Annotated in this window: 62 protein-coding genes and 1 tRNA gene (2 of these 63 only partly in view); 2 read left to right on the forward strand and 61 right to left on the reverse strand. The window is 58.2% G+C overall.

The features are described 5' to 3' along the window. From K341_RS0105460 to rny, 24 genes are all read right to left on the reverse strand, one after another. Nucleotides 1–805, reverse strand: the 5' portion of a protein-coding gene (locus K341_RS0105460) for an L-threonylcarbamoyladenylate synthase (protein ID WP_009349204.1). The gene continues 263 nt to the left of window position 1, outside the view; only the first 805 of its 1,068 coding nucleotides appear in the window; its start codon is at nt 803–805; its stop codon lies off the left edge, out of view. 535 nt (nt 806–1,340) lie between these two features. Next, on the reverse strand, nt 1,341–2,228 hold the full coding sequence (gene prmC / locus K341_RS0105465) for a peptide chain release factor N(5)-glutamine methyltransferase (RefSeq protein ID WP_009349205.1): 888 nt from the start codon (nt 2,226–2,228) through the stop codon (nt 1,341–1,343). Continuing rightward, nucleotides 2,228–3,292, reverse strand: coding sequence for a peptide chain release factor 1 (gene prfA, locus K341_RS0105470; protein ID WP_009349206.1), 1,065 nt, complete (start codon nt 3,290–3,292; stop codon nt 2,228–2,230). Before prfA ends, prmC begins: the two co-directional genes overlap by 1 nt. Beyond that, the gene (locus tag K341_RS0105475) at nt 3,286–4,200 is read right to left on the reverse strand and encodes a DUF1385 domain-containing protein (protein ID WP_026762125.1); all 915 of its coding nucleotides are present in this window, start codon (nt 4,198–4,200) and stop codon (nt 3,286–3,288) included. Before K341_RS0105475 ends, prfA begins: the two co-directional genes overlap by 7 nt. Nucleotides 4,201–4,310: 110 nt before the next feature. Beyond that, complete coding sequence (gene rpmE / locus K341_RS0105480; protein ID WP_009349208.1) at nt 4,311–4,511, reverse strand: 50S ribosomal protein L31; 201 nt, start codon at nt 4,509–4,511, stop codon at nt 4,311–4,313. Between the two features lie 150 nt (nt 4,512–4,661). Next, complete coding sequence (locus K341_RS0105485; protein ID WP_009657641.1) at nt 4,662–5,942, reverse strand: NAD(P)/FAD-dependent oxidoreductase; 1,281 nt, start codon at nt 5,940–5,942, stop codon at nt 4,662–4,664. A gap of 163 nt (nt 5,943–6,105) precedes the next feature. Beyond that, on the reverse strand, nt 6,106–7,485 hold the full coding sequence (locus K341_RS0105490; protein WP_009349210.1) for an MATE family efflux transporter: 1,380 nt from the start codon (nt 7,483–7,485) through the stop codon (nt 6,106–6,108). A gap of 24 nt (nt 7,486–7,509) precedes the next feature. After that, complete coding sequence (locus tag K341_RS0105495) at nt 7,510–8,655, reverse strand: N-acetylmuramoyl-L-alanine amidase (RefSeq protein WP_009657645.1); 1,146 nt, start codon at nt 8,653–8,655, stop codon at nt 7,510–7,512. Between the two features lie 84 nt (nt 8,656–8,739). Beyond that, nucleotides 8,740–9,354, reverse strand: coding sequence for a MotE family protein (locus K341_RS0105500; RefSeq protein ID WP_009349212.1), 615 nt, complete (start codon nt 9,352–9,354; stop codon nt 8,740–8,742). A 27-nt stretch (nt 9,355–9,381) separates the two neighbouring features. Beyond that, nucleotides 9,382–9,990, reverse strand: coding sequence for a lytic transglycosylase domain-containing protein (locus tag K341_RS0105505; protein WP_009349213.1), 609 nt, complete (start codon nt 9,988–9,990; stop codon nt 9,382–9,384). Beyond that, on the reverse strand, nt 9,987–10,454 hold the full coding sequence (fliJ, locus tag K341_RS0105510) for a flagellar export protein FliJ (protein ID WP_009349214.1): 468 nt from the start codon (nt 10,452–10,454) through the stop codon (nt 9,987–9,989). The genes K341_RS0105505 and fliJ overlap by 4 nt, the downstream gene beginning before the upstream one ends. Continuing rightward, nucleotides 10,451–11,827: a flagellar protein export ATPase FliI gene (gene fliI, locus K341_RS0105515; protein ID WP_026762126.1), complete on the reverse strand. Its 1,377-nt coding sequence runs from the start codon at nt 11,825–11,827 to the stop codon at nt 10,451–10,453. The genes fliJ and fliI overlap by 4 nt, the downstream gene beginning before the upstream one ends. Beyond that, a complete protein-coding gene (locus K341_RS0105520) occupies nt 11,824–12,615 on the reverse strand; it encodes a FliH/SctL family protein (protein WP_026762127.1) in 792 nt (263 codons plus the stop codon). The genes fliI and K341_RS0105520 overlap by 4 nt, the downstream gene beginning before the upstream one ends. Further along, the gene (fliG, locus tag K341_RS0105525) at nt 12,608–13,627 is read right to left on the reverse strand and encodes a flagellar motor switch protein FliG (protein WP_009349217.1); all 1,020 of its coding nucleotides are present in this window, start codon (nt 13,625–13,627) and stop codon (nt 12,608–12,610) included. The genes K341_RS0105520 and fliG overlap by 8 nt, the downstream gene beginning before the upstream one ends. Before the next feature lie 2 nt (nt 13,628–13,629). After that, entirely contained in the window at nt 13,630–15,210 is a 1,581-nt protein-coding gene (fliF, locus tag K341_RS0105530) for a flagellar basal-body MS-ring/collar protein FliF (protein ID WP_009349218.1), read from the reverse strand. An 83-nt stretch (nt 15,211–15,293) separates the two neighbouring features. Beyond that, nucleotides 15,294–15,596 (reverse strand): flagellar hook-basal body complex protein FliE, encoded by a 303-nt coding sequence (gene fliE, locus K341_RS0105535; RefSeq protein WP_009438773.1) that lies wholly within the window; start codon nt 15,594–15,596, stop codon nt 15,294–15,296. A 34-nt stretch (nt 15,597–15,630) separates the two neighbouring features. After that, nucleotides 15,631–16,086, reverse strand: a complete 456-nt coding sequence (gene flgC / locus K341_RS0105540) for a flagellar basal body rod protein FlgC (protein ID WP_009349220.1) — start codon at nt 16,084–16,086, stop codon at nt 15,631–15,633. An 18-nt stretch (nt 16,087–16,104) separates the two neighbouring features. Beyond that, a complete protein-coding gene (gene flgB, locus K341_RS0105545) occupies nt 16,105–16,527 on the reverse strand; it encodes a flagellar basal body rod protein FlgB (RefSeq protein WP_009349221.1) in 423 nt (140 codons plus the stop codon). Nucleotides 16,528–16,659: 132 nt separating this feature from the next. Next, nucleotides 16,660–17,508 carry an Asp23/Gls24 family envelope stress response protein gene (locus tag K341_RS0105550; protein ID WP_009349222.1) on the reverse strand — a complete coding sequence of 283 codons (849 nt, stop codon included), beginning with the start codon at nt 17,506–17,508 and terminating at the stop codon, nt 16,660–16,662. 31 nt (nt 17,509–17,539) lie between these two features. After that, a complete protein-coding gene (locus tag K341_RS0105555; protein ID WP_009438731.1) occupies nt 17,540–18,373 on the reverse strand; it encodes a PHP domain-containing protein in 834 nt (277 codons plus the stop codon). 11 nt (nt 18,374–18,384) lie between these two features. Continuing rightward, on the reverse strand, nt 18,385–19,176 hold the full coding sequence (locus K341_RS0105560; RefSeq protein ID WP_026762128.1) for a TIGR00282 family metallophosphoesterase: 792 nt from the start codon (nt 19,174–19,176) through the stop codon (nt 18,385–18,387). A gap of 38 nt (nt 19,177–19,214) precedes the next feature. Next, nucleotides 19,215–19,775: a hypothetical protein gene (locus K341_RS0105565; RefSeq protein WP_009349225.1), complete on the reverse strand. Its 561-nt coding sequence runs from the start codon at nt 19,773–19,775 to the stop codon at nt 19,215–19,217. Nucleotides 19,776–19,807: 32 nt separating this feature from the next. After that, nucleotides 19,808–21,583 carry a sensor domain-containing diguanylate cyclase gene (locus tag K341_RS0105570; protein WP_026762129.1) on the reverse strand — a complete coding sequence of 592 codons (1,776 nt, stop codon included), beginning with the start codon at nt 21,581–21,583 and terminating at the stop codon, nt 19,808–19,810. A gap of 73 nt (nt 21,584–21,656) precedes the next feature. Further along, nucleotides 21,657–23,201, reverse strand: a complete 1,545-nt coding sequence (gene rny, locus K341_RS0105575; RefSeq protein ID WP_026762130.1) for a ribonuclease Y — start codon at nt 23,199–23,201, stop codon at nt 21,657–21,659. Between the two features lie 218 nt (nt 23,202–23,419). Here rny and K341_RS0105580 point away from each other — a divergent pair, with 218 nt between their 5' ends. Further along, nucleotides 23,420–24,499, forward strand: a complete 1,080-nt coding sequence (locus tag K341_RS0105580) for a M48 family metallopeptidase (protein WP_081657283.1) — start codon at nt 23,420–23,422, stop codon at nt 24,497–24,499. A gap of 373 nt (nt 24,500–24,872) precedes the next feature. On the opposite strand, the gene K341_RS0105585 is transcribed toward K341_RS0105580, so the two are convergent. The 5 genes from K341_RS0105585 to K341_RS0105605 all read right to left on the reverse strand — a co-directional run bounded on the left by K341_RS0105585 (nt 24,873) and on the right by K341_RS0105605 (nt 27,921). Further along, the gene (locus tag K341_RS0105585; protein WP_026762132.1) at nt 24,873–25,325 is read right to left on the reverse strand and encodes a hypothetical protein; all 453 of its coding nucleotides are present in this window, start codon (nt 25,323–25,325) and stop codon (nt 24,873–24,875) included. 10 nt (nt 25,326–25,335) lie between these two features. Then, nucleotides 25,336–26,334, reverse strand: coding sequence for a flotillin-like protein FloA (floA, locus tag K341_RS0105590; RefSeq protein ID WP_009438743.1), 999 nt, complete (start codon nt 26,332–26,334; stop codon nt 25,336–25,338). A gap of 38 nt (nt 26,335–26,372) precedes the next feature. Further along, nucleotides 26,373–27,005 (reverse strand): NfeD family protein, encoded by a 633-nt coding sequence (locus K341_RS0105595; protein ID WP_009349232.1) that lies wholly within the window; start codon nt 27,003–27,005, stop codon nt 26,373–26,375. An 84-nt stretch (nt 27,006–27,089) separates the two neighbouring features. Further along, nucleotides 27,090–27,166, reverse strand: a tRNA-Pro gene (locus K341_RS0105600). 35 nt (nt 27,167–27,201) lie between these two features. Continuing rightward, nucleotides 27,202–27,921, reverse strand: a complete 720-nt coding sequence (locus K341_RS0105605; protein ID WP_026762133.1) for a polyadenylate binding domain-containing protein — start codon at nt 27,919–27,921, stop codon at nt 27,202–27,204. On the opposite strand from K341_RS0105605, the gene K341_RS0105610 reads away from it, so the two are divergent. Further along, on the forward strand, nt 27,922–28,152 hold the full coding sequence (locus K341_RS0105610) for a hypothetical protein (protein WP_050992862.1): 231 nt from the start codon (nt 27,922–27,924) through the stop codon (nt 28,150–28,152). It abuts the gene before it with no gap. Here the strand turns inward: K341_RS0105610 and K341_RS0105615 are convergent. The 32 genes from K341_RS0105615 to K341_RS0105770 form a co-directional block, all read right to left on the reverse strand. Then, a complete protein-coding gene (locus K341_RS0105615) occupies nt 28,142–28,477 on the reverse strand; it encodes a hypothetical protein (RefSeq protein WP_009438933.1) in 336 nt (111 codons plus the stop codon). The two genes, K341_RS0105610 and K341_RS0105615, sit on opposite strands and share 11 nt — an antisense overlap. 17 nt (nt 28,478–28,494) lie before the next feature. Continuing rightward, a complete protein-coding gene (locus K341_RS0105620) occupies nt 28,495–30,111 on the reverse strand; it encodes a FapA family protein (RefSeq protein ID WP_037349474.1) in 1,617 nt (538 codons plus the stop codon). A 56-nt stretch (nt 30,112–30,167) separates the two neighbouring features. Next, nucleotides 30,168–30,908: a FliA/WhiG family RNA polymerase sigma factor gene (locus K341_RS0105625; RefSeq protein WP_009349237.1), complete on the reverse strand. Its 741-nt coding sequence runs from the start codon at nt 30,906–30,908 to the stop codon at nt 30,168–30,170. A gap of 36 nt (nt 30,909–30,944) precedes the next feature. Continuing rightward, the gene (locus tag K341_RS0105630) at nt 30,945–31,346 is read right to left on the reverse strand and encodes a hypothetical protein (RefSeq protein ID WP_009349238.1); all 402 of its coding nucleotides are present in this window, start codon (nt 31,344–31,346) and stop codon (nt 30,945–30,947) included. Between the two features lie 16 nt (nt 31,347–31,362). Further along, a complete protein-coding gene (locus K341_RS0105635) occupies nt 31,363–31,848 on the reverse strand; it encodes a chemotaxis protein CheD (RefSeq protein ID WP_009657676.1) in 486 nt (161 codons plus the stop codon). 1 nt (nt 31,849) lies between these two features. Then, the gene (locus K341_RS0105640) at nt 31,850–32,473 is read right to left on the reverse strand and encodes a chemotaxis protein CheC (RefSeq protein WP_009349240.1); all 624 of its coding nucleotides are present in this window, start codon (nt 32,471–32,473) and stop codon (nt 31,850–31,852) included. Between the two features lie 36 nt (nt 32,474–32,509). Next, nucleotides 32,510–32,983, reverse strand: a complete 474-nt coding sequence (locus tag K341_RS0105645) for a chemotaxis protein CheW (protein WP_009349241.1) — start codon at nt 32,981–32,983, stop codon at nt 32,510–32,512. Nucleotides 32,984–33,001: 18 nt separating this feature from the next. After that, on the reverse strand, nt 33,002–35,053 hold the full coding sequence (locus tag K341_RS0105650; protein WP_009349242.1) for a chemotaxis protein CheA: 2,052 nt from the start codon (nt 35,051–35,053) through the stop codon (nt 33,002–33,004). Between the two features lie 18 nt (nt 35,054–35,071). Further along, nucleotides 35,072–35,701: a CheB methylesterase domain-containing protein gene (locus K341_RS11645; RefSeq protein ID WP_009349243.1), complete on the reverse strand. Its 630-nt coding sequence runs from the start codon at nt 35,699–35,701 to the stop codon at nt 35,072–35,074. Continuing rightward, entirely contained in the window at nt 35,694–36,386 is a 693-nt protein-coding gene (locus tag K341_RS0105660) for a flagellar brake protein (RefSeq protein ID WP_009349244.1), read from the reverse strand. The genes K341_RS11645 and K341_RS0105660 overlap by 8 nt, the downstream gene beginning before the upstream one ends. An 18-nt stretch (nt 36,387–36,404) precedes the next feature. Continuing rightward, complete coding sequence (locus tag K341_RS0105665) at nt 36,405–37,319, reverse strand: MinD/ParA family protein (RefSeq protein WP_009349245.1); 915 nt, start codon at nt 37,317–37,319, stop codon at nt 36,405–36,407. Nucleotide 37,320: 1 nt separating this feature from the next. Beyond that, nucleotides 37,321–38,739, reverse strand: coding sequence for a flagellar biosynthesis GTPase FlhF (gene flhF / locus K341_RS0105670; RefSeq protein WP_009349246.1), 1,419 nt, complete (start codon nt 38,737–38,739; stop codon nt 37,321–37,323). Beyond that, nucleotides 38,740–40,824: a flagellar biosynthesis protein FlhA gene (gene flhA, locus K341_RS0105675; protein ID WP_009657708.1), complete on the reverse strand. Its 2,085-nt coding sequence runs from the start codon at nt 40,822–40,824 to the stop codon at nt 38,740–38,742. Between the two features lie 121 nt (nt 40,825–40,945). After that, on the reverse strand, nt 40,946–42,070 hold the full coding sequence (gene flhB / locus K341_RS0105680) for a flagellar biosynthesis protein FlhB (RefSeq protein WP_009349248.1): 1,125 nt from the start codon (nt 42,068–42,070) through the stop codon (nt 40,946–40,948). After that, nucleotides 42,033–42,815 (reverse strand): flagellar biosynthetic protein FliR, encoded by a 783-nt coding sequence (gene fliR / locus K341_RS0105685; protein ID WP_009349249.1) that lies wholly within the window; start codon nt 42,813–42,815, stop codon nt 42,033–42,035. The genes flhB and fliR overlap by 38 nt, the downstream gene beginning before the upstream one ends. Before the next feature lie 12 nt (nt 42,816–42,827). Further along, on the reverse strand, nt 42,828–43,097 hold the full coding sequence (gene fliQ, locus K341_RS0105690) for a flagellar biosynthesis protein FliQ (RefSeq protein ID WP_009349250.1): 270 nt from the start codon (nt 43,095–43,097) through the stop codon (nt 42,828–42,830). Nucleotides 43,098–43,111: 14 nt separating this feature from the next. Beyond that, nucleotides 43,112–43,879, reverse strand: a complete 768-nt coding sequence (gene fliP / locus K341_RS0105695) for a flagellar type III secretion system pore protein FliP (protein WP_009349251.1) — start codon at nt 43,877–43,879, stop codon at nt 43,112–43,114. A gap of 14 nt (nt 43,880–43,893) precedes the next feature. Continuing rightward, on the reverse strand, nt 43,894–44,409 hold the full coding sequence (locus tag K341_RS0105700) for a FliO/MopB family protein (protein ID WP_009349252.1): 516 nt from the start codon (nt 44,407–44,409) through the stop codon (nt 43,894–43,896). Next, nucleotides 44,409–44,771, reverse strand: coding sequence for a response regulator (locus tag K341_RS0105705; RefSeq protein ID WP_006692844.1), 363 nt, complete (start codon nt 44,769–44,771; stop codon nt 44,409–44,411). The genes K341_RS0105700 and K341_RS0105705 overlap by 1 nt, the downstream gene beginning before the upstream one ends. A 160-nt stretch (nt 44,772–44,931) precedes the next feature. Then, complete coding sequence (gene fliY, locus K341_RS0105710) at nt 44,932–46,122, reverse strand: flagellar motor switch phosphatase FliY (RefSeq protein WP_026762135.1); 1,191 nt, start codon at nt 46,120–46,122, stop codon at nt 44,932–44,934. Next, a complete protein-coding gene (fliM, locus tag K341_RS0105715) occupies nt 46,112–47,116 on the reverse strand; it encodes a flagellar motor switch protein FliM (RefSeq protein ID WP_009657666.1) in 1,005 nt (334 codons plus the stop codon). Before fliM ends, fliY begins: the two co-directional genes overlap by 11 nt. Nucleotides 47,117–47,155: 39 nt before the next feature. Continuing rightward, nucleotides 47,156–47,674: a flagellar basal body-associated FliL family protein gene (locus tag K341_RS0105720; protein WP_009438728.1), complete on the reverse strand. Its 519-nt coding sequence runs from the start codon at nt 47,672–47,674 to the stop codon at nt 47,156–47,158. A gap of 119 nt (nt 47,675–47,793) precedes the next feature. After that, nucleotides 47,794–47,994 carry a flagellar FlbD family protein gene (locus K341_RS0105725; protein WP_009438920.1) on the reverse strand — a complete coding sequence of 67 codons (201 nt, stop codon included), beginning with the start codon at nt 47,992–47,994 and terminating at the stop codon, nt 47,794–47,796. A 153-nt stretch (nt 47,995–48,147) separates the two neighbouring features. Beyond that, entirely contained in the window at nt 48,148–48,876 is a 729-nt protein-coding gene (gene recO / locus K341_RS0105730; RefSeq protein WP_009438874.1) for a DNA repair protein RecO, read from the reverse strand. Between the two features lie 3 nt (nt 48,877–48,879). After that, nucleotides 48,880–49,566, reverse strand: coding sequence for a DUF502 domain-containing protein (locus K341_RS0105735; protein ID WP_026762136.1), 687 nt, complete (start codon nt 49,564–49,566; stop codon nt 48,880–48,882). Between the two features lie 36 nt (nt 49,567–49,602). Then, nucleotides 49,603–50,499, reverse strand: coding sequence for a GTPase Era (era, locus tag K341_RS0105740; protein WP_026762137.1), 897 nt, complete (start codon nt 50,497–50,499; stop codon nt 49,603–49,605). Further along, nucleotides 50,496–50,957: an rRNA maturation RNase YbeY gene (ybeY, locus tag K341_RS0105745; RefSeq protein ID WP_026762138.1), complete on the reverse strand. Its 462-nt coding sequence runs from the start codon at nt 50,955–50,957 to the stop codon at nt 50,496–50,498. The genes era and ybeY overlap by 4 nt, the downstream gene beginning before the upstream one ends. After that, entirely contained in the window at nt 50,957–51,928 is a 972-nt protein-coding gene (locus K341_RS0105750; RefSeq protein WP_026762139.1) for a PhoH family protein, read from the reverse strand. Before K341_RS0105750 ends, ybeY begins: the two co-directional genes overlap by 1 nt. 39 nt (nt 51,929–51,967) lie before the next feature. Next, nucleotides 51,968–52,597, reverse strand: coding sequence for a cysteine peptidase family C39 domain-containing protein (locus K341_RS0105755; RefSeq protein ID WP_009438899.1), 630 nt, complete (start codon nt 52,595–52,597; stop codon nt 51,968–51,970). Further along, nucleotides 52,594–53,499 carry a DMT family transporter gene (locus K341_RS0105760; RefSeq protein ID WP_026762140.1) on the reverse strand — a complete coding sequence of 302 codons (906 nt, stop codon included), beginning with the start codon at nt 53,497–53,499 and terminating at the stop codon, nt 52,594–52,596. The genes K341_RS0105755 and K341_RS0105760 overlap by 4 nt, the downstream gene beginning before the upstream one ends. A 6-nt stretch (nt 53,500–53,505) precedes the next feature. Continuing rightward, nucleotides 53,506–54,861 (reverse strand): phosphoglucosamine mutase, encoded by a 1,356-nt coding sequence (glmM, locus tag K341_RS0105765; RefSeq protein ID WP_026762141.1) that lies wholly within the window; start codon nt 54,859–54,861, stop codon nt 53,506–53,508. Between the two features lie 42 nt (nt 54,862–54,903). Next, nucleotides 54,904–56,419 carry the 3' portion of an NAD(P)/FAD-dependent oxidoreductase gene (locus tag K341_RS0105770; protein WP_026762142.1) on the reverse strand. Its footprint extends 89 nt past the window's final position, so the window shows 1,516 of its 1,605 coding nt (coding positions 90–1,605); its start codon lies off the right edge, out of view; its stop codon occupies nt 54,904–54,906.

Below are 56,419 nucleotides of genomic sequence, written 5' to 3' on the forward strand. Positions count from 1 at the left end.
CCTGCGTCCCCTCCGCCCTGCGCCGCAGAATCTCTGCGCGGAGCGCCGCCGTCACGGTATCGGGCGCGCCCGTATAGACGGTGAGTGATGCGCGCGGCGCATAATGTCGGTACTTCATGCCCGGGGCACGCGGCACGGCATCCGCCGCCGTGAGCGCAGGATCGACGCGCACCTCCATCTGCGGCAGTTCCGCCGCAATCATCTCACGCGTGACGGCGCCCGGGCGCAGGACGGTCACGATCCCGTCCTCCGTACAGTCCACAATCGTGGACTCGACCCCCCAGCGGCACGCGCCGCCATCGAGGATGCACGGAATGCGCCCCGCAAGATCGTCTGAGACCATCGCCGCCGTCGTCGGACTGGGACGCCCCGAGGTATTCGCGGACGGCGCGGCGATGGGAACGCCCGCCGCACGAATGAGGGCGCGCGCAATGTCATGGTCGGGACAGCGCACGCCGACGGTCGAGAGCCCCCCCGTCACGATGTCCGGAACATGCGCCGCCTTTGGCAAAATCACGGTGATGGGGCCGGGCGCAAACGCCGTGAGAAGATGCGCCGCGGCGGGTGTGACGATGCGCGCCGCATCCGCCGCCATGGAGAGGTCGGCGATATGCAGGATGAGCGGGTTATCGGAAGGACGCCCCTTCGCCGCGTAGATGCGCGCACAAGCCGCCACGTCCAACCCGTTCGCCCCGAGCCCGTAGACCGTCTCGGTCGGAAATGCGACGAGCGCGCCGTCACGAATCATCTGCGCGGCATGTGCAATGTCCGCATCGCGTACGGGAGATATGATTTGCGTTTGCATGGCGCGTTCCTCCTTTCCGAATGTGTTGCTGTGCGCATAAAGCGATGCAGTTTCTTAATTATCGTTCGGCGTACATATTACGAGGGCATTGTCATACATACGTTGATAGCGAGGGAGAATTATGTATATGGCGTTCCCCGGAAGCGGCGAAGGTGTGTGCTCTCGCGACGCCTAGCATCACCCGAAGGGGCGGGGCGGCACGATAACCGGACGAGAGATGCGAAGATGTGAGAACGCCGTCATACGGCTCTTAGAGCAGAGCTACGCAGAGCCGTGGCGGTGTACTTTCTAAAAATCGTTTATGGACTGCCGTCCCGTTTGCGCCGCGGAGTGAAGTACACACCTGAGCTGCAAGGTAAACGTAAACGCCGTGACACAGCTATGCGCCAAAATCCCGACTCATACCGATACCTGAGTGACACGGAAGTTTGGATGCAGAGCAAGGAACAAGAGAAATACAAGCGAAGGTGTAGTTAAGAGCTACGTCGAGCGCAGTATTTCTCGCAGTGACACAGCTATGCGCCAAAATCCCGTGTCACGCCCCGTAGGCAATAACAACTCGCTCCACCCCCGCAAGGTCTTTTTTTAGCTCCGTCCGCACGATCCGCGGATGCTGCTCCGCAAGCGCGGCAACATCCGCCGCCTGCCCGATGCCGACCTCAATGGCGATTGCGCCGCCCGCTTTCAGCATCACGGGGGCATCCGCCATAATGCGGCGGTAAAAATCGAGCCCGTCCGCGCCGCCGTCCAGCGCGAGATGCGGTTCATAGGTGCGCACGTCGGTCATGAGTCCCGCGATGTCAGCCGCAGGGATATAGGGCGGATTCGACAATATCATATCATAGCTGCGTCCCGCGAGAGGGGCGAGCAGATCGCCCTCATGCACAGTGCATTTCTCCGCAAGACCTAGCTGCGCCGCGTTCTCCCGTGCGACGGCGGCCGCGCCGGGCGAGATGTCGACGGCATCGGCGTGCAGCTCCGCCACATCCGCATGATGCAGGACAGAGAGCGCAATTGCGCCCGTTCCCGTGCCGAGGTCGGCAATGCACATATCTTCCGCCCCCGCCGCATGCCGCGCGCACAGGAAATCCACGGCGCTCTGCACGAGGATTTCGGTATCGGGGCGCGGGACGAGCGTGTCGCGCGTGACGCGAAACACCAGCCCCATGAACTCCCGCCTGCCGAGCACATATGCCGTCGGCATATACGCGCCGCGCTCTTTGACATAGCCGCGAAACGTGCTCAGCTCCGCAGGCTCAAGCGGTTCGTCAAAATGGACGTAGAGATACATGCGGTCTTTGCCGAGGACGGCGGCGAGCAATACCTCGGCGTCAAGGCGCGGGCTCTCGATGCCGCGCGTCTTAAAAAAATCCGCCGTCCATGTGAGCAGACGGCGGATCGTCCAAAGTTCACGCTCCGCCATCACTGCACCTGTTTCAGACGTTCCGCCTGATCCGCCGTGATGAGCGCGGCGAGGAGTTCTTCGAGCTCCCCGTCCAAAACGGCGTCGATCTTGTAGAGTGTCAGCCCGATGCGGTGATCCGTGACGCGCCCCTGCGGGAAATTGTAGGTGCGGATGCGTTCGCTGCGGTCGCCCGAGCCGACCTGACTGCGCCGGTCGGCGGCAACGGCATCCGCCTGCTCCTGCTGCGCGCGGTCGTAGATGCGTGCGCGGAGCACCTTCATCGCCTTTTCCTTATTCTTGAGCTGCGACTTTTCATCCTGACACTGCACGACGATGCCCGTCGGCAGATGCGTGATGCGGATGGCAGTCTCCGTACGGTTGACGTACTGCCCGCCCGCGCCCGAAGCGCAGTAGGTATCGATGCGCAGGTCGTTCGGGTCGATCGTGACCTCGACGTCCTCCGCCTCCGGCAGGACGGCGACCGTGACCGCCGAGGTGTGAATGCGCCCGCCGGACTCGGTGACGGGGATGCGCTGTACGCGATGTGTGCCGCTCTCGTATTTCAGCTTGCTGTATGCGCCCGCACCCGTCACGAGAAACGAGATTTCCTTAAATCCGCCGATCTCCGTCTCGTTGCTGCTGAGGATCTCCGTCCGCCATCCCTGCCGCTCGGCATAGCGCGCGTACATGCGGAAGAGACTTGCGGCAAAGAGCGCCGCTTCCTCGCCGCCGACGCCGCCGCGAATCTCGACGATGACGTTCTTGTCGTCGTTCGGGTCACGCGGCAGGAGGAGGATCGGCAGCTCTTTTGCAAGGCGTTCGCGCTCCGCCTCCGCCGCGGCGATCTCTTCGAGCAACAGTTCCTTCATCTCGGCATCCGCCTCGGCGAGCATTTCCTTGTCCTCGGCGACGGTTTCCTCCGCCTTGCGGTACGCTTCGTATGCGGTCACGATGGGCGTCAGCGCGGCGTGCTCGCGCGTGTACCGCTGCCAGCGCGCCATATCCGCCATGACGGTGGGATCGCTGAGGAGCGCTTCGAGCTCTCTGTATTTGTCCGCGACTGCGGTGAGTTTGCTTAACACGATGCTTCCTTTCGGTAATTCCCGCTGCCTGCGGGGATTTGATCGGGCGGCAGTACCGCCTTGAGCGACTCGATCGCAACCTCGACCATCTCGTCCGCGGGCGGGCGCGTCGTGAGGTACTGCAGCCACAGCCCTGGCGTGATGAGGATGCGGACGAGACGGCTTTCGCTGCGCCCCGCAAAGCGGATGATCTCGTACGAGACGCCCGCAACGACGGGCAGAATCGCGAGACGGCTCAGAATGCGCAGCCAGAGGTCTGGCCAGCCGAAAAAGACGTGGAACACGATGGCGACGATCATGACGATGAGAAGGAAATTCGTGCCGCAGCGCGGGTGCAGGCGCGTGAACTGCTGCACGTTTTCAACCGTCAGCGGCAGCTCCGCCTCATAGCAGTGGATGGTCTTGTGCTCCGCGCCGTGGTATTGAAAGACGCGGTGAATGCCGTCCATAAACGAGATGCCCCAAATGTAGAGCAGGAACACGGTGAGCCGGATGCCGCCCTCGATGAGGTTGAACACGACGGGATCGTTCGTATAAGCCGCCGCGAGGTGCGCCGCCCCCGTCGGGATGACGATGAAGAGAACGCTTGCAAGTACGAGCGCAAAGCCGATCGTCATGGCGAGCTCCTTCTTCGTCATCTGCTCGTCCTCCTCGCCCGCCGCCTGTGCGGAAAAAGAGAGCGCGCGCATCCCGATGACGAGGGACTCGATCATGATGACCGAGCCGCGGATGAGCGGCAAATTGAGGATTGGATAGCGGTCGCGGATGGACGTGACGGTATGCGTCTCGACCTCGATCTCGCCGGTCGGCAGTCGCACCGCCGTCGCCGTCCGATCCGCATCGCGCATCATGACGCCCTCGATGACTGCCTGCCCGCCAACGGCAAGATCGGTGATTTTTTTTGACATAAATTTTTCCTCTATATGAAAAAGGACTGCCACACGATCTCTCGTGCAGCAGCCCTTCCTGTTATGCGCAGACAAAAACAGGCAAGGTGCGGCGCACCTCACCGGTTTTACTACTTCTTCGCGTAGCGCTTTTGGAACTTCTCGATGCGTCCGCCCGCCTGAACGTCGCGCTGACGTCCCGTGAAGAACGGATGGCATTTCGAGCAGACATCGACGCGGAGATCGCCCTTGGTCGAGCCGGTCTTGAACGTGTTGCCGCAGCCGCACGTCACCGTCGCCTCAAAGAACTCCGGATGGATACCCTCTTTCATTCCGATACACCTCGTTTCTTTTGCCGGATACAAGCCCGCTTGTGCGCGCTTGGTTGAACTCGACGAAGCCGTCGAGAACGAGTCTTGGAAACGGACGCCCTGCGTCCATTACCGCCGTAGTATAACACAAACGCACGCGGTGCGCAAGTCCTACTCCATCTTCGTAAGGATGATGCGCGCGAGGCGTTTGCCCAAAATATAATTCCAAATCCACTTCATCATGACGGTGAAGTTTGCATATTTCCCCGCCAGACGCATGAGATGGACGAACATCCACGCCGTCCACGCGATAAAACCGCTCGCCTTCATATTGATGCCGATCACAGGGATGGGACCGTTCATGACCGCCTCGCCGCGCGCGATCGTCGCCATCGCGCCGAGATCTTGATAGACGAATCGTCCAAGCTCTTCCGGCTTTTTCCCATGAATCAGTGCCATGATGTTCCGCCCCACCTGCAGAGCCTCCTGCGTTGCCACGGGCGCGACGGTCGGGAGTGGGCGCTCCGTGCCGTGCTGGAAGTTCGCGCAGTCGCCGATGGCAAAGACGCAGTCGCTGCCGCGTACGAGCAGGTTCTCCTCGACAATGATGCGCCCCGCGCGGTCGACCTCGCCGCCGCAGTCTTTGATGAAGTCCTGCGCGCGCACGCCCGCCGCCCAGATCACAGTCTTGGTCGGGATCACGTCGCCGCCCTTGAGGCTGAGCGTTGATCCGTCATAGTCCGTCACGGCGGTATTGAGCCGGACATCAACGCCCTTTTTCCGCAGAACATCGATGGTTTTCTGTTGGAGGTCGGGCGGTACCATCGGCAGGACGGAGCCCATCGCCTCGAGCAGGATCACGTGAACTCTGCTGAAATCAAGACTATGGTATTCCTTCTTAAACACATCGATAAGTTCGATGATGGCGCCCGCCAGCTCAATGCCCGTCGCGCCGCCGCCGACGATGACGAAGTTGAGATGACGCTGACGTTCGTCATCGTCGGTCTCATTCACTCTTGCCGCTCGTTCAAATTCATGAACGAGATGGCTGCGCAGCGCGATCGCCTCTTGGAGGCTCTTCATCGGATAGGAGTTCTGTGCGACGCTCTCGTTGCCGAAGAAATTCGTCGTTGCGCCCGCCGCGAGTACGAGGTAATCGTACGCGATCTCACCGTGATTGGTCAGGAGTACCTTGCGTTCCTGATCGACCCCCTCCGCCGAGGCGAGTTGGAACTCCACATTCTTGTTGTGCTTGAAGAATGCGCGCGTCGGATATGCAATTTCCGGCACGGCGAGCACAGCGGTCGCTACCTGATAGAGGAGCGGCTGAAAAAGATGATAGTTGTGCCGATCGACAAGCGTGATGCGGACATTTTCTTTTGCGAGTTCCTTGGCGAGACAAACCCCTCCAAAACCGGCGCCGACAATAACAACGTGCTTCTGCTCCGCCATGATATTCCCCTCTCATTGACATAATAGTGAAAAAAATCACATAGTTGAATCAAATGATCCTATAAATCCATCTCATATGAGAAAGTTTATCTCACAGCGTTTATCATACCACGTTTCAGGAGAATTTCAATATTGATTTTTTTCATAAGCAGCGGCAATATGTCTATACTTCGGATATCGCCGCATTTCTCTCGTTTTCCCGCCGCATCCGGTTCTCGATGACGCGCAGGCGGATCATGAGACAGACGGCGCCAAAGATGATGCCGCCGTTGAGCCCCGCCCAGTAGCCGTATGGTCCCAGCTCCGTCATCCGTGCGAGCAGGTATCCTGCAGGCAGTCCGATCCCCCAGAAGGAAAGGACGGCGAGCCAGAATGTAACCGTGACATCCTTATAGCCGCGCAGCGCCCCTTGGAGCGGCGCGTTGACGCAGTCGCAGAACTGCATAACGAGTGCATAGAGAAGGAAGACACGCAGAAGTTCCTGCACTTCCGGATTCGTCGAATAGAGCGCGGCGACATGGTCGCGCATGGCGGCAAGCGCAAGAGCAATGATGCCGACGAAGGCAAGCGTCAGCACGCGGCTCAGGCGGATGTATGCGCGTGCACCGTTTTCGCGCCCCGCGCCGACCTCGTATCCAACGAGGATGGTAATTGCCATAGAGACGGAAAGCGGCAGCATATAGACGATGGTCGTAAAGTTCATCGCCGCCTGATGCGCAGCAAGCACGGTTGTACCGTATGCCGCCATAAGCAGACCGACCGCACCGAAGATGCTCTGCTCGCAGAACACCGTCATGCCGATGGGAATGCAGATCTTCAGCTGTGCCCGCCAGTCGGAGATCACGGGGCGCGGGAATCCCGAAAAGACATGATAGCGTTTGAACTGTTCCATGCGCAAAACAACAATGATGGTGAGCAGCAGGAACACGGTATAGCTCAGCGCGGCGCCGAGTCCCGCGCCTGCACCGCCGAACGGCGCAATTCCAAACGCACCGTACATGAATATGTAATTGAGGACAATGTTGATCGGCACAACGGTCACGGTGATAAACATCGTGAGCCGCGTTTTCCCATGTGCATCCATGAGGTTGCGCAGAACGCTCGCAGGCGCGATCGGGATCATGCCAAACGCGATGTAGGACAGATACTCCATCGTGATATTTTCGACGACAGGCTCGAGATCGAGCGCCCGCACAAGCATCGGAACAGTGAGTGCGCCCAGCGCCAAGAGAAGCGCGCCAAAAAGCGTCGCCCAGTAGAATCCCTGCCGGACGACGCTCCTGATCTCCCTCCGCTCCTGCGCACCGTAATGATGTGCAATCACCGGAGTCAGCCCCGAGATCAGCCCGACAAACGCGCCGAATACGGGGAAGAAGATGCTCGCGCCGACAGCGACGCCGGCGAGATCCTCCTTGCTGATATGTCCCGCCATGACGGTGTTGAAGAATCCGGGTGCCATGAGCGAGAGCTGCGTGATGAGAATCGGAAGGAGCACAATGAAGAACTGGCGGGCACGCGCCCGGTAGCCATGAACTTCCTGCAAGTCATCCCTCCTCTTCTCATTCTTTTATCCGAAATAATCCGCAATGCCGTCCGCAATGCCGCGGGCAATCTTCTTGATGCCCGCCTCACTGTTCATCATACGCTCCTCGTCTGCATTTGAAATGAAAGAGATCTCAACGAGAATGGACGGCATATCCGTATGTTTTACCACGTAAAAATTGCTGGTCTGCGTACCGCGGTCAAGCGTGCCGATAGAGTCGATGAGGGCAGTGCGCACACTGTCGGCAAGGCGCCTCGACTGCGGCGAGCCCTTTGTGTAGTAGTAGGCAGTCGTCCCCTTGACCTCACGATTCGTAAAGGCGTCCGCATGGATGGAAATGAAGATATCTGCGTTCGCTTTGTTTGCAATCTCACAGCGTGCCTCAAGCTCCTCGACAGCGGTTGCTTGTGCGCCCTTTGGCGAGACCTCGGTATCCCCCGTACGCGTGAGGATCACGGTCGCTCCCTCCGCTTCGAGCAGGCGCTTGACCTCCTTGCTCACGCGGATCGTCACAGATTTTTCCATGACGCCTGTGGGGCCGATCGCCCCCGAATCGCTGCCGCCGTGTCCGGGATCGATGGCGATCTTGCGCCCCTTCAGCCCGATGATCTTGGAGATATCCCGATTAACGTCACTGCTGCCGCGCGGCTGTTCGTTCTCGTCCTCCTCCTGCTCACCCTGCTGCGGAAGCTGCACAGGCGGCTGTACCTGCGGTGCGGGCTTCTTGGGTATGCTACCCGGCGCGCGTCCAAAGTCCATGACGATACGCGGCTTGTCGCCGCCCAAGGCAAAGACCTTGTACCCGTCCTTGCCCACGGAAGTCTCCACCACGATGCGGACAGTTGTTTGGTCGAACTGCGCGACACGTACGGCAGAGGCAATTGAGGAGTCGATGCCGACTGAACGCTTTACGTCTGCGGAAATCCATGCGTTCTGCACATCAACCACAACGCGCGTGGGATTTGCAAGGACATTCTGCCGATAGGTTACGGGACGGTCGGCATCCACGACGATGCGGACATTGCCGTCCGCTTTCCCGATGCGAATCCCCGTGATCTTCGCCATGTCATGCGCACGATCGCTGAATGCTGCCTCCGCATGTCCTGCGGCGCCGATGATTCCAAAAAATCCGATGAGCAGAAGGCTCATCAGTAAAACAATACGCCGCAAGGGCACCACCTCCCAAAAAACCTGCGAAATAGGCTTTGCATCTACTTCGCAGGCTCTTCTTTTTCGTGTAAATATGCACATTCGCTACTGCTGTGAGGTTTCTGCGGGCGCTTCGTCCGCTGTCCCCGGTACGGGAGCATGGGCGGCTGCACTGCGTGCTGCCGCCCCTTTGCGCGGGACGCCCTCGTAGATGATCTGCGTGATCTCAGCGGCACGTTCCGGTTCGAACGCTGCCATGATCTTCGCCGCATTGCCCTCGTCCATACGCTGGAGGATCGCAATGCAGAGATCAATATCGAGAGCCTCCATCACCTTAGCAGCATCCGCCGCCTTCATATCATTGTAGAGACGTGCAAGTTTCGTGACGCGCTTTTTTTCCGCCGCCTCGCGCTCTGCCTGCTGCTTGGCGATCTCCTCTTTCGTGATCTTTACGCTCTCAGATACCTTTTTCGGCGTGCCTGCGGCGGCAGGTTTTGCAGATGACGTCTGCGCGCTCTGCGTCCCCGTCGTCTGTGTCTCTTCGGCACTGCCCGCAGGCGGGACGAAGTATTCGCCGACAATCGGAAGCTCGTGCAGATGATATTCCTCGTTCAGTGCCTGCGTGTCAAAGAGACGCAGGTAGACGCCAAGGGCAAAACCGCCCGCAACAATCACGAGGAGTAAGATCAGACCGAATAGGATCTTTAGTTTCTTCCGCATAGAATCCCCATCCCTCTTTCTCTTCCCTCACCGATAAATATCGAGTACACGGTTCACGTAGTCCTGCGTCTCCGCGTACGGAGGAACGCCGCCGTATGCCTTAACGGCACTCGCTCCCGCATTGTAGGCGGCAACCGCCTTGCGGACATCCCCGCCAAACGTGCCGAGGAGCTCGCTCAGATATTTCGTGCCGCCCTCGACGTTGCTCTTCATATCGTAAGGATTGACGCCAAGTTCCGCAGCCGTTCCCGGCATGAGCTGCATGACGCCGATTGCCCCCGCGTCCGAGACGGCGTCCTGCCGCCCCCCCGACTCGACCTCCGCAACGGCGGAGACAAGTTTCGGGTCGACCGCGTATTTCTGCGCAGCGGCATGAATCGTACGCGCGAGATCGGGCTGAGCAGCGTCTGTCGGTGCAGTCCGCTCTGCCCGTGCCGTTTCTTGAACGGCGGCCGGTGGAGCTGCGGCTTGCACTGTGTGTGCCTTCTCTGCCGCTCCTGCGGCGCTGCGATCAATCTCCGCACGCAGCCGTGCCGCAAAATCTGCACCCGGAAGCTGTGCCTGCGGCAGGTTAAACTGTCCCTCAATCTCGGCGATGCGTGCCTGTATCTGCCGTATGGCGGAAAGATCCATCATACCGCTTCCTCCATTTCCCTGTTTCTCATCGTGAGCTGCAGGCCGATCTCGTCGAGCATTTTCTGCTCTTCCTGCAGTGCCTCCGCCTTGTATTCCGCAAGACGTTTTTCCCTCAGTTTTTCAATGCTCTTGAGCGCGCTCATCTGCTCCATCAGGACTTTGAGCCGCTTTTGCCGCTCTGCATTTGCACGCAGGACAACCTGCTGCTGCTCCTCGATCTGCTGCCGCTTCCATGCAAAGAAGCGGTTAAAGCTCATGAGCCGCCCAATCTTGATGCGCGTGCCCGTTTTAGAGAGTTCTTCGTAATCATGCTGCCCCTGCTGCATCTCTTCGAGCAGCCGGCGCTGGTATGCACGCGCCTCCTCCAGTTTTCGCACGGCTTCGGCAAAGGCGACTTCCGCCTTTTCCTTTTTCATGCGCGTCACCTTAAGGAGGGTTTCAAGCTGAAATCGAAATTTTTTCATGTGAGTTCTTCAGCGGATGCGGGCTGCTTCCCCGTCAGCTCCACGAGCCGCCGCTCCGTATCCTCGTAAGAGGTCACTTCGAAGATATCCTGACAAAGAAAATCGTTGATGCCCTCGATTTTTTGGATCGCAGCGTCGATCTTTGGACTTGAGCCTTTGACATAGGCACCGATATGGATAAGATCCTCCGCTTCGCTGTAGACCGCCATGAGCTGGCGCATTTCCTGCGCCGCTTCAAGATGTTCTTTGGGAACGACCTCGTACATAACGCGGCTGACACTGCCGAGAACGTCGATCGCCGGAAAGTGATTCTGCGCAGCAATCCGGCGAGAGAGCACGATATGTCCGTCGAGAATCGAACGCACGGCATCGGCGATCGGCTCATTCATGTCGTCGCCGTCAACGAGGACGGTGTAGATGCCCGTAATCGACCCGTGCTCGCTCGTGCCTGCACGCTCGAGGAGCCGCGGCAGCATGGCAAAGACGGACGGTGTATAGCCGCGCGTTGCGGGAGGCTCGCCGATGGTGAGTCCAACTTCGCGCTGCGCCATAGCAAAGCGCGTCACGGAGTCCATCATGAGGACGACCTTGTGCCCGCGATCTCGGAAATACTCGGCAATCGCCGTTCCCGTCATCGCGCCCTTAATGCGGACGAGCGCCGGCTGATCCGAGGTCGCAACGACGACGACGGAGCGTTTGAGCCCCTCCTCACCAAGATCCCGCTCGATAAAGTCGCGTACCTCACGTCCGCGCTCGCCGACGAGGGTGATGACGCTGATATCCGCCTCCGTATTGCGCGCAATCATGGAGAGCAGCGTGGACTTGCCGACACCCGAGCCCGCCATGATGCCGATGCGCTGTCCGTCACCGAGCGTGATGAGCCCGTCGATGGCACGCACACCGACATAGAGGTTTTCACTGATGCGCGGACGAGAGAGTGGTGACGGCGGCGGCGCCTGCAGGGGATACTCTTCCTTTGTAAGGATGGGACCCTTGCCGTCGATGGGGTTGCCGAGCCCGTCGAGCACGCGCCCGAGGAGTTCCTCCCCGACCTTCACACGCAGGCGTCGTCCCGTTGCCGTAACCTCGCAGCCGGGGCCAATGCCCTGCATCTCGCCGACCGGCATGAGCAGGACGCTCCCCTCCCGGAATCCGACGACCTCTGCGGGCACTGCCGGCATCCCGGTGAAATGGGATCTGACATAGCACAGCTCGCCGACCGTCACCGTGGGTCCCTGCGACTCGATGACGAGACCGATGATCTGCGTGACCTTCCCCGTGAGCTTCATCGGTGACGCTGCGTGCAGGGCATCCTTAAATTTCCGGACATCTATGGAAAATGGGGGATTTCCCCCCGTTTCACTCATATTCATAGCATTACTTCCCGCACAGCCTTTTTGAGCTGTTCGATCTGCGTCTGAAGGCGTGCGTCCACGCTGCCGTTCGGCGTCTCCACAAGGCAGTCGCCCGGCTTCATTGCCTCGTCGGAGGTAATCGTGAGATTCGTATCCCCCGCCGTGAGGAGTCCTCGCAGTTCGTCGCGTGCCATGAGGACAAAATCATAGCTGTCCGGCGGCACATGGACGATGACTTCCTTTTGGTCTTTGACCCGGAGGATCGCGTCGCGGACGATGGGCAGAACCATCTGCGGCACATCAATGAAATGCTGCGGGAGAATGCGCTCCACTGCCGTCATGGCAATGGAAACAATATCCTCCTCTGCCTGCATGAGATAATCGCGCATGGCGTCGTGTGCGTCGCGCAGTGTCTTTTCCGCCTGCGCGTTGGTCGTGCGGATGAGCTCCGCCATCTCTTCGCGCACGGCGGCTTCGCCTTCGGCATGGCCTGCGGCAAAGCCCTCTGCATGCCCTGCGGCACGCGCCTCTGCACGGTCGTTTTCGATCTGTGTCTGCGCCTCACTGAGAAGTCGGTCGCGCTCTTCCTCGGCTTCCCCGTGGAGTACGGCGACCTGTATTTCCGCCTCTTTGACGCGTTCGTCCATCGCCTGTTCGCGCTCGGCGATGCGGGCGAGGAGGTTCTGCACCGCCTCTTCGCTTAAGGCTTCCGCCTCCCCCTCTTCGCGGGGCGGGGGCGGTGGGGGCGGTACGTCTATGAGGTGCGGATTCTCTTCCCAGACGGCTGCCTTGATAACCCTAGACAATCATCTCGTCTCCCTTGCCGCGCGAAATCACGATTTCGCCCTTGTCCTCGAGCACGCGGATGACACCGACAACCTTCTGCTGCGCCTCTTCGACGTCGCGAATCTTGACGGGTCCCATGAACTCGATCTCCTCGCGCAGCATATCTGCCGCACGCGTGGACATATTCTTGAACACCTTTTCCGCAACTTCCTGCGGCGTCGCCTTGAGCGCGAGGGAGAGATCCTTCGTCTCGACCTGACGCAGGACGAGCTGGAGCGAACGGTCGTCGATCTGCACGATGTCCTCGAACACGAACATGAGCTTTTTGATCTCTTCGGCGAGTTCGGGATTGTCGACCTCGAGGGTCTCGACGATCGCCTTCTCCGTCGTACGGTCGACGCGGTTGAGCACCTCGACGATCGCCTTGATGCCGCCTGCCGTAGTAAAGTCCTGTGTAACCATAGAAGAGAGTTTCCGTTCGAGCACGCGCTCTACCTCGCGGATGAAATCCGGCGACGTACGATCCATCGTCGCAACACGCTTTGTGACCTCGACCTGCGATTCGGGAGGGAGCGATCCCAGGACGATCGCCGCCTGATCCGGATCGAGATACGCCATGACGAGCGCGATGGTCTGCGGATGCTCGTTCTGTATGAAGTTGAGGAGCTGCGCGGGATCGGTCTTGCGCAGGAAGTCGAAGGGACGCACCTGCAGGCTCGTCGTAAGACGGTTGATGATCTCGAGCGCCTTGTCGGGGCCGAGCGCCTTCTCGAGGACGTTCTGCGCATATTGGAGACCGCCCGAAGAGATGTAATCCTGTGCCATGCACATGGAGTAGAATTCTGCGATGATCTCCGCCTTGAGCGAAGAGGATACCTGTTTTTGGTTCGCGATCTCGAGCGTTAGCTGCTCAATCTCGTCGTCATCCATATGCTGAAAGAGCTTTGCGGAGTATTCAGGCCCAAGCGCGATAAAGAGAATCGCCGCTTTTTGCTGATTCGTCATGTCTCCGCTGCCATACATGTCCGGCATGGTCACTCCCCCTCCGAAAGCCACGTCTTAACGAGGAGCGCAACCTCTTCCGGCTTCGCATCGATGAGCGCAAGCAGCGCCTGTTTCTGATTCATCTGCTGCTGCTCTTCTTCGGAGAGGTCTTCCTCTTCGACCTGACCCGCCGCGATTGCTGCGGCGCGCTCCTCTGCGATGCGCTCTTCTTCGATACGCTGCGCCTCTTCCGCCGCTTCGCGTTCAAGACGTTTCTTGCGGCGATACATGAGGATTCCTCCAACGATGAGGGCGATGATGAGCAGGACGATGCCGACCTGCGCGTAGAAAATGCGATCCTGACGATCCTTTTCCGCCTGTTCTTCTGCCGCGCGGCGCTCCGCCGCCTCTTTGCTGAACGGCAGGGGTTCGACGGAGATCGTGTCGCCGCGCGCCTGATTGATGCCCGCCGCACTGCTGACCGTGCGCAGGATGCTCTCCTGCTGCGGCTGCGTCACGTCGTCATTGACGAGAACGGCAACCGTCAGCCGACGGATCGATCCGGGCGATGCGATGACGTGCTGGCGCTCTTCGTTGATCTCATAGTTCTTTGTGGATTCTTTTTTCTCGTACTGCGCGTTGGCGTTGCTCTCCTGCTCCACATAACCGGGCACGTTGCTCTGTACGCCCGCCGGTCCTCCCGGATTCGTCGAGCTCCCGGTGTAGTTCTCGGAAATATCTTGCTGACTGCGAATGATGCCTGCGTCGTCCACAACGGGGGTAAATGTCTGCTTATCCGTCAGGCGGTCGTCAAAGTCGAGTTCGACGCTGACGCGTGCAACGGCACGTCCTTCTCCAAGCGTTTGATCGAGGAGCGACTGCACCTTTTTCTCAATATTGTCCTGTACCTTGCGGGTCATATCGAGCTGTGTAAGCGTCTTGACCCCGACCGACTTTTCGTCCTGGTCGTCCGGATCGTTGAGGATTTTCCCTGTGTCGTCAACGATCGTGATATTTTCAGGCGTTAAGCCCTTGACGCTGTGCGCGGCAAGGTTGACAATGCCCTTAATTTCCTTTTTGGTCAGTTCCGTGCCCGGCTTCAGGCGCAGCATAATAGACGCCGTGGCGGGCTTTTCCTCTTTTTTGTAGAGGCTGTCCTCCGGCAGCACGATGTGTACGCGCGCCTTTTCAACGGCATCGATCTGCTCAATGGTTCGCGTCAATTCGCCCTGCAGCGCCTGGAGATAGTTGACACGATTCTGAAACTCGGTCACACCGAGTTTACTGTCGTCAAAGATCTCAAACCCCTTGTTTCCGCGCGGAAGCCCCTGTGTGGCGAGATTGAGGCGCGCCTCATGGACATTCGTCGTCGGCACAAGAATGGTCGTCCCATTCTTGCCGTCCTGCACCTCATAGCTGATCTTCGCTTCACGCAGCTGATTGGCGACCTCGCCCGCATCCTTGGTCTCCATATCGGTAAAGAGCGGCACCATATCCGGTTTGCTGCCATACCAAAAACTGAGTCCAAAGATGAGTGCAAGAATCGCGAGTGCGGAGCCAAGCATGATATAGCGTTGGCGCTTGTCAAAGCGTTCCCACATGGCAAGGCCGCGCTCTTTCCACTCTCCCATAATCTCTTTCCCTTCAAGTCATCATGGATGTACTTCCCGTTCCCCCATGCGGGCGCCGCCGCATAGTGCAAACTAGGAAGCGATCAAACCTGCATTCGCATGATTTCCTGATAGGCAGAAACAGCGCGGTTGCGCAGCTGCAGCGTCAGCTGAAGCGCGATCTCGGCTTTCTGCCCTGCCACGATGACCTGAGAGACATCCTGGACTTCTCCCGCCGCCAGCAGTGCATCCTGATGTTCAGAGTCGAGCTGGAGCCGGTTCACCTCGGAGAGCGCATCTTTCAGATAGGTCCCGAAGCTTTTTGTCTCCGCCCTGTCAACTGTCTCCCCAAGATGACTGGTCGCGCGCATCGTTACGGGGGTCATTTGCAGTGCTTGTATTTCCATGTAAATCGATCTCCCTTATCAATGAGCGCTGAAATTAGCTGCCGCTGCCGATGCGCAGTGCTGCATTTACCATGGATTTCGCGGCATTGATGGTCGTTGTGTTTGCCTCGTAGCCGCGCGATGCCGAGATCATATCCACCATCTCGGAGACGATATTGACGTTCGGGCGTTCAACATAGCCCTCCGCGTTCGCATCCGGATGTCCCGGCTCGTAGACGAGCACGCCCGGCGACCGATCCGTCTCGATTGAGAGCGCACGAACGCCGTCCCCCGGGCGCATCCGCTCGGATGCACGTGCGAGGAACGACTCAAAACCGATTCCATTGCCCTTTTCACGCGGCTGAAAGACCACATAGCGGCGATGATAAGCGCCGCCGCCTTGTGCGCGTGTCGTATTCGCATTCGCAATATTATTCGAGATAACGTCCATGCGCAGACGTTCTGCCGTAAGTCCGGATGCCGCTGCGTCAATTCCCAAAAACATGCCCATACCGTTCCCTCCCTATATTCAGCTGCCCTGATTGCTGTTGATAATACTCTTTATCTTACTCACATAACCGCCCATACGGTTTGCTAAGGCGCTGTAATAGAGCTGGTTTTTCGCGACCTCCGCCATCTCGATGTCAATGTCCACATTGTTCCCGTCAAGACGCATGTTCGTCGTACTGTCCTGCTCGATCACGCCGTGCGCCTTCCCGCGGAAGGCCAGCGGAAAATGCCGGTCATGCGTGCGCACAACCTTCATCAGCGGATCTTCGGCAAGCCCCAGCTCTTTTTGCAGAAGATCTTCAAACCGGACATGGCTTCGCCTAAAGTTCGGTGTATTCACGTTGGCAATATTGTTGCTGAGCACCTCATGCCGCAGGGATGCCGCGGCCAGTGCGCGGCTGCCGATGTCGAGCGTTGAGGAACTAACGAGCTGTTCCAGCATGAAACGTCACATTCCTTTCCCCATTTCCTTGCATCAAAAAAACTGCATAGGAAAACATATTTATTATTTCTACATCCCCGAAAAAAATCCTTTTCATTCTAGCACTTTTCCCCCAAAAAGTGAAGAAGGCTTTTATGCGGGTGCTGCCGCCGGAGCAACATGCAGACTTTTAACCAGAATATTGACCTCATGCACGACCATCCCCGTCATGCGTTCGATCTCATAGCACAGCTCGCTTCGAAGCGTTTCCATAGTGTTTGTAATCTCATGCCCGTAGGAGAATACGAGCTCGGTTGAAACCGTAATCCCAAGATCGTCGTCTCCATTGACCACATGCTGTACATGGGTACTCCCGACACCATATACTTCGTCAATTTTTTCTGCGACGATGTGCACAATATTTTTGATCACGGAGTCGTCGATGACGAGTTTTCCGTAATAACTGAATACGGGTCGTACGATCGAACGCTCCCCGAGGCGGCGCCGCTTCGATGAGGAGGTCTTGAAAAAAGATTTAATTGGATCAATGAGGTAGCCGGAAAAATGAGGTTTTAGTTCAATGCTCGGCACGGGAATAATGTGCTCGCCTTTCTTGAGGCGATGGTACTGCGCGATTTCCATATCTTTTTTCGAGGCGATATCCTCAATGCGGATGATCTTGCTGATCGTACCGATGCGCAGCGTCTTGGCAATCTTCTGCACCATGTTCTCGGAGGTGCCGAGCACGAGAATGCGGCGCGGCGCGGCGGCGGCGATTGCCTCGCGCACCATTGAAGCGTGTCCCGCCAAAACGAAAATCGCACGCCGAACCGCCATGATGCGGTTCTTCTCCTTCTTCGCGGAAATGCCGCCGATAACCTTACCGTCTTTGATGAGAATGCCGTCGTCGATGATGGCGTCCGCGCCGTTCTTTTGGGCGACCCACAGCGCGCGGTGGCTTTTTCCCGTGCCGCTGGGGCCGACAAGGGCGATCACGTCCATGCGTGTCCCTCCTCTTTATGATTCCAAGCCGTTATGCGCCGTGCGGCGGCCGGTAGAAATTTTCCGCGTAGACATCCTCGATGGTAAACTGACCGAGTTCGCCCGGCTCGCGCCCTGTAAAGCCGCGGTAGTCCGAACCGCCCGAAACGAAAAGCCCGTGCCGCTGCGCGATTTCAAGATAGTGCTGCGTGTCCTGCATGTCGTAGCTTGGATAAAACACCTCGATGCCGCCGATGCCACGCTCGATGAGATCCGTGACCACCGCTTCGTCACCGATGGATTTCGGATTGGCGAGCACAGGCACACCGCCTGCCCCCTTGATGATGTCGATGAGTTCGTCGGGCGCGAGGCGAAAATGCGGCACATAGGCAGGTCTGCCGCGCATAAGGAGCTGCTCGAAACAGGGACGTATGGCGTCGAAATAGCCTTTTTTGACGAGTACGCGCGCCACATGGGAGCGGCCGATAGCCTTGCACATTCCCTCGTCGGTCAGCACCTCTGTCTCACCGATCTCGTAACCAAGCCCTTTGAGTTTATCCACAATTTCAGTAAACCGTGTCCACCGTGCTTCGCTGAGTTCTTCGAGTTTTTCTTGGAGTCCTGCGTTATAGATATCGATCCCATAGCCGAGAATGTGCACCGTCCGATCCGGATAATCGGCACTGAATCCGACGCCCGGAATGATGCGCAGCTGACTTCCTGCCGGGCAGCGGCCGCTCTCATAGAGTTCGGTCACGCCCTCCACACTGTCGTGGTCGGTAATCGATATATAGCGAAGTCCCGCAGCCTTTGCCGCTTCTACGATCTCCTCCGGGGTATCCCTCCCATCGGAAAAGGTCGTATGGATATGCAAATCGCTTGCCATGTAAAATCTCCCTAAGTTTGAGGCTGTTCGTTCCGAATTAATACACGTTCAATGGTCGTACGGCGCCTTTGCACGTCGTCGATATCCACGATGACGGCAGCATACTCCGCCGCCCCCTCCGCCATCTCGAAGCGTACAGGCATCCCCGACAGAAACTTCCTCAAAACGAGATCCGTACGCACGCCGAGAATGGAATCCTGCACCCCGACCATACCGAGATCCGTGATGTACGCCGTACCGTGCGGCAAAATCCGCTCGTCCGCCGTCTGTACGTGTGTATGCGTGCCGACGACAACATCCGCACGCCCGTCAAGATAATAGCCCATCGCGAGCTTTTCGGAGGTCGTTTCCGCATGAAAGTCAAGGACGAAAATATCTGCGCGGTCGCCGATCTCTGCGATCAGCTCCTCCGCCTTTTGAAACGGGCAGTCCATCGGCGGCATAAAGGAGCGTCCCGACAGATTCATGACCGCAATGTTCCGCGCCTTGAACGGAAAAATGCAGTACCCCTGCCCCGGTGTCCCCTCCGGATAGTTGGCGGGACGCACGAGAAACGGCTCGTCGTCGATGAAGTCGAAGACTTCTTTTTTATCCCACACATGGTTGCCGGAGGTCACAATATCCGCACCGCCCGCATAGAGCTCATCCAACGCCTTGCGCGTAAAGCCCTTGCCCCCGGCGCAGTTCTCTCCGTTGACAATCACGACGTCTATTTTTCGCTCCGTGCGGAGCCGCGGCGTATGCGCGCGGAAGGCGCGGCGCCCCGCACGTCCGACGACATCTCCGACCAACATGATGCGCACGCGATTTCTCCTTTACAGCAGCACGATAAATAATCTGCTCACGAACGATTGTAAACAACGACCTGATCATGCTCGCGAATACCGACCAGACGGTCATGCAGCGGAATATCCCGCACGGCAACGAGCATCCGCTCGAGGGTCTCGTGCTGGAGGCTGCTGAACTCTGTATCGAGCACATCCATATTGTGCGGATCGACGAGGAGCTGATCCCCAAACTTGTCCGTCATAAGGCGCACAATGAGACTTAGCTCACGTTCAGTCAGTTCCGTCATGGGGCGCAGGAGATGCAGCATCGTGAGTGCATCGTACCGCTCATATGCCGTCTGCGACTCGCACAGAATCCCGTCCTCCAGTGCGTGATAAGTCTCAATGCTCTCGATCAAAAATGACGAAAACGTATCCATTTCCGCGTCGGACACTGCCGCGCGAATGGTAAAATCAAGGGTCAGCCCGCCGCCGGCGGGATCATATGACACGGAAGCGATCTCCGGGAAACAAACGAGCATGGAGGCAAGCAGCTGCACGCCGGGGCGTGCCTGTTCGCGCGCCTGTCTGCCGTTTTTTCGCGGAGCGAAATGCCTGCGCAAAAAATCAAACATGGTATGCTCTCCCCATCACACTAATTTCTTTTCTATTCACCCTGCCGTACTTTCCCCAGGCCAAGGCAGTAGACCGCGTTGCGCCCCTCTTTCTTTGCCCTGTAGAGCGCTTCGTCCGCATTCTTAAAGAGCTGCAGCTCGTTGTCACGCTCCGGATCAAAATGGGCGACGCCGATACTGACCGTCACATTGCCGTCAAACGCCATCTTTGCCGCCTCGACGCGCCGGCGGATTCGTTCGCCCACGCGCCCCGCAAGCTCGAGCGTGGCGCCCTGCAGGATGACAAAGAACTCGTCTCCGCCCCAACGGCAGCCCGCATCCGAGCCGCGGATGGTGCCCGAAATGGCGTCTGCAACCGTCAGCAGCACTTTGTCCCCAACATCATGCCCATAGGTATCGTTGACGCCCTTAAAGTGATCGATATCCATCAGCATGACGGTCAGCAGCGTCCGATTCTCCTGTGCGTCGCGCACTGCCTCTTGGAGCAGCCGCTCCATCTCACGGCGATTGAGCAGGTTCGTCAGCGCATCGCGGCTTGCCAGCTGGCTCAGCCGACGGTTGGCACTGTTCAGTTCCTCCTCCGTAACGCGGACAAAATGCGACATGAAGGCAATCATCTTGCGGTTGTAGGAGAGCTGCGCCACGCGTTTGGGATGCAGCTCTACATCGCAGACGCCCTCGGCGTTCTCCTTCATGCCGACCAGCATGACATTCAGCTGTGCGGCGACAATTTTTCTCCCCGCGCGGCGCACCTCGCCAAACATGAAGGATGCTGCGGCGGGAAACGCCGCACATGCGCCAAGCTCACTCGTCACATCATCACCGAGCAGAAGATAATGCCCGACACACGCCGCCCCCATAACTACCTGCGGCGAAAAATCCGCCATGTGATGCGCGTTCTTCGCCGCCGTCGAGAGAATTGCATAGGGATCACCATATGCAAGGCGCAGCTTCGTCCCCTTTGCAATAGGAACGCCAAAGGTCAGCTCTCCGCTGCCCTCCTCGATTTTAATCGGTACACGCGCGGAGATCGACCCATCCTCCTCTTCAAAGCAGAGGGGAAAGAGCGCGGCGTCCGCGCCGAAATTATCGTCGCCCTTAATACCGAAATACCGTTCGTAAATTTTAAGCGGCATATCGCCGTCGAGTTCTTTAATCGTGCAGCCGTCCACGTGGGTCGCCACGATCTCACGCCCGAGCATGTTCCAGCCAAAATTGCGCGTCACACACGCCGCAAGAGTCTCCCCTCCAAAGACGACGGCGAGCGTTCCCCGAGTCATTTCCTCATCGTCCGCAAGGATATAACCGCGTGCCTGCATCGGCGCGGCATCGACAAACGCCCCGAACACCTCGATACGCTCGTCAATATCCGAAAACGACGCAAGAATATCGTCAATCCGATCCATCATACCGACGACAAAAAAACCTGCCAGTTTCGTATGGGGACGCTCTGCCACAAAATCTACAAAGTGCCTTTTCGTCGCTTCGTCCGCAGTCTCTGAGCGGATCATGAGGAAATCCGCCTGTGAGGACTCGAACGTGAGGAACACGAGCATAATTCCGTCGTTATCAAGGTGCATCTCCGCCATTTTGAGTGCGGACGTATGAACGAGAATCCGCGCCGCAGGAAAGAGTTCCCTCATGCTGTCCCTCAGGGCGCGGGCATCCTCAATCGGCACTGAACACGGCAGCACCGCCGTGATGAGGAGTGTTTCTATATGAGGGAGCCGGTCAAGTTTTTCCTTTGCCTTCTCCGCCGTCCGGCGGACATCCTCCGCCCTTGCGGCAATATATGATAGTTGCTGCATAATGTCCCTTTTTCAAACAAGAGGTGCATGCCTCCCCCACACGCCCCCCTCGGGCGCCATAACGCTAGTCCCGTTATTTTGCGTAGTCAACGACACGGGTCTCACGGATCACCGTGGCCTTGATCTGTCCCGGATATTCGAGATCCCCCTCGATCTTCTTTACGATATTATGAACAAGCACTGCGGCGCCCGCATCGTCCACCTTGTCCGGCTGAACCATGACGCGAATCTCACGCCCCGCCTGAATGGCAAAGCAACGCTCCACGCCATCAAACGACTCGGCGATCTCCTCGAGTGCCTTGAGCCGTTTGATATAGGACTCAAGGCTCTCGCGACGCGCGCCCGGCCGTGCCGCAGAGACGGCATCCGCCGCTGCAACAAGAACAGCTTCGACGGTCGTCGCCTCGACATCGCCGTGATGCGATGCGATGATGTTGATGACTTCCTTCGACTCACGGTACTTGCGTGCGAGATCGGCGCCGACCGTCACATGGGGTCCCTCTACTTCATGGCTGACCGCCTTGCCGATGTCGTGCAGCAGGCCGCCGCGTTTCGCGAGCATAACGTCGCATTCGAGTTCCGCCGCCATGAGTCCCGCCAGATGGGCAACCTCAATGGAGTGGGCAAGAACGTTCTGTCCGTAGCTTGTACGGTAGCGCATACGTCCGAGCAGACGCACGAGCTCAGGATGAATGCCATGGACGCCCGTTTCGAACGTCGCCTGTTCGCCCGCATCCTTGATGCGCTGATCGACTTCGCGCCGCGCCTTCTCAATCATCTCTTCGATGCGGGCGGGATGGATCCGCCCGTCCTGAATGAGTTTTTCGAGCGCGATGCGCGCAATCTCGCGGCGCACAGGGTCGAAGCCCGAGAGGATCACCGCTTCAGGCGTATCATCGATGATGAGATCAATGCCTGTAAGCGTCTCAATCGTGCGAATATTTCGTCCCTCACGTCCGATGATGCGCCCCTTCATCTCATCGTTCGGGAGCGCAACGACGGATACTGTCGTCTCTGCGACATGATCCGCCGCACAGCGCTGAATGGCAACGCTTAGAATCTCGCGCGCTGCCTTATCGGACTCCTCCTTCGTCTCGCGGATGTACTCCTTGATCTTGCGCGCCTTCTCATGCTTTAGCTCTTCTTCCGCCTCCGCCATGAGCACGGTACGTGCATCCTCGGATGTCAGCCCCGAGATGCGCTCGAGTTCCGCACGCTGATTTTCATAAAGTGCGTCAACTTCCGCCTGCGCCTTTTCAATGCGTGCCTCCTTGCGGGAAAGCCCTTCCTCTTTCTTCTCGATCGATTCGAGCTTGCGGTCGAGATTCTCTTCCTTTTGTATCGCACGGCGCTCGAGACGCTGGAGCTCGCTCCGGCGTTCCTTGGCGTCGCGTTCAATGTCCTGCTGGCGGCGCTGAATCTCCTCCTTCGCCTCTAACAGGGCTTCCTTCTGCTTTGTCTCGGCGCGCTTTTCCGCGTCCTCAACAATGCGTTTTGCTTCGTTCTCGGCTGATCCTATTTTAGCTTCCGCCGTACGCATACGCGCATAGTATCCTGCGCCTGCACCGACGATAACAGCAATAATTACCGCTAATAGTTCAGTAACGATAACGGCCACCTCCTCGTTTTCAAAGTTCCAATTTATTGCTAGAAAATACTCCCATTCATTTTAATAGTTTTTGACAATAGTGTCAAGAATGCAATCCATGCTCTTATCGCTCCGGCCGCCCACGATATTTTAATCTTTCTCGTAAAAAAAATGACGTTTCTACTATAGACAATTACATGGGAATTTGTTTATACTTTATTCATGTGTTCACAGGAAAAGGAGGGAATATGATGCGGAAAAATAAGTTTCTGCACGGCGGTGTGACGCTCGCCGTCTCGCTCTCTATGGCGGCGGGCGTGACGCTCGGCACGCCTGCGGTGGCCGAGGCAGGCATCGGCAATATCATCGGCGCCGTCATAGGCGGTACGATCGCAGCGTCCGAAATGAACAAACAAATCAAGTACTACAATACGACGGAGGAGGGGCGCCAGGCACTCTTTGGAGAGCTGCAGGAGAAATACGGCGTCTATTACGGTACGGCGCGCAACGAGCAGCTGCACCGTATTTTTTCAAATCTCACCGCAGCGATCGGCGCAACGGATCCCACGATTTACGACCGCCCGTACAATTACTTCATCAACAATGACGAGAGCTTCAACGCATTCTGCACGCTCGGACACAATATGAGCGTCAACGTTGGTCTCTACGACTATCTGACGAACGAGGACGAGATTGCCGTCGTCCTCGCACACGAGATGGGTCACGGACAGAAGGATCATCCCGCGAAAGGGATGAAGAGCTCCCTCGGTCCCGCCATCCTTGCCAGCGCAACGGGCACAGTACTCGGAGCCATCGCTGCGAACATTTGGAGCGGACAAGGACTCACAAAACCGATGGAATGGGAAGCGGACAATCTTGCTTTTGAGTATCTGTCGCACTCAAACTACAATCCGGGTGCGACCGCAGCCGTTTGGCAGCGCATGATCGATCTGCAGGGAAACAATCCTGCAAACGTGTTCAAGATCATGTCCGGTGCCGCCGATCATCCGTCAAATGTAGCGCGCCGCGACAACTATGCGAAAAAACTGACGGCGATGAGCGGCGGTCATGTTGCTATGGATAATGGTACCGTTCAGATCAACAAAAAGGAGTTCATCGCTCCCGCCGCTGCCGGAGACATGACCTCCGCCGAGCGTGCCTACTTCGTTATGGGCAATCTTGCCGCCGCGTATAAGAACGGACATGCCCGCTCCGAAGCATATGCCAGCGGCAATACCGTCATGCTCGGCGCACAGCCCATCATGACGGCGACCGGTAATGACCGCAGTGCAGCAGAGATCGCCACACTTTTGAATCAAATTAAGTAAATCCGTAAAACGGCATCAAAAAAGAGACGATTGCAGCGTGCAGTCGTCTCTTTTTTTGATCGTCCGGCGCAGGATTTTCGCGCCTAACATTGTCATTTCCTCGCCGCGCCAAGAACGCTCCCACGATGCGTGGATATACAACAGCGTACGCGCACAACATGTGTATCGCGCCGTATGACGTACGGCGAGAGGCATATTATCGCAGCCGCGGAGCATTCCCCCCAACGGGGCGGTACGGCACGGAGGCTTTCAAGGTCGGACAATGTAAGACCGCCGCTTTGCAGTCCATGGTGCGCAGCGGCAAGAAATATACCCCAAGCCGTGCTAAAACGCTAGCCCCATATAATACACAGCGAGGCGCCAAGATAGGGTGTCATCGCCGTCGAAGTGACAGCGGTTTGCCCAGCACCTCCGCCATCACCACCGCCTGCTGCATCGCGGCAGGCGTTATCTGCGGCAGGATGCGGTGCGGGACGCGCCGCCGTGCAGACACTGCTGCTGCCTTCTCTGCGGCAGCGCGGCGCTGTTCTTCTTCTCTGCGGCGGCGTCTCTGCCGCTCCTCTTCGCGCCGTGCTGCCTCCCATGCCGCACGCATCTCTTCCTGCGCGCGCAGGACACCGGTATCTATTGCGGGCTGTACTTCCTGCGGCACATTGCGCATCGGCGGGATTTCAAATCGCGCCCCCTCTTCCCGACGCTCCACCTTCGTCGTTGGCTTTGGAATTTCATGCGGGAGTGTCGGCGGGGGCACTTTTTTCTTTCCACGAATCCTATCATCAAGCAGTGATGCGATAACCGCGATCACAATGAGCAGAAGATACTCCATCTCGATCTCCTCACTTCACGGGCGGCGTTGGATGTTTCTCATCGGTCTTGCCCGCCGTGCTGATGGCGTGACGCATATCCGTATCCGACTGGATGTTGTTGAGCTGATAGTAGTCCATGACGCCGAGCTTGCCTTCGCGCAGCGCCTGTGCCATCGCGTGCGGCACTTCTGCCTGTGCCTCGACGACCTTGGCCTCCATCTCCTGCGTATAGGCCTTCATCTCCTGCTCGCGTGCGACCGCCATCGCGCGGCGCTCCTCCGCCTTTGCCTGCGCGATGCGCTTATCCGCCTCGGCTTGATCGGTCTGGAGCTCCGCACCGATGTTCCGCCCGACGTCGACGTCCGCAATATCAATGGAAAGGATCTCAAATGCCGTGCCCGCATCGAGCCCTTTGTCCAGCACGGTCTTGGAGATGTCGTCGGGGTTCGCGAGCACGTCGTTGTGGCTCTCCGAGGAGCCAACCGTCGTAACGATACCCTCGCCGACGCGCGCGATGATGGTCGGCTCGCCCGCACCGCCGACGAGACGGTCGATGTTTGCGCGCACGGTGACGCGTGCTTTGATCTTCAGCTCGATGCCGTTCGCGGCGACCGCAGAGACAATCGGCGTCTCAATGACCTTCGGATTGACGCTCATCTGCACGGCGTCAAGCACGTCGCGCCCCGCGAGATCGATCGCCGCCGCCCGTTCAAAGGGGAGAGCGATCTGTGCGCGGTGCGATGCGATGAGCGCGTCGACAACCTTGTCCACGTTGCCGCCCGCAAGGTAATGCGCCTCAAGCTGATTGACGCTGACATCAAGCCCCGCCTTGTTTGCCTTGATGAGCGGCAGCACGATGCGGCTCGGCGGCACGCGGCGCAGACGCATTCCAATGAGCGACATGATGCCGACGGATACGTTTGCCGAGATGGCGGATACCCAAAGTCCAAGCGGTACAAAGTGAAGGAAGATCGATACCGCAAGAACGACGATGATAATGAGGAATGCTCCTCCGAACAGTGATCCCATAAAAACCTCCTGAACAATACCGTCATACAATGCGTGCGCTATACAGGGCGCACGACAACGCGGCTGCCGCTGACGGACAGAACGACAACCTGCGTTCCCTTCTTGATAAACACGCCCTCGGAAACGACGTCAATGGGACGCCCATCGATGCGCACGGTTCCGGAAGGACGCAGCTCCGTGATGACCTCGCCGATCTTGCCAACGAGTTCGGTATGCTCCTCTGCACTGACAAAGCCGCGCTCAGACCGCGAGCTGTCGTGCAGCACGACCTTGTTCCAAAGTCTGCTCGAGGGCAGGCGCGAGACGATGAGCATGAAAGCGGCGATGGAGATGAGGAGCGCGATCCCAAGTGCCGCGAGTGCGCCGATATCGCCGCCGAGCGCGAGCACGATGCTGTAAAGCATCGCCGCGACGCCGAGCCCTGCAAGCAGTCCCACCGTAGGCAGCAGGATCTCCACAATGATCATCAGGACACCCGCAAGGAACACCGCGATATGATAGAACTCTACGAGTCCGCGGGTATAATGGCTGCCCCAAAATACGCCCGCCGCAACAAGTCCTAGAAGTACGCCGACGCCGAGTCCCCCCGTCTTGACCTCCACCATGACAGAGAGAAACATGACGGCGACGAGAAGCACCTGTACTGCACCGATATCGACAATAAAATCCATGGGATCGCCTCCTTTTTCTGCCCATGTGCTTTCTATAACAAAAAAGCTCCGCGCAGCCCCGCGCGGAGTCCCTATGCAGAAAAATGGTCGGAACGACGAGATTTGAACTCACGACCTCTTCCACCCCAAGGAAGCGCTCTACCAAACTGAGCTACGTCCCGAACGAATGATATTATAGCCGTATTTCGCCTTTTTGTCAATCCCTTGCAGTCATTTGCTTCATCAGGCGCAGCGCACCGATCTCAACGCCCGTCTCGCGTGCCACCTGCTCGATCGTACGTCCCGCGCGCAGGAGAGCGCGGGCCTTGCCGATCGCCTCGTCCTCGGGCGGCAGTGGTTCCTCTGCCGGAGCTGCTGCGCTCGGCTCTGCGGTCTGCATTGCCTGCACCCGTGCGGTAAGGACGGCATCGTCATGCGGGCGTCCGCTGCTCTCGGGCATCTGACGCAGATACGCATCCGCACGGCTGCGCGGAGAGAGCGGCACCGGCTGCATGGGCGGCGGCTGAATTGCCGGCGTATTCTGCTGCACTACAGGCGATGCGGCTGTCTGTACCGTGACGGGAGGCATCGTCTCCGCCGTACCGCGCGCCTGCTCGCGCAGGATCGACTGATGAAGCACTGCAGCGAAGTCATCTCCGTCCACACGCTGCGCGGAGGCTTCTCCGACGGGCGGCAAGGGCATGGTCTGCATCGCCTGCTGCGGCACTGTCATCTGTGCTGCCGTCTGCTGTACGGGTATTTGCGCCGACGTCTGCGGCACAGGCTGCGCGTTTTGTCCCAAATCGCGCAGACGCCGCTCAAGCTCTTCGATACGCTGGCGCAGTGCCCACTCGAGCCGCTGCGCGTCCGCAACACGCGTCTCAAGGCGCACACGCCGATCGTCAGCCTCGCGCAGAAGCCCTTCGAGCTTTGTCACATGACTTCCCAGCCGCTTGATGATGGTATCCGCAGACTGTTGGAGTTCTTTTTTCAGCTTCTCGATCGAAACGGCAAGATCCTCCTCGTCCTCTTCGCTGCGCTGACGGCGATGGATGACGAAGCGGACGATGAGCAGGAGGACGGCGCCGAGTATGATGAGCGCGCCGAGGATTTCAGTAATGGAAATGATGACCGGACGCCTCCCTTATCCGTATGTGTTAGAAACTGATGTCAAGATGCACGCCGCGGCTCGGATCGGCGGCAAGCCGCTGCAAAAGCTCGACTCCTTGATCTTCACCGCCGTCTCTGCGGCGCCGCCCGTCACCGCCGCGCCCCTGACGCCGCTCGCGCTCAGGGTCGTCCTTTACACGCGCGTCTGCGCTCGCCTCTTCCTTGGCGCGTACCTGCTTTCGGGCAAGCTCCGCGTCCTCCTTTTGCCGGATGGACTCAAAGCTCTGCTGGATGTTGACCTGATTCTGCATGTTGCTCTGGACATTCCCTGCCTCGTTGGACTGCGGGAACATCATCTGCATACTGATAGGAGTGACATTCATAGCGGCACCTGCCTCTCTTAAAGGATCGCTGTAACGATTTCTCCATCCACCATGCGCATCTTCGTATGCCGAAGTTCCTCCTCAACCTTACGCTTGACACCGTTGAGCGAGATGTTGACCCCGGGGAAAATCGTGTCCGTCGCGGAGACGCTGCCCTGCTTCATCTCGTCCAGCTCCACGCGCATAGCGGCAAGTTCCTCCTGCATCTGCTTGATCTTCCCTGCAAGCGGGAACTGCACTTTCGTCAATTGCAGCATCTGCTCTTTGCGCTTATCCGAGAGCTTCGACATATCCTGCTTCTTAAGGGTTTCAAGGGACAGCTTGATCTCGGTCAGCCGCTTCTCATCCTCTTTGCACTCTTTTTCAAGTGCGTCATAGCGCTGCTGAAGATTGGGATCAATGCCGACAAAAATATTGGTCTGCACATAGAAGTTATTGCCGAATACGCTCGCGTGTACGGATTCCCCGGCACCCACCGAGCCGCCCGTGATGATGCCGCGCTTGCCCTCGACGGTGACGTGATGTCCCGCGCGCATCTCCGAATGGAGAACCACGTCATTGACAAAGATGTCGCGCCCGGCGGAGATGTTCGCATTCTCGACAAAGGAGATGCTGACATCTTCTTCCGCCCGGATCTTTCCGATGTTCATGCCGCGGATGCCGCCGTGGACGATGACGTTGCGCCCTGTGACCTCCGCACCGCCGACCATGCCCTTGATCTCGATATCGCCCGCCGCCTTGACAACGAATCCGCTTTCCACGTCGCCGCGAATCTCAACGCTTCCGGCAAAATCAATATTTCCCGTGCCGACGTCAACGCTCGAATCGATCACAAGATGCGGGTCGATGCTGATCTTGCCGTCATCCACGATCTGACCGTCGATCATAGCGACGAGTTCATGGTCGTTGACGATCTTTGTGTTCTTGCCCTGCGGCAGCTGTGCGGGCTTGCCCGGCTTCGGCGCGATATCCTCCCCGAATACGTTCTTCCCCGGAATACCCAGCGTCTCCGGGATGCGAACGGCAACAACATCGCCGATCTGCGCCCGGATAAAGATATTCATATCCTTGTAGTCGACGCGGTCATAGGCACGCGCGGCAGGACGCCCCTTCTCCCCCATGTCGAATTTCTTTTCGATGCGTGCATCCGTCCCTGCCTCGGGTGCTGTACCGCGCGCTGCCATAAAGGGTGTCATGCGCGATACGCCGCGGCTGATTGCCTCGCGGTCGATCCCGTAAACGATTTTCTTCTCCGCCAGCGCTTCAAGGATGTCGGCCGTGCTCGGCGGAATGTTCCCCTGTTTATCGTCGAACCGGACGGCGGCGGACATCGCGTCGCGCGCGATTTCAATGGTGAAGGGAATGATCTTATTCTCCTCCCCCTCTTCCTCCTCCGGCGCAGGGTCGAGCTTCGTCTCCGTTCCGTCCGCCGCACGCACAAGGCGCGCAAGCTGAAGGACATCGTAATCCGTTATGCCCGCGGAATCAAGGTGTTGGCGGATATCCGCCAGCTCGATGATTGCACTGTCCTCCCCCTCCGGATAGACGGTCAGATAGTTTCCATCCGCTTTCAGCGCGAGCAAAAAGCCCTCGCGCTTGCTCCCAACGGTTTTGTCCACAGGACCACGCTCCATCCTTCAAAATTGCGCTGCTGTTTCAACGATTCAACGCAATATTCCCTACAACATCCCTATTCTTCGTCATTCATCCGTGCAAGCGAGCCCCGCATTCGGAAGATTGCTTTTGTATGGAGCTGCGATATGCGCGCCTCGGAAAGGTGCAGTATCGCGGCGATTTCCTTCAGTGTCATCTCGTCGTAATAGTAAAGTGCAACGACGGTACGTTCTTTTTCCGGGAGATTTTCAATGGCGGCGGCAAGGGTTTCCTTGACCTCCGTCCACTCCGCATGTTCAACCGGTCCGTCCTCAAGAGAGACCGGGCTGTCCGTACGAAGATATTCCTCCAGCGGGATCACGGTTGCGGCGCTGACTTGACTCTCCAAATGCCGCAGCCCCTCGCGCGTAAGCCCGAGTTCTGCTGCAAGCTCCTCGTCCGTTGCTGTGCGGCCGAGTTTCCCTTCGAGACTTGCCACAGCCTTTTCATATTTCTTGATGTTTTGGCGTACGCTGACGGGAATCCAGTCTTTCGATCGCAGATGATCGAGCATCGCGCCCCGCACACGCACACCCGCATAGGTTTCGAATTTATTGCCGCGTGTCAGTTCATAGCGCTCAATGGCGTCAAGAAGTCCAAAAAAACCGCTGCTGAGAAGATCCTCTCGATCCACATGCTGCGGCAGACTGATGGCAATCCGCCCGGCAACAAGACGAACGAGCGGCAAATAATATTCTGCAATGCGGTTGCGCACCTCCACGGTCTTTTCCGTGCCGTACGCCTGCCACAGTGCCTCGATGTCCTCCGTCTGCGCCATCTGATCGCCCCCTCACGCCATGCTTCCGGTTCCCATTTATGCCGGTGCCGGCATCGGTTCCCCTTCCTCCGCTGCGGCTTCTTCCGGTGTCTTCATGTGAACGAGCTCTTCTTCCACGAGCGGCTTAAACGCCATAGGCTCTGCAAAGTCCTGCGGAGCCCCGTCCGCCGCGCCCACGGAGTCAAAATCGATGTCGTCCGCATTGTAGAGTACGCTCTGCATGTCCGACATGCGCTGCTCTGCGGTCTTATCAAACGCAGCCCAGCCCTTTGCCTCAAGGATAAATACTGTAAGATAAGTAAATGCGCCGGCACAGATAAAGCCCACAAGACTCCGCAGACACGCGGTCGAGAGCCGTACGCCGCCGATCAGTCCGGTCAGGAATATCACGAGCGCCGCAATCACGGCAAAGACAAGCGCCATACCGAGTTTGAACATAGATCTTCACCTGCCCCTATATCGTTTTATCTCCCTTGCTGACGGTCTTGACCGTATAGGTGCCGTCGTTTAAGTCAATCGCGACCGTGCGTCCGTAATTGAGTCCGGTGTCCTCCGCAATGAGGCGGATCCCATGCTGTGCCAAGAGCTCCTTTGCCGCCTGTGCATTGCGCTCTCCGACGCGCATAACGCTTGTCGTATTCGAGAACGCAAACATCTGCGCGCCGCCCGCAATCTTTGCCACAAGGCGTGATTTAACTGCGCCAAGTTTCAAAACATCGGCCAGCATCAGGGGAAATCCCGTGTCGATAAATTTTGCCGGCGTGTCGGACGCACGCGCCTGCTTGCTGTCCGGCAGCATGTAGTGGAGCAGTCCGCCGACTTTTGCCTTCGGGTCATACAGGGAAAGTCCGATGCACGAGCCCAATCCATAGCTGATGAGGGTGGATGGAGCCGCGCCGACTTTGTAGTCGGCCATACCGACTTTTATCAAATCCGGCATATCATCCAACTCCTACCGCATTCATTATGCTGCCGAGAGATCCGGGATCCGGCACAAGGAAGAAATGTCCGCTGATGGTGCGGTCCTCAGCCTGAAAATTTGTCTCGATGAGGAGGGCATGATCCCCCATCTCGCCGAGCTGAACAAGCACCACATTGAGAATTGCTCCCGCCATATCGACGGCCAGCGCCGGAACGGACGGCAGCATACTCATGCCCGTGAACGTATAGAACGCGTTCAAATAGGAACCGGCAAGGATGTTGCCGATCTCCATAAGCGCGGATTCATCCATCGCGTCGAGTTCAGGTGTCTCGCCGCGCTCCCGGCCGAGCAGCGTATCCGCAAGTGCAAATGCGCTTTCCTGCGGGATGAGGAAGAGAATGTTGCTCGGCGCCTTTCCGTAAACGCGCAGAAAAATACCGACGACAACCAGTTCCGGGCCGCCGACAAATTCCGGTACGTCTTCGATTTTAACGAGAGCCACATGGGGCACATTCATTTCAATGCGGTGCTGTATGAGACGGGAAAGTGCCGTCGCGGAGTTGCCCGCGCCGACGTTTCCGATCTCCTGCAGCACATCCAACTGGAGTTCCGACAGTTGGGTCAGATCATCGTCTACTGACATTATTAGCCCTACCTCTTCCCGTAGAGAAAAGACGCGTTATTTCACTTCTTTCGGAAGCCCGACGATCTCCTCAAGATTGAGGAGCACGATGAGTCTCCCGTTGATGTTGCCAATGCCGCTGAGGAACCGGCTGCTCTCACGTGCATTCGTCGCCTTCTTCGTATCGACGGGCTCGTTCTCAAGGCTGAGCACTTCCGTCACAGCATCGACGAGCATACCGACATGCACATCGTCAACGGAAACGGTGACAATACGGGTGCGGTCTGTGTACGGCGTCTCCGCGAGCCCCAAGCGCTGCTTGAGGTCAATGACAGGGAGCACCGAGCCGCGCAGATTGATGACGCCCTTGATAAAATCCGCGGCAAACGGTACGCGCGTAATATCCGTGAGGTTGCGGATCTCCTGCACGTTCAGAATGCTGACGCCGTATTCTTCATCGCGGAGGTTGAACGCCACATACTGGTTGTTCTGCGGCATCCCCGTCTCCGTCTGATTCATTTCTTCTGCCATTTCTTTGCCCTCCCCTGCTTACTGCTGTATCATCGTTGCGACATCGAGAATCAGCGCGACCTTGCCGTCGCCGAGCACCGTAGCGCCGCCGAAAAGCTTGAGCCCTGCAAAGAGGTTCCCGAGCGTCTTGATAACGATTTCCTGCTGTCCGATGAGATTGTCCACGACAATGCCCGCCTTTGCTTCGCCCGCGTGCACGACGACGACGAAGAGTTCGTCGGAGTCCTTTGTATGCGGTACCTGCAAAGCCTCCTCCATGCGGATGATCGGGATAATCTCGCCGCGCAGGACAATGACCTCCTTGTTCTGGACGGTCTGAATATCCGACGGTTCAATGTTGATGGTACTGTCAATGGAGCCGAGCGGGATGGCGTACATCTCGTCCTGCACCTGCACGAGCATCGCCTGAATGATGGCGAGTGTCAGCGGCAGTTTGATCTTAAAGACCGAACCTTCGTCGATATGCGTCTCAACATCGACATGACCCGAGAGCGCTTCGATCTTGCTGCGCACGACGTCCATACCGACGCCGCGCCCCGAAATATCGGTGATTTGCTCCGCCGTGGAAAAGCCGGGCAGGAAGATGAGACGAACGGCATCCGCATCGTCGAGACGATCCGCTTCATCCTGCGAGATCATGCCCTTTTCCACCGCCTTGCGGCGGATGACGTCGGCGTTGATGCCCGCACCGTCGTCCGTGATCATGATGACGACGTTATTGCCCTCATGACGCGCAATAAGCCCCACCTCACCGACGCGCGGCTTCCCTTTTGCCTCGCGCTTGTCGGGACTCTCGACACCGTGGTCGAGTGAGTTGCGGAGAAGATGCATAATCGGATCGCCGATCTCGTCGATAACGGTACGGTCAAGTTCCGTCTCCTCACCCTCGATAGTGAGGTTGATCTCTTTTCCGAGTTCCTTCGATACGTCGCGCACCATGCGCGGGAAGCGGTTGAACACAGCACTGACAGGAACCATGCGCACCTTCATAACGATGTTCTGCAGGTCGCCCGTCACGCGATCCATCTGCTCGAGCGTCTCCATGAGATCGCTCATGCGGTGCGTCTGGCCAATCTGCTCGAGACGCACCTTATTGATCACCAGCTCGCCCATGAGGTTCATCAGCGTATCGAGCTTTTCGATATCGACGCGGACGCTCTGGCTCTGGTGCTGTTTTTTCGCAGGTGCTGCCGCGGGTTTGGCGGCTGCCGGCGCGGCCTTCTTTGCCGGCTCCGCAGCTGCGGGTGCGGCAGCTGCGGCGGGTGTAGCCGCAGGCGCCGCTTCCGCCGCCTTGCCGAACTGGTCGGGATCCAGCTCCTCGACGGCAATGTCCTCGATCTCCGAAACCGTATCGACGGCGTTCTGCACTGCCTCCGCGTCGTTCGCCGTGGTGACGACAACGTCAAAACTGCGCTCAAACTTTTCCTGCTCGAGGTCTTCCGCCGCAGGGATGCTCTTAATGACATCGCCGACCTCGTCGAGGGCATGCATGACCATGACGGATCGTGCAGCCTTGAGGACACAGGTCTCCATCAGCGTCACCTTGACGTGATAGATATGCAGCCCGGCCTCTTTCGCCTTTTTCATGACGTCGAGATCAATCTCATCGATGTCAAGTTCGCTGCCTGCCGCAGCTGCTTCGGCCGCTGCAGGCGCTGCTGCGGCGGGAGCTGCCGCAGCAGGCGGCGGCGTCCCTTTGGAGATGGAGCTGAGTTTAGCGACAAGATCCGTTACGTCGACAACGTCCTCCGCTTCGCCGTTACCGACGCTGTCCACCATCTGCTCGAGCGAATCCAGACATTTGAACAGCGTGTCCATAATATCCTCATTCAGCTTGAGCTGTTCTTTGCGGACGAGATCGAGTACATCCTCCATCTCATGCGTGAGCTCGGCAATTTTGGCAAATCCCATCGTCGCCGACATCCCCTTGAGTGTATGTGCGTTGCGGAAGATGTCGTTGACGGCGCCGATCTCCTCCATGTTCTCCTCAAGGCGCAGCAAGCCTTCGTTGAGGGACTGCAGATGCTCGTGCGACTCGTCCAGGAACATGTCCATATACTGGTTATCCATTGATATTCCCCCTATTTCCTATCTTCTCACAGCCGCCTCGATCGCCTCGGCGATACGCGGCAATGGGCATATCTCATCGGCAAGCCCGGCGTCGATCACAGATTTTGGCATTCCGTAAACAACACAGGTCTCTTCATCCTGCGCAATGCAGTAGCCGCCCTTATCCTTAATTTGATGCATCCCATCCCGGCCGTCGTGCCCCATTCCCGTGAGAATAACTGCGACGATATCCTTGCCGAGGTGTGCGACGGATTCATACATCACATTGACGGCGGGGCGATGGTTGCCGACGGGCGGCTCGTCGCTGAGTGCGATGCGGCGCCCTCCCGCGTCATGCAGAATCCGCAAGTGATAATTGCCCGGCGCGATATAAACACAACCCGGCACTAGAATCTCTCCATCGTGTGCCTCCTTTACGGAAACGGCAGCAATGCTGTCGAGCCGCGAGGCAAGCGCTGCGGTAAATCCGGCAGGCATGTGCTGAACGACGACGATGGGACATGGAAAGTCTTTCGAAAGTCCCATGATGACGGTCTGCAGCGCCTGCGGGCCGCCCGTCGAAGACCCGATCACAACCAAACGTGACCGCGTGCGTGCATCGGGTGCGCCCCGATTGCCGGACTGCCGGCTGCGATCCTGTTTAGTCATTGGTTTCGCGTCCTACCTGTGCCCGCTGTACTTGGAAGAGATAGCGAACGATCTTATCCCGCAGAGCGCGCGACAGGCTTTGGAACTGCACCCCAACGTGATACACGGGCAGATCGTCCTCCCGTGCAATGCGCGTGCAGCGCATGATACGCGACATAAGTTCCAGTGTCCCGACCCCCGGGATATCGTTGATCTCAAGCGCAGCATCCGAGTTGAGCGGAACTTGCTTCGGCCAAACGAACGCCATGCCGCTGCCGCTGAGATCAACGACGCGGACACGAACCGGCGCGTCAATCTGTCCCTCCCGGTCAACGAGGCGCACAGTGACGATAAGGTTTACCTTCACACGGAAGAGACCGCGCTTTTGGAACCGCTCGGCAATCTCAGGGATGGACATATGCAGAACGGGGAGGCGCCCGTCGATCCGCCCGTGTTTCCGGTAGGTGCTGAAAAAGCGAAAGTGACACCCGTCGCCTGCCGCGAGGACATAGAGGTTCTCGCGGGCACGCGGGATGACCGGAACATGGCGCTCATCCACCGGCATGGCAACAACGAGATCGTCTCCGACGATGTCCTCCACACGACTGCTGTAGCCGCTGGTTCCTTCCTCGCTGTTTTCAAAAAATATTTCGAGCCGCTGCCCAATGGCCAAAATATTCCTTGCCTGTACCAATTCGCCCGCCATCAAAAATATCCTCCCTGTTCAGGTTGAAAACTTAAAAATTTGTTGCAAAAAACCTTTCCATCCGCGCTGAACTTTCATTTCCGTTCCTGTAACGAGCGCCTTTGCCAGCGCCTCAATGCAGCGTGCGGCGGCGCTGCCCGGCTCCGCCTCAATGATCGGGGTCTGCCGCCGCACTGCCTTGGTAACGGCGGTATCCTCAAAGACATAGCCGAGACATGCAACAGGCATATGCAGGAATTTTTCCGCTGCACGCTCGAGTTTCGCCATCACTTCGCGGCTCTCTTTCGGCTCGTAGACACGGTTGATGATGAGCCGCAAATTTTTCTGCACGGCATAGATGCTGTATGCCTTCATAACCGCGTAGGCGTCCGTGAGTGATGTCGGCTCTGGCGTCGTGACGAGCAGCACCTCGTCTGCAGCGAGGATAAAGTCCATCACGTTGCGCCCGAGCCCCGCGCCTGTGTCCACGATGATGATGTCTGCGTGTGCGGCGCAGTCCGCAAGCTTTTGCTGAAGCAGTAATTTTTCGGCATGATCGTAATCCATCGCTTTTTCGATGCCGGATCCGCCGGAGATGTATCGGATGCCGTACGGCGTCTCCACCATGACGTCCGTGAGGCCGACGTCCGGTCGGAGAAGATCCAGCAAATGCTTGCGTGACGCAGCGCCGAGCAGGACATCCACGTTCGCCATGCCGAGATCCGCATCGATGACAAGAACGCGATGCCCCATGCGCTTGATCGCGATGGCAAGGTTGACCGCAATATTTGTCTTGCCGACCCCGCCTTTGCCGCTGGTAATGGCGATCACGCGCACATTTGCCCATGCCTCCGCCTGTGCGGGTGCGAGCGGCGCCGGTGTCTGCACGGGAGCCGGCGTCTGCGCCCCGTCGACACCTGCCATTTGGCGCAGGCGCGTTGCCTGATCTGTCATGTCATTCCCTCAACAAGAGTTCCGCCAGACGCTGTGCCGTCGCCGGAATGATATCGTCCGGCACGCTCTGACCGTTCGAAAGGAACGACAGCGGCAGCTCCTTGCCCGCGAGAAGGTTCAGTACCACACCGACGCTGCGTGTTTCGTCCGTCTTGGTAAAGATGATGCGGTCGGGCTTGCAGGCGGAAAACCGCGCCATGATCTCGGCTGCATCCTGCTCCTTCGTCGTGGCGCTCACGACAAGATGTTTTTCCATACGGGGATGTGCGGCGAGCAGCTGCTTGAGCTCGTCCATTTGGAAGTCGTTGTACTGGCTCCGCCCCGCCGTATCGACGAGAATAAAATCTTTGCTGCGGTGGCGGGCAATCGCCTTTTTGAGATCTGCAGCGGAATAGACAACCTCGACGGGGAGTCCTAGAATCTCCGCATATTTTTTGAGCTGCTCCACGGCGGAGATGCGGTAGGTATCCGCCGTGATGAGCGCCCCCTTGAGGTTCTGCTCGAGAACGAAATGCGCCGCCACTTTAGCAAGCGTCGTCGTCTTGCCGACGCCCGTTGTGCCGATGAAGGCAACGACACGCGAGCCGTGCGCACCGAGTCTCAGCCCGTCGGTGAACTTCATCACCTGTGAGAGATACCCCGCCAGAACCTCCTTAGCTCGTGGGCTGAGACTGTCGAGGTTAATATCGGCGACGGGCACTTTCGCGGCAAGCTCTTCGCGAAGCTCCTTCCGCACATCCTGCCGCTTGAGCGCATCTCGGATGGAGACAATCTCTTTGGGCTGCGACGCGGCCATCATCGCGGCAAGCATCGTCTTCATCTGCGCCAGTTCGTCCTCAAGCAGACGAATCCGCGCGGCAGACGCATCGTCCTCCTCATGTTCGGCATGAGGTTCCGCGAGCGGCTCAGGCTGTGTCGCAGGGGGTGGTACGTGCTGCGTATAGGACGGCGGTGCAGGCTGCTCCACCGGCTGCGGCTGCAGCGGCGCGGTTTGCTGCACCGGTGCCGCAGCGGGGGGGGACTGCAGGTTCATTGCGGCCGCGGTCCCGTATCCATCCGCTGCATACATTGATTCCTGAGACTGATACGCGGGTGCATAGGTATCATACCCCTGCGGCACCGCGGCAGGAGCCACACCGACGGTTCCCCCTGCGAAGGCTTCTTCGTTCATGCGGTACCGCTCCGCCGCATTCGTTGGGAGAATTGGTGCAGGCGGCGGTGTATATGCCGCTGCAGAACGCGGCACACGAGACTGTGTCTCATCCACCGCCGCCGTCACCTCGATCATCTCCGCGCCGCCGAGCATACCGCCTTCACGATATTTTTTTGTATGAAGGAGTACGGCATCGCTGCCGAGCTCGTCCTTGATCTGCTCCATCGCTTCCTTCACCGAGGAAGCGCGTACGGTCTTGACCTGCACTTAGATTCTCACCACCCCAAGGATTTGTATTTCAACATTCTGTTCAATTTCCGCATGGGAAAGGACGATGAGTCCGGAAATAGAGCGCTCGACAAGATTGCGGAAATAGGGACGCACGGTCGGGCTCGTGAGAACAATGGGCTGATACCCCTGATCCGTGAGCTTGTTGAGCTCTTCCTGCAAAACCGTGAGCAGTTTCTGCATAGAGTCCGGATCGAGGCTGACATATGATCCGTGCTCTGTGCGCTGCACCCCGCCCGCGATCTTGTTCTCGAGTGCGGGGTCGAGCGTGATGCACGGCAGTATGCCGTTCTGCACGTTCTGCTGGGTGATATGCCGCGCCATCGTATGGCGGACGTACTCGGTGAGGATGTCCGTATCCTTCGTCGCCGCGCCGTAATCGGCAAGAACTTCGAGGATCGTACTCATATCGCGGATGGAGATGCGCTCGTGCAGGAGATTTGCAAGTACCTTCTGCACTTCGCCGACGGTAAGCAGATTCGGGACGACCTCGTCCACAAGTGCACCGTTGGTCTTGCGCAGATTATCGAGAAGGTTCTGCGTCTCCTGACGCCCTAGGATCTCATCGGCATGCTGCTTGATGATCTCCGTGAGATGCGTTGCGAGCACGGAAACGGCATCGACGACAGTGTATCCGTTGAGTTCCGCCTGCTCGCGCTCGTTCTCCGAGATCCAAAGGGCAGGCAGTCCAAACGCCGGCTCAACCGTCTCAATGCCCGGCACTTCCTCAAAGACCGTGCCAGAGTTCATCGCGAGATAATGGTCGAGCATCAGCTCGCCGCGCGCAATCTCAATGCCTTTGAGCTTGATGATATAGGCATTGGGCTTGATCTGGATGTTGTCGCGGATACGGATGGTCGGGACGACAAGCCCGAGTTCAAGCGCACACTGCCGCCGAATCATGACGATGCGGTCGAGCAGATCGCCGCCCTGTCCCGTATCGACGAGCGGGATGAGGCTGTAGCCGATCTCGAGTTCCATCGGATCGACCTGCAGGAGCGAGACGATGTTCTCGGGCGTCGTTGCTTCTTTTTTCGCCTTTGCCTTCTGCTCGACCTTCTGGACTTCCTGCACCGCCGTTTGACCGCGGTGGAGGTTCCACGCAATGAACGCGCAGGTACAGGCAAGCGCAAAGAACGGGATGCCCGGAAGCCCGGGCATAACGGCAAGGAAGAGCAGGACGCCCGAAAGGATCATAAAGATGCGATCGTTGCGGAAGAGCTGCTTGACGAGGTCGCTGCCGAGGTTCCCCTCCGCTGCCGAACGGGTCACGATGATACCGGTCGCCGTCGAGATGAGCAGTGCCGGAATCTGCGCGACGAGTCCCTCGCCGACGGTGAGCAGCGTGTAGGTCTGGAGTGCCTGTGCCGCGTCCATGTTGCGCTGGAGCATGCCGATGACGAAGCCGCCGCCGATGTTGATCATCATGATGACGATCGCCGCGATCGCATCGCCCTTGACGAACTTTGAGGCACCGTCCATCGCGCCGAAGAAGTCGGATTCGCGCTGTACTTTCTCACGGCGCCGTTTTGCCTCGGCATCCGAAATAGCGCCTTGGTTGAGGTCGGCGTCGATTGCCATCTGTTTCCCCGGCATCGCGTCGAGCGTGAATCGCGCCGAGACTTCGGCGACGCGCTCGGATCCTTTGGTGATGACGATGAAGTTGACGATGACAAGGATAACGAACACGATGAAGCCGACGACCGCGTTGCCGCCGACAACGAAATTGCCGAATGCGGTGATGACCTCGCCTGCATAGCCGTTGAGCAGGATAAGACGCGTTGAGGAGATGTTGAGTGCCAATCGGAACAGCGTTGTGATGAGGAGCAGCGACGGGAATACGGAAAGGTCGAGCGCCTCCACATTATAGATTGCCGACATGACGACGAGCAGGGCAATCGTGATATTGAGACAGATGAGTATGTCCAGGATGATGGTCGGCAGCGGAATGATCATCATAATGACAATCGTCACAATGGCGACAGCGATCAGAACATCACTATACCGTTGTATGAGGTTGCCGGATGAAAGCGGATTGATGCTGCCGGACTGCGATGCTGCCATGCCCTCACTCACCCCTTCTTTCCCATTTCCCTGTGGAGTGCAACGGTTGCCGTCACGATCTCCTTAATATTATATCAAATATTCCAAACACGTCAAATGCTAATATGACTTTTGTCACGGATTATGCGCCGCGCCTTGCATGTTTGAGCCGGTAGACGTAGGCAAGCACCTCTGCAACTGCTTGATAGAGCTCCTGCGGCACGGCATCGCCTACCTGCACGGCGGCATACAGGGTGCGTGCGAGCGGCTTGTTCTCGACGATGGGAACGCGCGCCTCGCGTCCGAGTTCCTTGATGCGCTGCGCGACGAGATCCTGTCCTTTGGCCAGGACTGTCGGTGCGACCATTCCTTTTTCATAGGCAAGCGCCACTGCGTAATGCGTCGGGTTCGTGATGATGACGTCCGCCTTCGGCACTTCCTTCATCATGCGTGCCATTGCCATCTGCCGCTGCTTCTGCCGGATCTTCCCCTTGATCTGCGGATCGCCCTCGGTTTGCTTCATCTCATCCTTGACTTCCTGTTTCGTCATCTTGAGATCCTGCGTCGTCTGCCAGTTCTGGTAGCCGTAGTCTGCGACCGCCATGATCATGATCACGCCGATGACGATGAACGCCATCTGGAAGATGATCTCGGCGACAAGCGCAAGACTCGTCGTCAGGTCAAAGAACATGAACTGCGGCATTGCAATGATTTGCTCGTGGATGAAGCGGTAGAGGAAAAATCCTATGACGAGGATCTTAAAAAAGGACTTCGCCAGCTCCACGAGGGAGCGTTTTGAAAAGATACGTCCAAATCCGTTGATGGGATTGAGCTTATCGAGTTTGAACTCGATGGCCTCCGTGTTAAAGTTGAGACCCACCTGAAAGAAATTAACGGCAAGCCCAATGAGCATAATGAAGAGCATGATCGGCAGCGCGGTCTTGGCAAGGATCTCCATAATCCCGATGAAGAGCCGTACGATGTTTTCCGTATCAACCGGTTGATTGAGATTTGCGAACACGTAGGTCGTGTACGATGCGATCGCAAGGTAGATAGAATCCCAGAGAAGCTTCAGCGAAAAGAAACCGATGAGGAGGACAAACGCCGTATTCAGCTCTTGACTGCGCCCGACCTGCCCTTTTTTGCGGGCGTCGGCGCGCTTCTTTGCAGTTGGTTCTTCCGTCTTTTCCCCGCCCGCGAAACGCTGGAGGTCGAAGACGAATGCGCGCTTATTGCAGGGCGCGTATCGCAAGCGATATATTTCCATACATTTCATTGAACAGCACATCCAGGAATAAGACATAAAACGGCATGATCATCGAAAGTACAAAAAGCCCGATCATGAGCTGCATGGGAATACCGACGACAAAGATATTCATCTGCGGCATCGTCCGGGAGAGGATACCGAGTCCGACGTTCGTCAGCAGAATCGCGAATGTGATCGGCATCGCAATCTTCATGCCTGTGAGGAAAATTGTCCCCGTAAAATTCGCAATGATGAGCGCGAGGGAAATATTTGCCTCCAGACCCGCGAGCGGGACGGCACGAAAGCTTTCCACAAGCGCCGCGATGAGCATGTGGTGCCCGTTCGTGACGAGCAGAATGATCACCGCCAGATTATAAAGAAAACTTCCGATGAGCGGGATCTGCTGACCGGAAGTCGGATCTACAACATTGACGACGGCAAAGCCCACCTGCATGTCCATGACCTTGCCCGCCATTGTGATGGCGGCAAACGATATGTAAGCCACAAAACCGATCAGCCAGCCGATGAACAGTTCTCCGAGTACCGCTGCGCCAAACATAATAATGCTTGGCGGCGTTTCGGGCGTGCCGAGTCCGTCGACCACGGGAAAGAGGACAACGCTCATTGCGAGCGCGATGCCGACGCGAAAGAACATAGGAATATTCATGCTGCCGAAAAAAGGCGATATGAGAAAGATGCCGCTGATGCGCGTCAGCATGAGCAGGAACGCCGCGATATGACCTTGGAGCAGCTCATAGAGATCCATGTGCCCCTCCTCTTACCGCAGGTATTGCGGCAGATTGACGAAAACATTGGTCACATATTCCACCATGATCCGCAGCATCCACGGACCAAAGATGAGAATCGCGACAAAGACCGCCACGATCTTTGGAATAAAGGCCAGCGTCTGTTCCTGAATGGAGGTTGTCGCCTGAAACACCGCGACCAAGAGACCGACGATGAGTCCGAGCCCAAGCATCGGGGCGGATACCAAGAGCACGATCATGAGCGCTTCTTGGGCAAGCTGGATGACCAAATCTCCGGACATCGCTTCGCCCCCCGTCAGCGGAAGCTCATGATGAGCGACTGGATCAGCAGATGCCACCCGTCGACCATCACGAACAGCAGTATTTTGAACGGCAGCGAAATCATGACCGGCGGCAGCATCATCATGCCCATCGACATCAGCGTACTTGCCACAATCATATCGATGACAATGAACGGAATATAGATCATAAAACCGATTTGGAACGCGGTCTTGAGCTCACTGATGATGAACGCGGGGATGAGCGTAAATGTCGAAACGTCGTCCGGCGAATTGGGACGCTCCGCATCCGAGAGGTTCACAAAGAGCGCGAGATCCGATTCCCTCGTTTGACGGAACATAAAATCACGCATGGGCTCTACGACATTTTCAAGGGCTTGTTCCTGTGTGATCTGCCCGTCGAGATAGGGTCGGATGCCGTTCTCGTTCGCCTGTCCCCAATAGGGCGCCATGATGTAGAACGTGAGGAAGAGCGACAGAGCGAGTACCACCTGATTCGGCGGGACGTTCTGCGTCGAGAGTGCATTGCGCAAAAAACCGATGACAACGACGATGCGTACGAAGGACGTCGTCATGATGAGCATTGCCGGCGCAAGCGAAAGCACCGTAAGCACCGCGAGGAGCTGCATACTCGCGGCAACATCCTGCGGATTCTCCGACGTCCCCACGTCGAGACTTACGGTTGGAATGAGCGGCGCGGCGCTTGCATGTCCCGCAAGACAAAGCAAGAGCGCCGCTCCCGCAAGAGCAAGCAAACTGCGCCGTTGCAAAGCTGTCCCCCCCATTCCTCTCAGCCCCCTCACCTGCGAAAGATCGGAGGTATCTTTTGAACGAAATCCGAGAGCGAGCCGAACTGCTCGCTGAAAACGCCCGTCCCTCCCGCAGCGGCGTTCGCGCGAATCTCCTCCAGTGTCTCCGGATCGTCAATCTCCGTAATGAGGCGGATGCTCTGATCCGTTACCCCCAACACAAAAACGCGCCCGAAGAGCTCCACAACGCAGACCGCGCGGTTCGGTCCGAGCGGCAGCTGCATATAGACCTGTCCCCCGCGTGCCGCAAGCGTTCGCATAGAGCTTTTCCCATAGGCGCGCGCAACAAAATAGGCAAGGATGACGACGAACGCGAAAACAGCAAAAAGGCTGACCACATAGGCGACCGTCGACCACCATGATACGGCCGACGGGCGCGGGTCAGCCTGTTCATAACCGGCTAGGTATCCGCCGCCCGTCTCACCTGCGGCGGACACATCCCCTGCATATAGTGCAAGAAGCGTGCATCCGAGCAGTAAGGACAGAAAAAATATCCGTTCTTTCATCAGCCGACGGCTTTGCGAATAGCCTCCAGCACGCGATCCGCTTGGAACGGCTTCACAATGAAGTCGCGTGCGCCCGCCTGGATCGCCTCGATGACCATCGCCTGCTGCCCCATGGCACTGCACATAACAACCTTTGCCGCAGGATCGACTTTCTTGATTTCCTTGACGGCGGTAATGCCGTCCATTTCCGGCATCGTGATATCCATGGTCACGAGATCCGGTTTAAGTTCCTGATATTTCTCGAGTGCCTTCATCCCGTTTTCTGCCTCACCGACGATTTCATAGCCGTTTTTTGACAGGATGTCCTTGACCATCATTCGCATAAATGCTGCATCATCAACGACCAAAACGCGAGTTGCCATTTTCTCATCTCTCCTTACACTTGACTCAGAGCATCCCCATCCAAAGGGCACTGAACGCGCACACCGTGATGTTGGGTTTAATCGCTACCCATTATAACGAAAAGTGCCGCCTGTGACAAGGACTTTCTATGCTTCTTTCAAAAGATCGCCGCTCTCCCCGCTATTGGAGACGCGCGGCGCGTTCCAGCGGACTGACAATCTCCGTGATGCGAACGCCGAAATTCTCGTCAATGACGACAACTTCGCCCTTCGCCAGATACTTGCCGTTGACCATGATGTCCACGGGTTCGCCGGCAAGCTTGTCGAGTTCCACAATCGATCCTTTTGTAAGATCGAGAATGTCCTTGATGGACTTCTTGGTTCGGCCGAGCTCCACGTTCACCTGAAGAGGTACGTCGAGAATCAGGCCGATATTCGCGTCGTTGACCTGTACGGGAACGCTGCTCAGCGGAGTGAACTGCGCGGACTGCACAGGGACGTTCGATGCTACATGCGGCTGCATAGGCGGTGCTCCATATCCATAGTTTGCGGGTGCGGCAGGTGCGGCGGGCGCCGCTGCCATAGGCGCGGGCGCTGCCGCGGGCGGGGGTGCCGCCTGTGCCGCTTCGATCTCCGCTCCTTCGTTCTCCACGTCGGGCTGCTGATTCATCAGTGCGTCAACCATGCCCTTTGCGACATCAAGCGGCAGAAGCTGCATGATCTCGCTGTCAATGAGACCGTCGACTTCCATGCGGAACGACGCCTGCACGATCGGATCAGCCTTATCAAGCAGTTTTGAGACGACTTCTTCCGTTCCGAGGTCAACAAGCGTCACAACGGGCGGGGTGATATCCACCTTCTTGTTAAACATGGAGGAAAGCGAGGTCGCGACGCTGCCCATCATCTGATTCATGGACTCGCTGACCGCGCTCATATGGATTTCGCTGAGTTCTTCGTCGGGATTCGTCCCGTCATTCCCCATCATGAGATCGGCAATGATCGCCGCGTCGCGCGCTTGGATGCAGAGGACATTGTTCCCCTCAATGCCGATGCTGTAACCGACTTCGACGACGAGGAACGGAATGGGGTACTTCTCCTTCAGCTGGCGGAGGTTCGAGATCGATACCGTCGGCGTTGTGATGGAGACCTTGCGTCCCAAGAGGACAGACAGCGTAGTCGCCGCTCCGCCCATGGATATATTGCCGATTTCCCCGAGCGCGTCGCGCTCCATATCGGTAACGCCCGCATCCTCGGCAGAGGATGTGCCTGCATCGCCGGACGGTGCTTCCTCCGCGGGCGCTGCTGCGTCGCCGACCGATCCGCCGCTGAGGAGGGCATCTATTTCCTCCTGCGAGATCATTTCATCGCTCATTCGCGTCTTCATCCCCTTCTATAATGCCGGATATCTGCACGGCCATCCGTTTCCCCGCCGTGCCCGGATGCGCACGGAACTTTGCGTTCGTACCGACGTAACAGACGAGTTCATCTTTTGCCAGCGTATCGAGCTGAAGCACATCGCCGAAGCCGAGTGTGAGGAACTCGTTGATCGTGATATCCACGGTTCCAAGCTCAACCGAAAACGGCACCCACGTCCGCTCGATCTTGCGTTGGAGATCCGCCACCTGGTCGGGCGAGCTTTCCCTGTCGACGGATGCCGCCACCCAGAACGATGTTGTGAGTTTGGACATGACCGGCTCGAGTACTAGATAGGGAATGCAGATATTCATCATTCCCTCGACGTCTCCGAGCTTCATGTGGATCGTGACCAGAACGACCATGTCGCTGGGCGGTACAATCTGCGCAAACTGCGGATTTGTCTCCATCGTCTCGAAGTTCGGGCGGAACTCCACGACGTTGCTCCACGCCTCACGGAAATAGTTGATCACCGTGTCGATGAAGCGCCGCATTACCGCGCTCTCAATATCCGTCAGCGCGCGCGACTTGACACTTGGCTTCCCCTCTCCGCCAAAGACGCGGTCGACGTATGCAAACGCAATATCCGGCCCCACCTCAATGATGATGTTTCCCTTGAGCGGCGGCAGCGCAATGATGCCGATCACCGCCGGGTTCGCCATCGATTGGACAAATTCCTGATAGGTCATCTGCTCAACCGAAAGCACCTCGATGTTGACCATCGTCCGCAGACTTGCCGACAGATAGGTGTTCAAGAGACGCGAAAAACTCTCGTGCAGCATGAAGAGCGTGCGAATCTGATCTTTCGAGAACTTATCCGGTCGTTTGAAGTCATATACCTTGACTTTACGCTCTTCTTCCTCCGCCTTGACTTCCTCGGCGGAAACCGAGCCGTCCGAAAGTGCCGAAAGCAGCTTGTCTATTTCGGATTGAGACAGTACGTCCTCAGCCAAGACCCTTCCCCCTTCCCTTTGTGCAGTGTTTCATGTTGCTTACTGCAGCAGGAAGCTGGTGATGTAAACATCGTAGACGGAGCCTTGACCCAAACGATCGTTCAGCGCGTCTTTCAGCTGCTTCTTCAGTTCATCCTGCTTTGAGGCGTCGAACTCCTCGAGCGGTGCGGCTCGCAGGAACTGCATCGTCGTATCGAGAATCTTTGTCTCGGCGACGGAGCCGACCTTGCCGTCGACCACGTTGTCCTTTTTGCCGGGATTTAGTTCCAACACAATGCCGGCCTTGAGGAATTTGCCCGCACGACCGCCGCCGACATTGACAAGAACGCCCTCTTTCGCATCGCCGAGCTTGTAGAATACGCCCGGATCATGGTGCGACGCGCCGCTCCCCGATTCCTCCGCGTGAGACGGAGACTCCGCCTGCGAAAAGATATAATACGAGATACCGCCGGCTGCCGCCACTGCGACAAGAACCGCCACAACGACCACGACGATCATCATGAGCATCGGCGATTTTTGCTTCGGCTCCGCTGCCAGTTCTTCCTTTTCCTCCGCCATGAGTAAATTCCCTCCCTAAAAATGACCACGAAGTCATACGGACTCCACATTGGGGCACTCCCTTGCCGCATGAAAGAACATTGTTCTTCCATTATAGCAAAGGAATGGAAATTCGCCAACTAATTTTGATGAAGTGCACGGCGATATTTGATGGTACGCCGCACAATTTCCTCCATCGGCTCCTCGACGATCAGCTTTTTGCCGTTGGTGAGCGTCACCACGGTATCCGGCGTCTCCTCAATGCTCTCGATGATTTCGGCATTGAGTACAAACTCCCCTTTTTTGTTCGTCTTGGAGTTGAACTTCGTCAGCATGATCATGACAGGCTTCCCCTCCGTTCCCCTCTTCAGTCACTCGTAAATTTGCATATAAAAATACATGCAAATGACTACCTGTATATTTTCGCCGTCGTCTTCTCTTTTCCTTTTTTTATGAGCGTTTTTTTCATGATAGCCTAAATATTTCCGTCCGCGTTATGTCAGCTGCGTTAAAAAATCAAGGGATCGCAGGGGATGCCCCGTCAGTTCCTGCACATGGGCGAGCACAATGCGCTCCGCCGCCATGAGCGTCGCGCCGCGCACGGAAAGGGGCGCAGGATGCGCCCAATTGAGCGCCGAAAGCCCCGTGAGCAGTTCCCGCAGTTCCGCCGGAAAGTCCGCCGCATCCGCCGTGCGGCACGAGGGACAGAGCGCGCCGCCCTCGCCTGCATGAAAGAACGCGTCGCCTGTAATCTCTGTGCCGCAGTGCAGACAGCGTTCATAGGTCTGACGAAGCCCCGCCGCAGAAAGAATTTGAAGCACGGCGGCAAGTGCGGCAACACGCGGATTGCGCCTCTCAAACGCCGTAAGAATCTCTGCGAGCCGGTCAAAGAACTGCTCGTCCGGTACCCCCTCGGGCAGGAACTCGCGCACGACCTCGGCGACAAAGGTTGCGTAGGCAAGCGCGGTGAGATCCGCCGAGAGTTTCGCATGATGCGCGCGGACAACTGCCGTCTTGACGGTCTCAAGCCGCGGTCCCTCCGCGAGCTGGAAATCGGCGTGGACAAACATCTGCATCGCGCCTGCAAGTGCGCTGCGCGGTCTGCGGCAGCCGAATGCGGCGGCACGCAGCATCCCGCGCTCGCGCGTGAACACGGTCATCACCTTATCTGCCTCGCCCCAGTTCTTTGCGCCGAGTATGATACCCTCCGCCGTGTAGAGCACCGGCTATTCCTCCCGTGCCGCACGCTGTGCGGCCGCCTGCTCCGCTGCCTGCGCCGTCAGCTGCTCCATTTTTTTCTGCACCGCCTTCTGCGCCGCCGTCACGCGCGCGTCCGAGAGCGGCATCACCGCACCTGCCGTGAGCATGTACTGCAGCGCTTCTTCCTTTGGAATGTCGAGATCAACGACATCCTCTTCCGGTACGAGGATCGTCGTCCCCGAGGTCATATTGAGGCTCCACGGCACAAAGACGCAGATGTATTTCGTCTCGCCCATCGCCTGCTGAAACCGCGGCGGGAGGTCGGACATGACGAACCCGAGCGCACGTGCCCCTTGGAACGGCACATGCACGACGCGCTTGAAGTTGCTGCTCGAGTCAAGCACCGCCTCGGAGAGTCGCTTTACACTCGTGTAGACGAATTTCACAAACGGAATCGTCCCGATCATATTCTCGCCGAAGGAGATGACAGAGGCGATCACCCAGTTCGTCGACGCCCAGCCGACCGCATAGATAACGGCGACGAGCGTAATGATGCCCATGCCCGGGAAGTAGAACGGCAGATACTGCCCGAGCACGCCCTCGGTGAAGCGCAGCGTCCACTCGATGACAAAGACCGTGATGATGAGCGGCACAATGACCAAAAGCCCGTTGACAAAGCGGCGCGAGGCTCTGTTTACCGCTTTGCGGTACATGCGGTTCAGCGTAATTTTCCTCTCCTCCCCTCTTCCCTAATCGTCTCCCGAAAGACCGAACTCCCGCAGCGCGCTTTCGCGATTGCGCCAGTCCCTGCGCGTCTTAACCCAAAGGTCGAGGTAGACCTTCGCGCCGAGCAGCGTCTCGATGTCCGCGCGCGCCCGCGCGCCGATTGTCCGCAGGAGCGCCCCGCGCGCGCCGATGACGATCCCCTTCTGCGACTCGCGTTCGACATAGATAACGGCGCGGACGTAGACATCGCCCTTCGCGCGCGTCGTGATCTCCTCGATGTCCACGGCAACGGCGTGCGGGATCTCGTCCCGCGTCAGCTCGAGTGCCTTTTCCCGCACGAGTTCGGCGATGATGAGACGCTCCGGCTGATCCGTGACCATATCCTCCGGGTAGTAGCGCGGTCCCTCGGGCAGATGTTTTTTGATCTCGTCGAGGAGCGCCGCGAGATTTTCCTCCGCCCGTGCCGAGATGGGAACGATCCCTGCAAAGTCGTACGTTTTGGCATAGCTCGCAATGATCGGCAGTGTCTCTTCGCGGCGCAGGAGGTCGATCTTATTCACCGCGAGGAGCACCGGGACGCGGACTTTTTCGAGCTGTTTGAGAATGTACTGCTCGCCTGTGCCCATTTTCTCAGTCGCGTCCACAACGAACACAACGACGTCCACGCCGTGAAGCGCCCCCTCGGTTGCCTTTGCCATATGGCTGCCGAGCTTGTGCTTCGGCTTGTGTACGCCGGGCGTGTCGAGGAAGATGACCTGTGCGTCCTCCTGCGTCAGGATGCAGAGGATGCGGCTGCGCGTCGTCTGCGGCTTGTCGCTCATGATGGCGATCTTTTGCCCGATGAGCGCGTTGATGAGTGTGGACTTGCCGACGTTCGGACGCCCGATGACGGCGGCAAAGCCCGATTTATAATGATTCATCGCCCTATCCCCAATGCCTCCATGACATGCCGCTGCTCCTCCTCCATCTCCGCGCGCTCGGCGTCCTCCATATGGTCGTAGCCGAGGAGGTGCAGCATCCCGTGCACGGTGAGAAAGGAGAGCTCGCGCAGATAGCTGTGCCCGTATTCCTCCGCCTGCGCCCGCGCACGCTCGAGCGAGATCACGAGATCGCCGAGCACATCGCCCGCAGGATCGTCTAAAATCTCCGGCTCTTCGCTCTCCATGAGGGCAAAGGAAATGACGTCGGTCGGGCGGTCAACACCACGGTACTGCCTGTTGATCTCATGAATATAGGCGTCGTTCGTGAGCGTCACGCTCACCTCCGCGCCCTCGGTGCCGTAGAGACGTCCGACCGTTTCGACCGCACGGCGCACGGCGGCTTCGTCCCCGGGCGCGATGCACAGTCCTTCCGGCTGTGCGGAAATCGTAATCTCCATCATACGCGCTCCCGTCTCTTCTCCCATGCACCATATGCCTCAACGATGCGCGTCACGACCTCGTGCCGGATGATGTCGACCGGCTCGAGTTTTACGATACCGACGCCCTTCACCCCGCGCAGGATTCTGCACGCCTGTTTCAGCCCCGATGCCGTGCCGCGCGGCAGATCGACCTGCTCGAGGTCGCCCGTGACCACCATTCGGGAACCGAACCCGAGGCGCGTGAGGAACATCTTCATCTGCGCACCCGTCGTATTCTGCGCCTCGTCGAGAATGATGAACGCATCCTCGAGCGTTCGTCCGCGGATGTATGCGAGCGGCGCGACCTCGATGAGTCCGCGGCTCATCATCTTCTGGTACGCTTCCGCGCCGAGGATGTCTTGAAGCGCATCGTAAAGCGGGCGCAGGTAGGGATTGATCTTCTCCGTGAGATCGCCGGGCAAAAAGCCCAAATGCTCCCCGGCCTCGACGGCGGGGCGCGTAAGGATGATGCGGCTCACCTCGCGACTCCTGAGCGCCGCCACCGCCATAACGACGGCGAGATACGTCTTGCCTGTCCCCGCGGGACCGACGCCGAGCGTCACGGCATTTCTGCGAATCGTACTCAGGTAGTCGCGCTGCCCTGCAGTCTTGGCGCGTACCGACTTCCCCTTTGCCGTCACAAGGAGCACCTCGGCGAAGAGACGGTGCAGCTCCTCTATGCGCCCTTCCTTGATGAGGCGCGCGCCGTACACCGCCTCATGCGTCGTTGGCTTTGTCCCCTGCTTATGAAGGAACAGCATCTCATCGACGAGTGTACGCACCGCCGCGACCTCCGCAGGTGCGCCCGTCACTGCAAGAGACATTCCCCTGCTGACGAACCCACAGTCAAAATTCTCCTCCATGCTGCGCAGAACGGCATCGCGGTCGCCGAGTACGGCATACGCCTCCTCCTTGTTCTTGAACACAATCTCTGCTGTTGTTTCCTGCAAGTAGTATCCTCCCCGGCATCCCGTATTTTCAAGGTTTTCCTAAATAAAATATTCGATCGTATCGCCCGGCTCTCTGCGTGTCCGTGCGTCAAAGAGCAGCACCGCCTCGCGGTCATCCGGTGCACCGAGTGCGTAGAGCTCGCGCGTCTCCCTGTTGAGACAGGAATACGGCACGATACGGTTGTATGCGTGCGGGTGCGCGCAGGTCACCGTCACGCCGTCACGCACGAACTCCGGCTCCGCTTCCTCCAAATAATAAGGATCAAAGAGGTAGATCCGATCCTCCTCCGCTCCCGTGATGAGCGCATAATGCTCCACCTCATAGAAGAGACGCACGACCGCCACACCACCGCGCACGAGGGCATCGTTGATGTCGCTGTCCCGCCCGACGCGGACACGGCATCCCGCGATATAACGGCACGAGAGCGGGAACTCGGTCGCGCGGCTGAACCCCTCCAGCCAATTGGAGAGATACATCATCGCCATGCGCGACGTGCCCGCCTTGCACGCACGCCCATCCATACCGTAGCAGTCGAGCGAGTACAGCATAACGCTGCGGATGATCTCGGGCGGGATCTCCGCACGGTCAAAGAGGAAGCTCATCGCATTCAGCAGCGCCGTCGGGCCGCAGTCATACTCCGACATCTGATAGCGCAGTGGGATCTTCATGCGGCTCTCCTCTTCTTTTGCAGATTCGGCACGGCAATCGCCGCTACGACAAGGAAAATACCGAGCACCTGCATCGGTACAAAATGCGTGTCAAAGATAATATACGCAAAGAGCACGCTCGCCACTGGCTCGATCGTCGCCGTGATCGCCGCCTCCTCGGGCGAGAGCCAGCGCAGCCCCGCGTTGAACGTAAAGAACGCCACTACCGTACCAAGCACCACGATGACAAAGAGATCAAGCGTCGTCTGCGGCGTAAAGAAACTTGGAATCTCCGTCACCGCATGTGTGACGGGGAGCAGCGACAGCCCGCCCATCAGCATACAGACGGCGAGCAGGAAGAATCGGTCAAAGAGATGCAGCAGATGCACGGGGTAAATCATTGCAAACGTGAACGTCACCGCCGAAGCAAGACTCCACAGAACGCAGGCAATCGGCACGGACAGTCGTTCGGGATTGCCGCCCGTCACGAGCAGGAACACGCCCGTGACCGCCGCCGCAACCGTCACCATTTCCATATGCGATGGGATACGGTGATGCCGTAGCGCCATATAGAGGATCATGATGACGGGCGACGTATAGGTGATGACCGTCGTCGCCGCTGCGTCGCCCGCCGCGATCCCCTCAAAATACGTATACTGTACCGACATGATGCCGATGACGCCAAAGATCGCAAGTTTGATCAAAATCCGCGGATTGCGCCGCAGAGAGCGCAAACCGCGCCTAAGCCCCCCGCTCCACCATGCAAGCAGGAAAAACAGACTGCTCGAGAGGAACAGCCGCACCTGCGTCAGTTCAAGAGGAGCATGCGTTGACTGCGTATAGAAATGCTGCGCCGCCGTACCGCTCGCCGCCCACATGACACCGGCGATGAGTACGAACAGAATCGCCGTGACATGTGGCATAATGCGTTACGCCTCCCCCTGCTCCCGCAATACAACATCTGCGATCGCGCCGCAGATCTCCTCAAGCTGTTTTTGATCCGTCCCCTCCGCCATCACGCGGATGAGCGGCTCCGTCCCCGAGGGACGCACGAGCACGCGCCCGTCCGCGCCGAGGCGTTCCTCTCCCGCACGGATCGCCGCGCGGATCGCCGTGTTCTCCGACCAGCCTTCCTTTGTCTTTACCCGCACGTTGACGAGGAGCTGCGGATAGGTCGTCATGAGCGCATTCAGCTCGGATGCCTTTTCCCCGCTGCGTTTGAGCGCTGCAAGCACCTGCAGCGCCGTCACAAGGCCGTCGCCCGTCGTGCCGTAGTCGGCAAAGATGATATGCCCCGACTGCTCGCCGCCGATGGTATAGCCGCTGCGGCGCATCGCCTCGAGCACATAGCGGTCGCCGACCTGCGTCACCTCGACGTGCCCGCCGAGCGCCTCGATTGCCTTATGAAATCCGATATTCGCCATGACCGTTGAGACCACGGTCTTATGCGGAAGTCTCCCGGCACGCAGCATCTCTCCCGCGCACGCCACAAGGATGTGGTCACCGTCGATGAGCGCCCCTGTTTCATCGAGACAGAGACAGCGATCCGCGTCGCCGTCGTGGGCGATGCCGATGTCCGCGCCTGTTTCAAGCACCGTACGGCGCAGGGAGTCCAAATGTGTCGAGCCGCAGTTGTCGTTGATGTTGACACCGTTCGGGAGCGCATGAATGACCTTAAGCTCCGCGCCGAGCGCGCGCAGCACCTTCGGCATTGCCTCATATGCCGCGCCGTTCGCGCAGTCGAGTACGATCTTCATGCCGTCGAGCCGCTGCGGGCAGGTGCCGACGACATAGTCCACATACTGATTGACGAGATCGTTCCGGCGCTCTACCGTACCGACATGCCGCCCTGTAGGACGCGCTGCGTCGTCGCCCGCTTCGATCCGCCGAACGAGCGCCTCGAGTTCGTCCTCCACTGCATCCGGGAGCTTATAGCCGTCGCCGCCAAAGAACTTGATGCCGTTGTCGCCGAACGGATTGTGCGACGCCGAGATCACAATGCCCGCCTGCGTCCGGTGTTTGTGCGCAAGGTAGGCGATGGCAGGCGTCGGAACAATGCCCGCAAGGATCGCAACACCGCCCGCCGAGCAGATGCCCGCCGTGAGCGCCGCCTCGAACATCTCGCCCGAGATGCGCGTATCCCGACCGATCAGGATGCGCGGACGCGCCTCTTCATGCGCGCCGAAGTAAAGCGTCGCCGCGCGCCCGAGCCGATATGCCAGCTCCGGTGACAGCTCCGTATTTGCCTCGCCGCGCACGCCGTCCGTCCCAAATAATCTCAACATTAACAGCCCCTTATTCTCAGGTTATGATTGCTCTTCCATAATCTACTGTATCTGCGTCAAAAAAGCAAGCGCGGCTTTCATTCCATCGAGCGCCGCGCTCATGATGCCGCCCGCGTAGCCCGCCCCCTCGCCGATCGGGTACAGCCCTGCCGTCCCCTCCGCCTGCATCGTGCATGCATCGCGCAGGATGCGGCAGGGCGCGGAAGAGCGCGACTCAACGCCCGTCAGGGGAATGTCCGCCGCGCCAAAGCCCGGGATGCGACGCTCCCAATGTACGAGTGCGCGCGCAAGCGCGCCCGCGGCGAACGCGGGCAGCACCTCATGCAGATCGGCGGGGCGCACGCCCGGCGCATAGGTCGGCGCGACGGCAAAGTCACGCGTCCCCGTCCGCCCCGCGAGGAAATCCCCGACGGACTGCACAGGGGCGCAATAATCGCCGCTGCCCGCACGGAACGCACTACGTTCAAGTTCACGCTGCAATCGGATACCGCCGAGCACGTCGCCGTTCCAATCCGCAGGACTTACCTGCACGAGAAGCGCACTGTTCGCCGTCCCGGAGTTGCGGCGGTAATTGCTCATGCCGTTCGTCGCGAGCATTCCCTGTTCCGATGCCGCCGCGACCACCATGCCGCCCGGGCACATGCAGAACGAGTAGACGCCGCGTCCGGCCGTATCGTCGCGGTAGGTCAGCGCATAGTCGGCGGCGGGCAGCAGTTCATAGTCCGCCGCGCCGTACTGCATCCGATCGATAAACGCCTGCGGATGCTCGATGCGCACGCCGACGGCGAACGGCTTTGCCGTCATGGCAAGTCCCGCCGCATGGAGCATCGCATAGGTATCGCGTGCCGAATGCCCGATGCCGAGGAATACCGTGTCCGCCGGGATGCGCTCCGCTTCGTTCACGACGACAGCCGCAATGCGCCCGTCCTTTCGCTCAACACCTGTCACCTGCGTCTCAAATCGCACTGTGCCGCCGCATCGTATGATTTCGGCGCGCAGATTTTTCACGACCGTACGCAGGATGTCCGTCCCGATGTGCGGTTTTTGGAGCACACGGATTTCCTCGGGTGCGCCCGCCGCGATAAACGCCTCGATGATGGCACGCATCCGCGGATCGCCGCTGCGTGCCGTGAGCTTCCCGTCGGAGAACGTCCCCGCGCCGCCCTCGCCGAACTGCACGTTGGACAGAGGATCAAGCCGCCCCGTTTTCCAAAACACCGCCACGTCCTGCGTACGGCGGTCGACGTCGCGCCCGCGTTCGAGGACAATCGGCGCCGCCCCCGCTTGTGCAAGCACCCACGCGGCAAAGATACCCGCGGGGCCAAATCCCACAACGACAGGGCGATGCGCACTGCGCACCGTAAAAATGCCCGGCGGCAGGAGCTCCATAGGATTCTCATCCGGCGCAGGAGCAATATCCTTATCTTTTCTATGTTTCCGGAGAACGGCGCGCTCGTCGTCCACCTGCACGTCGAGCATATAGACCCACACGATCGGCGCGCCGCGGTAACAGCGTGCGTCAAGCGCCTTATGAGCGACAAACACCCCGCGCACAGCT

Source organism: Centipeda artemidis DSM 19719, from assembly GCF_000426665.1.
Classification (GTDB): Bacteria; Bacillota; Negativicutes; order Selenomonadales; family Selenomonadaceae; genus Centipeda; species Centipeda artemidis.

Bases quoted from the DNA above. Each gene is read 5' to 3' on its own strand.
- prmC (WP_009349205.1), bottom strand. From the start codon at position 2,228: ATGGCGGAGCGTGAACTTTGGACGATCCGCCGTCTGCTCACATGGACG.
- K341_RS0105475 (WP_026762125.1), bottom strand. From the start codon at position 4,200: ATGTCAAAAAAAATCACCGATCTTGCCGTTGGCGGGCAGGCAGTCATC.
- rpmE (WP_009349208.1), bottom strand. From the start codon at position 4,511: ATGAAAGAGGGTATCCATCCGGAGTTCTTTGAGGCGACGGTGACGTGC.
- K341_RS0105485 (WP_009657641.1), bottom strand. From the start codon at position 5,942: ATGGCGGAGCAGAAGCACGTTGTTATTGTCGGCGCCGGTTTTGGAGGG.
- K341_RS0105500 (WP_009349212.1), bottom strand. From the start codon at position 9,354: ATGCGGAAGAAACTAAAGATCCTATTCGGTCTGATCTTACTCCTCGTG.
- K341_RS0105505 (WP_009349213.1), bottom strand. From the start codon at position 9,990: ATGATGGATCTTTCCGCCATACGGCAGATACAGGCACGCATCGCCGAG.
- fliJ (WP_009349214.1), bottom strand. From the start codon at position 10,454: ATGAAAAAATTTCGATTTCAGCTTGAAACCCTCCTTAAGGTGACGCGC.
- fliI (WP_026762126.1), bottom strand. From the start codon at position 11,827: ATGAATATGAGTGAAACGGGGGGAAATCCCCCATTTTCCATAGATGTC.
- fliG (WP_009349217.1), bottom strand. From the start codon at position 13,627: ATGCCGGACATGTATGGCAGCGGAGACATGACGAATCAGCAAAAAGCG.
- fliF (WP_009349218.1), bottom strand. From the start codon at position 15,210: ATGGGAGAGTGGAAAGAGCGCGGCCTTGCCATGTGGGAACGCTTTGAC.
- fliE (WP_009438773.1), bottom strand. From the start codon at position 15,596: ATGGAAATACAAGCACTGCAAATGACCCCCGTAACGATGCGCGCGACC.
- flgC (WP_009349220.1), bottom strand. From the start codon at position 16,086: ATGGGCATGTTTTTGGGAATTGACGCAGCGGCATCCGGACTTACGGCA.
- flgB (WP_009349221.1), bottom strand. From the start codon at position 16,527: ATGCTGGAACAGCTCGTTAGTTCCTCAACGCTCGACATCGGCAGCCGC.
- K341_RS0105550 (WP_009349222.1), bottom strand. From the start codon at position 17,508: ATGGACGTGATCGCCCTTGTCGGCCCCAGCGGCACGGGAAAAAGCCAC.
- K341_RS0105555 (WP_009438731.1), bottom strand. From the start codon at position 18,373: ATGGCAAGCGATTTGCATATCCATACGACCTTTTCCGATGGGAGGGAT.
- K341_RS0105565 (WP_009349225.1), bottom strand. From the start codon at position 19,775: ATGTTTGATTTTTTGCGCAGGCATTTCGCTCCGCGAAAAAACGGCAGA.
- K341_RS0105570 (WP_026762129.1), bottom strand. From the start codon at position 21,583: ATGCAGCAACTATCATATATTGCCGCAAGGGCGGAGGATGTCCGCCGG.
- K341_RS0105580 (WP_081657283.1), top strand. From the start codon at position 23,420: ATGATGCGGAAAAATAAGTTTCTGCACGGCGGTGTGACGCTCGCCGTC.
- K341_RS0105585 (WP_026762132.1), bottom strand. From the start codon at position 25,325: ATGGAGTATCTTCTGCTCATTGTGATCGCGGTTATCGCATCACTGCTT.
- floA (WP_009438743.1), bottom strand. From the start codon at position 26,334: ATGGGATCACTGTTCGGAGGAGCATTCCTCATTATCATCGTCGTTCTT.
- K341_RS0105595 (WP_009349232.1), bottom strand. From the start codon at position 27,005: ATGGATTTTATTGTCGATATCGGTGCAGTACAGGTGCTTCTCGTCGCC.
- K341_RS0105610 (WP_050992862.1), top strand. From the start codon at position 27,922: ATGACTTCCCAGCCGCTTGATGATGGTATCCGCAGACTGTTGGAGTTC.
- K341_RS0105615 (WP_009438933.1), bottom strand. From the start codon at position 28,477: ATGAATGTCACTCCTATCAGTATGCAGATGATGTTCCCGCAGTCCAAC.
- K341_RS0105620 (WP_037349474.1), bottom strand. From the start codon at position 30,111: ATGGAGCGTGGTCCTGTGGACAAAACCGTTGGGAGCAAGCGCGAGGGC.
- K341_RS0105625 (WP_009349237.1), bottom strand. From the start codon at position 30,908: ATGGCGCAGACGGAGGACATCGAGGCACTGTGGCAGGCGTACGGCACG.
- K341_RS0105630 (WP_009349238.1), bottom strand. From the start codon at position 31,346: ATGTTCAAACTCGGTATGGCGCTTGTCTTTGCCGTGATTGCGGCGCTC.
- K341_RS0105635 (WP_009657676.1), bottom strand. From the start codon at position 31,848: ATGCCGGATTTGATAAAAGTCGGTATGGCCGACTACAAAGTCGGCGCG.
- K341_RS0105640 (WP_009349240.1), bottom strand. From the start codon at position 32,473: ATGTCAGTAGACGATGATCTGACCCAACTGTCGGAACTCCAGTTGGAT.
- K341_RS0105645 (WP_009349241.1), bottom strand. From the start codon at position 32,983: ATGGCAGAAGAAATGAATCAGACGGAGACGGGGATGCCGCAGAACAAC.
- K341_RS0105650 (WP_009349242.1), bottom strand. From the start codon at position 35,053: ATGGATAACCAGTATATGGACATGTTCCTGGACGAGTCGCACGAGCAT.
- K341_RS11645 (WP_009349243.1), bottom strand. From the start codon at position 35,701: ATGACTAAACAGGATCGCAGCCGGCAGTCCGGCAATCGGGGCGCACCC.
- K341_RS0105660 (WP_009349244.1), bottom strand. From the start codon at position 36,386: ATGGCGGGCGAATTGGTACAGGCAAGGAATATTTTGGCCATTGGGCAG.
- K341_RS0105665 (WP_009349245.1), bottom strand. From the start codon at position 37,319: ATGACAGATCAGGCAACGCGCCTGCGCCAAATGGCAGGTGTCGACGGG.
- flhA (WP_009657708.1), bottom strand. From the start codon at position 40,824: ATGGCAGCATCGCAGTCCGGCAGCATCAATCCGCTTTCATCCGGCAAC.
- flhB (WP_009349248.1), bottom strand. From the start codon at position 42,070: ATGGAAATATATCGCTTGCGATACGCGCCCTGCAATAAGCGCGCATTC.
- fliR (WP_009349249.1), bottom strand. From the start codon at position 42,815: ATGGATCTCTATGAGCTGCTCCAAGGTCATATCGCGGCGTTCCTGCTC.
- fliQ (WP_009349250.1), bottom strand. From the start codon at position 43,097: ATGTCCGGAGATTTGGTCATCCAGCTTGCCCAAGAAGCGCTCATGATC.
- fliP (WP_009349251.1), bottom strand. From the start codon at position 43,879: ATGGGGGGGACAGCTTTGCAACGGCGCAGTTTGCTTGCTCTTGCGGGA.
- K341_RS0105700 (WP_009349252.1), bottom strand. From the start codon at position 44,409: ATGAAAGAACGGATATTTTTTCTGTCCTTACTGCTCGGATGCACGCTT.
- K341_RS0105705 (WP_006692844.1), bottom strand. From the start codon at position 44,771: ATGGCAACTCGCGTTTTGGTCGTTGATGATGCAGCATTTATGCGAATG.
- fliY (WP_026762135.1), bottom strand. From the start codon at position 46,122: ATGAGCGATGAAATGATCTCGCAGGAGGAAATAGATGCCCTCCTCAGC.
- K341_RS0105720 (WP_009438728.1), bottom strand. From the start codon at position 47,674: ATGGCGGAGGAAAAGGAAGAACTGGCAGCGGAGCCGAAGCAAAAATCG.
- K341_RS0105725 (WP_009438920.1), bottom strand. From the start codon at position 47,994: ATGATCATGCTGACGAAGTTCAACTCCAAGACGAACAAAAAAGGGGAG.
- K341_RS0105735 (WP_026762136.1), bottom strand. From the start codon at position 49,566: ATGTACCGCAAAGCGGTAAACAGAGCCTCGCGCCGCTTTGTCAACGGG.
- era (WP_026762137.1), bottom strand. From the start codon at position 50,499: ATGAATCATTATAAATCGGGCTTTGCCGCCGTCATCGGGCGTCCGAAC.
- ybeY (WP_026762138.1), bottom strand. From the start codon at position 50,957: ATGGAGATTACGATTTCCGCACAGCCGGAAGGACTGTGCATCGCGCCC.
- K341_RS0105755 (WP_009438899.1), bottom strand. From the start codon at position 52,597: ATGAAGATCCCACTGCGCTATCAGATGTCGGAGTATGACTGCGGCCCG.
- K341_RS0105760 (WP_026762140.1), bottom strand. From the start codon at position 53,499: ATGCCACATGTCACGGCGATTCTGTTCGTACTCATCGCCGGTGTCATG.
- glmM (WP_026762141.1), bottom strand. From the start codon at position 54,861: ATGTTGAGATTATTTGGGACGGACGGCGTGCGCGGCGAGGCAAATACG.